The organism is Ancylomarina salipaludis, assembly GCF_004122035.1.
GTDB classification, from domain to species: domain Bacteria; phylum Bacteroidota; class Bacteroidia; order Bacteroidales; family Marinifilaceae; genus Ancylomarina; species Ancylomarina salipaludis.
In genome coordinates this window covers 1-57,671 of sequence record NZ_SAXA01000014.1, presented here as the reverse complement: position 1 = coordinate 57,671, position 57,671 = coordinate 1, and the positions used below count along the sequence as shown (strand labels likewise).

The window sequence follows — 57,671 nt, the reverse complement described above, 5'->3', positions numbered from 1 at the left end:
AAAACATTTTGATGAAGAAGTCCTCAAAAATAGCCTTTGCTCCAGAGAAACGCTACGAAAAATCAAAAAAATGCTTGAGGGTGTTGTATTAAGAGGGACAGCAACAAATCTGAGAAATTCAAGTTATAGCATTGCAGGCAAAACGGGAACGGCTCAAATTGCAGATAAGAATAAAGGCTACGGACATAAAGTCTATCAAGCTTCTTTTGCGGGTTATTTCCCTGCAGATAACCCCAAATATTCGTGCATAGTCGTCATCAATAGTCCTGACAAAAAGAAAGGGTTTTACGGGAATCAGGTTGCTGGCCCCGTTTTTAAAACTATTGCTGATAAGGTTTATGCCATGACCTATGCCATGCATCCACCCAAGCAAGATGAACAAGAGTACGAAGTAAAAGTACCAATTTCATTGAATGGAAATAAGGAAGATCTGGATAAAGTATTCAAAGAATTAGGCGTAACCGTTGATGAAAAAGATATCTATAGCGATTGGGTTTTAACTTCGCGCCAGGATTCCATTATCAAATACAAAAACAGATCAATAAACAATCACCTTGTCCCCAATGTAAAAGGAATGGGACTGCAAGATGCCTTGTATATTTTAGAAAATGCAGGCTTAAAAGTTAAGATAAATGGATTTGGATCCGTAACAAAGCAATCACTGCGACCAGGATCTAATTTTCAGAGCGGCGATCAAATTTACATTGAACTATCCTAAACATAGATAGAAATTGTAAAAAACAAGAAAATAAGGACCGATATCATAAATAAGAAATGATTAAGATGACTAAAAAAATAACAGATCTGTTAGGATCCATAAATATAGTTGAAAGTATCGGCGATCTGGAAAGAGAGATCAACGCCATACATTTCGATTCAAGAAAAGTGGAGACAGGAGATTTCTTCATTGCACAAGTCGGTACCCAATCCGATGGTCACGATTATATAACAAAGGCTATTGAACAGGGCGCAAAAGCTATTTTATGTGAGCGTTTACCAGAGCTTACTCATCCTGATGTAAGCTATTTTAGAGTTGAAAACACATCTAAAGCCCTTTCTGTATTAGCACATAATTATTACAATCGTCCATCAGATCACCTAAAACTTGTCGGTGTAACGGGAACAAATGGCAAAACAACCATTGCCAGTTTGCTTTATGAGCTATTCAGAAAATTAGGCTACAAAGTTGGTTTACTATCTACGGTCACCAATTATATCGACTCCAAAGTCGTAAAAGCAACGCATACAACACCTGATGCCATCCAAATTTCAGCACTTTTAAATGAAATGGTTGCTGCAGGCTGCGAATATTGCTTCATGGAAGTTAGTTCACATGCTGTGGATCAGCACAGAACTGCTGATTTAAATTTCAAAGGCGGAATTTTCACAAATCTGACTCACGATCATCTTGATTACCACAAGACTTTTGATTCGTATCTAAGAGCAAAAAAAGGCTTTTTCGATCAGTTGGGCAAAACGGCATTCGCCATTACCAATGCGGATGATAAGAACGGAAAAATCATGCTGCAAAATACCAAAGCGCACAAGTTCACCTACTCAACCCGTGCCTTTGCCGACTTTAGAGCTCAAATTCTTGAAAAGCATTTCAATGGCATGCTATTGGAAATGGACGGGATTGAATTATGGACCAATTTTATTGGTGATTTTAATGCACACAACCTTTTAGCAGTTTACAGCGCGGCCCGACTTCTCGATCAATCAAAAGAAGAAGTTTTGATGAAAATGAGCGAACTCAAATCAGTAGCGGGACGTTTTGAGAGTCTGGTTTCACCCAATGGTGTGATGGCAATCGTTGACTATGCCCACACCCCCGATGCGCTGAAAAATGTTTTACAAACAATCGACCAACTCAGAACCAAAAACGAAACAGTTATTACTGTTGTTGGCGCCGGTGGCGACAGGGATAAAACCAAGCGCCCTTTGATGGGGAATGTTGCCGCCGAATATAGCGATAAGGTTATTTTGACTTCAGACAATCCACGATCAGAAGATCCTGATACAATTATTTCAGAAATGAAAGAAGGTGTTTCTGCAGACAAGCTCAGAAAAGTATTAGCCATTTCAGACAGAAAAGAGGCAATTCGCACAGCAATAATGTTAGCGCAAAAAGATGACATTATTCTTGTAGCAGGTAAAGGCCACGAAGATTATCAAGAAATTAAAGGCGTCAAATACCACTTTGACGACAAAGAAATTATAAACGAAATATTTAACCAATAAGCATGTTATACTATCTTTTCAAATACCTAAACGAACTCGATTTCCCAGGAGCAGGAATGTTTGATTATATTTCATTCCGTGCCGCATTAAGTATCATGACGTCACTATTTATTGCAACTGTTTTTGGTAAAAAAATCATTTATTACCTGCAAAAACAACAAATTGGTGAAATTGTAAGAGATCTGGGTTTAGCTGGCCAAATTGAGAAAAAAGGCACGCCTACCATGGGGGGACTTATTATATTGATCTCAATTTTAGTGCCCGTTTTGTTATTCGCTAAACTTGAAAACATTTATATCATCTTAATGATTATCACAACCGTTTGGTTGGGGCTAATTGGTTTTATAGACGACTACATTAAAGTTTTTAAGAAAGACAAGGAGGGCTTAAAAGGGCGATTTAAAATTGCAGGCCAAATTGGTTTGGGTTTAATCGTTGGCTTAACCTTATACATCAACGATGATGTTGTGATTCGTGAAAGAGCTAGTATTTATGATATTGGCACAAAAACCGAAGTCGTTGACGAAGGTTTCACCAACGATCATACCAATGCAACAGCTATGACCAAGGATATCAAGTCGACTAAAACGACCATTCCCTTCTTTAAAAACAATGAATTTGATTACGAAAGCCTTGTCCGTTTTACGGGAGAATATTCATCACTTTTTGCATGGATTCTTTTCATAATTGTTACCATTTTTATTGTAACGGCTGTATCCAATGGTGCGAATATGACTGATGGATTAGATGGCCTGGCAACCGGAACCTCAGCAATTGTTGGGGCAACGCTTGGTATTTTAGCATACGTATCCGGTCACTTGGTATATGCCAGCTACCTCAACATTATGTACATTCCTCTTTCAGGAGAACTTGTAGTTTATATTTCAGCCTTTATTGGAGCAACCATTGGTTTCCTTTGGTACAACTCTTATCCTGCTCAGGTATTTATGGGCGATACCGGAAGTTTATCATTGGGAGGTATTATTGCAGTTTTGGCAATCATTATTCACAAAGAGCTCCTTATTCCAATTCTATGCGGGATTTTTCTGGTGGAAAATGTTTCTGTTATGATGCAAGTTTCGTGGTTTAAATACACCAAAAAGAAATTCGGTGAAGGGCGACGCATTTTCAGAATGGCTCCTCTGCACCACCATTATCAGTTAAAGGGATATCCTGAAGCTAAAATTGTAACACGTTTTTGGATCATTGGTATTTTCCTTGCAGTTATCACTATTGTGACCCTTAAAATCAGATAAATGGATAGTCAGAAAAACATCGTTGTTTTAGGCGCCGGAGAAAGTGGTGTTGGAGCTGCAATTCTAGCTCAAAGCAAGGGATTCCCCGTTTTTGTTTCGGACAAAGGGCAAATTACATCAAACTATTGCAAAATCCTTAAGGAATACAATATTCCTTTCGAAGAAGGAAAACATAGTGAAGAGCTTATTTTAAATGCGAGTGAAGTCATTAAAAGTCCGGGGATTCCTGACACCGCTCCACTAATTAAAAAACTGAATGACTTGAATATTCCTGTCATTTCAGAAATTGAATTTGCAGGACGCTATTCTAATGCAAAAATGATTTGCATAACAGGTAGTAACGGTAAAACGACAACAACACTACTTCTCTATCACATGCTGAAAAAAGCAGGAATTCATGTTGGTTTAGCAGGTAATGTTGGCCACAGCCTGGCTCGTCAGGTTGCAGAAAACGATTTTAGTCACTTTGTTGTTGAATTGAGCAGTTTCCAACTGGATGGTATGAAACAGTTCAAAGCTGATATTGCTATTTTGATGAATATTACACCAGACCATTTGGATCGTTACGATTATAAAATGAAAAATTATATCGATTCAAAATTCCGAATTATTCAAAATCAAACAGAAAATGACGCCTTCATTTTCTGTCAGGATGACGAAATCATCACCAAAGAATTGGAACAAATTTCAGTTCAGGTACAAAAACATCCGTTTAGTATTTATGAATGTTTACCAAAGGGGGCTAGCCTCAAGAACGATGAATTAATTATTAAGAATGAAAACATCAATCTTAATATGAAACAAAATGAACTTTCTCTAAAAGGGAAACACAATACTTACAACTCGATGGCTGCAGGAATAGCAGGCAGCATACTGGGCATTCGCAACGAGGTGATCAGAGAAAGCTTAAGTGATTTTAAAGGCGTGGAACACCGCCTCGAAAAGCTTTCAAATGTTAATGGGGTCGATTTTATAAACGATTCAAAAGCGACCAACATCAATTCAACCTGGTATGCCCTTGAAAGTATGGATGACGAAACCGTTTGGATTGTTGGAGGGGTTGATAAAGGCAACGACTATAACGAGCTAATGGATTTAGTGAAAGAAAAGGTTAAGGCAATCGTGTGTTTAGGAATCGATAATTCCAAGATTCACCAGGCCTTTGATGGCGTTATCGAAACAATTGTAGATACAAATTCGATGCAGGATGCTGTTAAAACAGCCTTTGAAATAGCGAATGGCGAAGCAACCGTTTTATTATCGCCAGCCTGTGCCAGCTTCGATCTGTTTAAGAGTTACGAAGACAGGGGCCAACAATTTAAGGAAGAAGTGCTAAAATTATAGTTTTAAATTAGATGGGACGATTTATCAACAATTTTAAATTACAAGGCGATAAGGTCATATGGATCATCATATTTCTCCTTTCGATCATCTCGCTTTTAGTAGTCTACAGTTCAACCGGTACCCTGGCGTATAAGGTTAAAGGGGGAAATACGTCCTATTTTTTCATCAAACAATTGGTTTTACTGCTTGGGTGTTACTTTATTATTTGGGTCACCCACAAAATTCCTTATAAACATTATTCCAGCTGGGCCAATATGGGCTTGGTGGTGGCTGTAGGCATGTTATTACTGGCAAAAATAGTGGGGGTAAACTTAAATCAGGCTTCAAGATGGATTACCATCCCGGTTATTGGTTTTAACTTTCAACCTTCAGAACTCGCCAAGCTTGCCTTAATTCTATTTGTTTCAAGAATACTCTCTAAGTTTCAAACAGATAAAGAGTGTCAAAAAGAAGCCTTTTGGAAAATTATTGCTTCTATTGGTGTAGTCTGTGGCATTATCTTTCTCGATGACTTTTCCACCTCGGCCCTTTTAGGCGGCATTTGTTTGATGCTCATGTTTATCGGACGAATTTCAGCCAAATACCTGCTTGGCACTATGGGAGTGGGCTTGGGTCTAATCATTGTATTACTAATTATTGCCCCATTCCTACCCGATAGCTTTGGACGTATTCATACCGTCAGAAACAGGATTCTCAATTTTGCCAGTCCTGGTGAACAAAAAGAGGATAATGGACAAAACTATCAGGTCGATCAAGCAAAAATAGCGATTGTATCCGGTGGTATATTGGGGAAAGGACCCGGTAATAGTGATCAGCGAAACTTCTTACCTCACCCTTATTCCGATTTTATCTACGCCATCATTCTTGAAGAATGGGGCTGGGTTGGTGGCTTTGGGATTCTGGCCTTATACCTGTTTCTAATATATCGGGCAGGCTCCATAGTTCGGAAATGCGACCGGACTTTTCCGGCCTTTCTCGTCATTGGTCTCAGTTTAAGCATTGTAGCGCAAGCATTAACCAATATGGCCGTTTCGATAAATTTAATACCCGTAACAGGGCAACCCCTGCCACTGGTTAGTATGGGGGGAACCTCACTAATATTTACAAGTGCTGCCCTGGGGATGATTTTAAGTGTTAGCCGATCAGTTAAAGAACAAGACGTATTAAAGCATGCAGAAAATTAAAATAATAGTTAGCGGAGGAGGAACAGGAGGACATATCTATCCTGCAATTTCTATTGCCAATGCCTTAAAAGCTAAACAAGACGATATCGAGATTCTTTTCGTAGGTGCCGAAGGTAAAATGGAAATGGAAAAAGTTCCGGCAGCTGGTTATAAAATTGTCGGTCTTCCCATTAGAGGTTTACAACGAAATTTCAACAAAGAGAACCTGAAATTTTTCTCACGGTTATTCAAAAGTCTTCGCAAGGCAAAAAAAATTATAAAAGAGTTTAAGCCGAATGCAGTTGTTGGCGTGGGTGGCTATGCCAGTGGACCACTATTGCATGCTGCAAACAAAATGGGTATCCCGTCATTGATACAGGAACAAAATTCATATGCAGGCATCACAAATAAATTGCTCGCTAAAAAAGCCAATAAAATATGTGTGGCCTATAGCGGCATGGAGCGCTTTTTCCCTGCCGATAAGATATTGTTCACAGGAAATCCGGTGAGAAAAGACCTTGCTAAACTAGACAATTTAAAATCGGAAGCTCAGCAATTTTTCAATCTCGATCCAAACAAAAAAACACTTCTGGTTATTGGAGGCAGCTTAGGAGCAAGAACCATTAATCACAGTATTATCGAAAATATTGAGGCTTTCAGAAATGAGCCTGTTCAAGTCATTTGGCAATGTGGTAAATTCTATCATCAGGAGATGAAAGAAAAACTTGCAAAAGCTAATGTGGACAACATTCAGATTTTTGATTTTGTATCCCGAATGGATTTAGCTTATGCCTGTGCCGACCTTGTTATCTCAAGAGCGGGTGCGGGAACAATTTCAGAACTTTGTTTGGTTAAAAAGGCATGTATTCTGGTGCCATCGCCGAATGTTTCGGAAGATCATCAAACAAAAAATGCCATGGCTCTGGTTGATCAGGATGCAGCCCTAATGATTCCGGATATTGAATCAAAAAAACGATTGGTAGACGAATCCTTATTGCTATTACACGATGAATCGAAACTAGTAAAGCTTCGCGAGAATATTGCTTTGCTCGCAAAACCAAATGCCGCAGACGAAATAGCAGAAGAGATTTTAAAAATGATTAAGCAATAACTTTAGGTTTAAAAAGTTAATTTAATTCACATACAGGTAGTAATAATGAATATAGAGAATTATAAAAACATCTATTTTGTTGGGATTGGAGGCATTGGTATGAGTGCTATTGCGCGCTATTTCAAAGCTATTGGGAAAAATGTATACGGTTATGACAAAACCCAAACCTTACTTACTGGTGAATTAGAGAAAGAAGGCATCGGTATTGTTTTTAGCGATGGCATTCAACACATTCCTGAAATATATCTCAACAAAAAAGAGACACTGGTTGTCTACACACCTGCTATTCCGTCCAATCACGAACAGTTAACTTTTTTCAAAAATGAGAATTTTCTTCTGATGAAAAGAGCTCAGGTGCTGGGTTTTTTGTCTGATCCTTTAAATGGAGTTGGTATTGCCGGAACGCATGGCAAAACGACTGTATCAACTTTAACAGCTCACATATTTAAAAGTTCGGCTCTGGATTGTAACGCCTTTTTAGGTGGCATCTCAAGAAACTACAACACCAATCTGCTTCTGTCAAAAACAAGTCAGTGGGTGGTTTTAGAAGCCGATGAATTCGACCGATCTTTTCTTCAACTTCATCCTCAGATAGCCGTTGTCACATCAATGGATGCTGACCATTTGGATATCTATGGCAAGAAAGAGGAATTGGAAAAAACATTTCACGATTATGCCAGACAAATAAAAAAAGGAGGTCATTTGGTATACAAAAAAGGCCTGCCTCTAAATCCGCCTGATATCAATCTTTACTCATATTCTCTGACGGAAGAAGCCGATTTTTACGCCAAAAATCTGAAGCTGGTTCAGGGTTTATATCAATTCGATCTGGTACACCCAAAGGGTTGTATCGAAGGATTAAAACTTGCATATCCTGGTCGGATAAATGTTGAAAATGCCGTTGCCGCAAGTGCCGTTGCCCTAATATGCGGAGTCAGTCAGGATGAACTCCGACTAGCTCTGAATAATTTTAAGGGTGTTCGTCGAAGATTCGACTACCGAATTAAAACTGAGGATTTAATCTTTATTGATGACTATGCACATCATCCCAAAGAACTTTGGGAAAGTATTTCATCGGTAAAAGCCATTTATCCTGATAAAAAAATTACAGGCATATTTCAGCCTCATCTGTATACCCGAACGCGTGATTTTGCCGATGGGTTTGCAGAAAGTTTAGATCTGCTGGATGAAATTATTTTGTTGGATATTTACCCTGCAAGAGAATTACCAATTGAAGGTGTCGACTCAAATCTAATTTTAGATAAGATGACTAAGAAGGGCAGAATCTGCTCGAAAGAAGAATTAATTGAACAAATTAAACTAAGCAAAATAGAAGTATTATTAACTTTGGGAGCAGGCGATATTGACAAGCTTATTGAACCACTGGAACATGCTATGATTCAAAAAATAAAATGATAAAAAAAATCAAACCCATATTAATCACTTTGGCATTATTAGCCTATATCATTTTTACGTTTGCCTTTGTGAACAAAAAAAATGATGCTATGCTGATTACAGGTATTGATATCAATATTATTGATAGTTTAAACACTCATTTTATTTCCGATTCTGAAATCAAAAACCTTATTCTTAAAAATCATCCCAATATCATTGGCAAAAGCGCAGCAAGCATCAATAAGGAGAAATTAGAAACATTGATCAATAAAATCCCTTCGGTTAAGAATACTGAAGTTTTTAACTCTCTTTCGGGTTGCTTGCATCTTGAAATAGAACAGCGCAAGCCAATTGTACGTTTGTTAAAAGGAAAAGGCTTTTATATCGACGAAGAAGGTAAAAGAATGCCACTGTCTTCAAACTATACATCAAGGGTTTTGGTCGTCTCAGGACACATCAAAGATAAAATGATTGAGGCCGAATTAATGCCACTCGTCAATTTTATCACAAAAGATGAATTTTGGTCTTCACAAATTAACCAAATCTATGTAGATTCGAATGATGAATACATTTTAATTCCAAGAGTTGGTGGTCAAAAAATTGAACTCGGTAAGATCGACAATTTTGAAAGAAAATTTTCAAAACTTTTGGCATTATACAAAGAAGGGTTTTCAACCGTAGGTTGGAACAAATACAAAAAGATAAATTTGAAATACGAGAATCAAGTCGTATGTACAAAAAGGCAATAGGATGATCAATACAAATGAAATTATAGCGGCCATAGATATTGGAACAACCAAAATTGTTGCCATTGCGGGGAAGGTTACATCCAACGGAGAACTTCAAATACTGGGATTAGAAAAAACCAAATCAACAGGAGTTGTTAAAGGAGTAATCCAAAATATTAATCTGACCATTGAAGCAATTCGCGAAGTGGTTGAAAAATTACAAAAGAACACCAATCTTAAAATTGATAAGGCATACGTTGGTATCGCCGGGCAACATATCAGAAGTTTAAAAAACCGACAATTTAAATACATACAAAACGGATCTGAGATTATTACTCAGGAAGATATTGATACCATTCTGAAAGAAAACTTCAGAATCCCAATTCAGGTTGGCGAACAAATTCTTCATGTCATTCCACAAGATTATGTGGTTGACAAGGATAAAGGCATTACCAATCCTTTGGGAATGGCAGGGCGCAGACTTGATGGGAATTTTAATATCATTATCGGAAGAACGGCTTCAGCACGAAATATAGAGAACTGTGTAAAAGCAGTTGATGTTGAAATTGAAGAACTTGTACTGGAACCTCTGGCATCATCCCTAGCTGTATTAACACAGGAAGAAAAGGAAGCCGGAGTTGTTTTGGTTGATATAGGTGGCGGAACGACAGATATTACACTCTATTTCGATGGCGTTCTGCGTCACACGGCTGTCATTCCATTTGGTGGCGATGTGGTAACTAAGGATATTAAAGAAGGTTGCCATCTGTTACTAAAACAGGCAGAAGCCCTAAAGGTTCAATTTGGTGAAGCTGTTGAACAATTAGCTGATAGCGACAAAGTGGTCAATATTCCACAAACAGGTGGTTGGGATCCTAAGGAAATTGCATTTAAAACTGTCGCACAAATTATTCAATGCCGTATGGAAGAAATTCTGGATCGTGTGAAATACCAGATTGACATGACGCCTTATGGCGATAAGCTCGGTGCAGGAATCGTCCTTACCGGCGGAGGTGCAATGCTTAAAAATCTGGATATATTAACAAAAGAAACCCTGGGGCTGGATGTTAGAATTGGTTATCCCAATGCATCATCTATGATTAAGGTTGACGAAGCAATAAACCTTCCAATGTACGCAACCAGTATTGGTTTGCTATTGAATGGTTTAAATAAAATTCAACATAAACCCAGCGATGGTGTTGCAACCCAAACAAATACTAAAACAAGAAAAAGGGGCTTAAAGCAATTCTTTGAAACCCTTTTCGACAATTAATATGAGAATCTGAAAAAACAAATTAGTGTGGATTATGAATTCCCCTGGATATCACTATCAAATTCTAATTTCATTCATTTGTATTTATTAAAAAACACAATAAACCCTAAGTTATGATTGACGATTTACTACCTGTTGATTTCGAAGAAAAAGAAGAATCAATGATCAAAGTTATTGGTGTAGGAGGCGGTGGAAGTAACGCTGTCAATCACATGTATAAGGAAGGCATTAAAGATGTTGGTTTTGTTATCTGCAATACCGATTCACAGGCTTTAGCTGACAGTCCTATCCCTTTTAAAATACAATTGGGGAAAAGTTTGACCGAAGGTAGAGGAGCAGGCAATAAACCGGAAAAGGGCCGGCAATCAGCTATAGAAAGCATTGAAGAGGTTAATAAAATATTGGGTGAAAAAACCAAAATGGTTTTCATCACGGCTGGTATGGGAGGTGGTACCGGAACAGGCGCCGCGCCTGTTATTGCAGAACTGGCTAAAGAAAAAGATATCCTTACTGTAGGTATTGTAACGATACCTTTCTTATTTGAAGGGAAACGCCGGGTTCAACAAGCACTTGAAGGAATCGAAAATTTAGAAAAACATGTCGATGCCTTATTGATTATCAACAATGAGAAGCTCAGAAGCATGTTTGGAGACTTAAAACTCTCCGAAGCTTTTGCTCAGGCCGATAGTGTTTTGTCTATAGCTGCCAAATCGATTGCTGAAATTATCACGGTACATGGCTATGTTAATGTCGATTTTGCCGATGTTGAAACAGTGATGCGAAACTCTGGAGTTGCCATTATGGGATCTGCCAGTATAGCAGGTGAAGACAGAGCGATTAAAGCAATTAAACAAGCGCTAAATTCACCATTATTAAACAGCAACAATATTTACGGTGCCCGCAATATTCTGCTTAATATCATTTCGGGAAAAGAAGAAGCAACCATGATGGAAGTAACTGAAATCACCGAATATGTACAAGCGGTTGTTGGTAATGATGTGAATATTATATGGGGAAATGGTTATAGCGAATCCTGTCAGGATGAATTAAGCGTAACCATCATAGCTACAGGATTCTCGGATAATCCGATTCCTGAACTAAATATTCAGCCTCGACAGCATGAGCAAAATAAGGCTCCTCAACTCGAATTGATTATTGAAAACCCAGAAATGCTTGAAGCAGAAGCCAACAACTCAAAAAGAAGAACTGTAAGCCCTAAAATGAAAAGCGCAAATCAGACTGAAGTAATTGAGGATGAAGAAATCGTTGACGATTTTAAAGACAAAAAGACATTTAAGAAATCAAATGATTCCTTTGTTTCACCTGCAGCTGAGAAAGAAAAGAAAGATAAAAAATCAGGGTGGTTTAAAGATACCCTGGGCTCTCTATTCGATACAGAAGATACTTCAATGTAACTCACATATAACTAATCATTAGCTCGAATATTAAGTTAAATTTTATCTGGAAAATCAGAATAAAAAACAAGGTCGTAACTAATTAAGCGTTAAATTTGCGGCGCAAAAACGCAAAATACAATATTTTACAATCCATATCCAACAGAGGATAAATACAATAGAATTAATGAGCGAAGAATTAATGGACTTTGGCTTGGTAGAAAACGAATCTTCAATTATTAAAGTAATTGGAGTTGGTGGAGGCGGAGGCAATGCTGTTAACTACATGTTTCAGCAAGGCATCAAAGATGTTGATTTTGTCATCTGTAATACCGATGCACAAGCATTAGCAAAGAGTAATGTACCAAAAAAAATACAACTTGGCGAGTCGTTAACTGAAGGACGAGGAGCTGGTAACAAGCCTGAAAAAGGAGAACAATCAGCAATCGAGAACTTAGATGATGTAACCGATGTACTGGCTGATAATACCAAAATGGTATTTATTACAGCTGGTATGGGCGGAGGTACTGGTACAGGTGCTGCTCCCATCATTGCCAAGGCCGCAAAAGATATGAAAATCCTTACTGTTGGTATCGTAACCATTCCTTTCCGTTTTGAAGGAAGACAACGTATCAATCAGGCTATCGAAGGAATTAGAAAACTGAAAGAAAGTGTCGATTCACTTTTAGTAATTGATAACGCCAAACTTTCTGAAATATATGGCGATCTTAAATTATCTACTGCATTTTCAAAAGCTGATGATGTTTTGGCAACAGCAGCAAAAGGAATTGCTGAGATTATCACCCTACACGGTTATATCAATGTTGACTTCGAAGATGTTAAGACGGTGATGACCGATAGTGGTGTGGCTGTTATGGGATCGGCAAGTGCTGAAGGTGAAGGCCGTGCGGTAAAAGCTATTCGTGAAGCACTAACCTCTCCTCTGCTGGATAACAACGATGTGCGTGGAGCAAAATCAATTCTGCTAAATATCACATCAGGCACCGAAGAAGTAACCATGGACGAAGTCGGTGAAATTACGGATTACGTTTATGAAGCGGTAGGTGACAGTGGCAACATTATCTGGGGAACCGGCCAGGATGAAAGTTTAGGCAACAAAGTTTCTGTAACCATTATTGCGACAGGATTTGATCATGAAGAATCTGATAATCACCAATCTAAACCTCAAACTATAACAGCAACTAAACCGAATGCCTTCAAAGGAGGAAAAGGCCCGGCGAAAGTCACTGAGACACAAAAATTACAATTGGAACTGGATCCGGAAACTGAACCGGAAACCCGACTTAACGAAAAACTGGATGCCAGCAATATGAATGAAGCTGAAATTCAGGAAAATGAAGATATTCCTGCATATAAGCGTAAACAAATCAACTTGCATCGAACAGAACCGCCAAGAACTGCTAATGTGGTTCATTTCGACTTAGATGATTTCGATAATTAATCACAAATCCGTATAAAACTGGTTTTATCAGACTCGGTTTTTATACAATAAACTGATATATCATGACATTATTAGAACAAGTAAACAGCGATATAAAGGCTGCAATGAAAGCCAAAGATAAAGAAAGACTTCAGGCTTTAAGAGCTGTTAAAACAGCTTTTACACTCGAGATGACTAAGACCGGCAGCACTGAAATAGCAGATGCTGATGCTTTGAAAATCGTACAAAAACTTGCGAAACAAAGAAAGGACTCCGCAGACACCTATTCTGAAGGTGGACGTCAGGAACTCGCTGATATCGAATTAAAAGAAATGGCTTTTATCGAAGCATATCTTCCTGCACAAATCAGTGATGAAGAACTAACTGAGATTATCAAAGGATTAATTGAAAAAACGGGTGCAAGCTCAATCAAAGATATGGGTAAGGTTGTAGGAATGGCATCGAAAGAATTAGCCGGACGTGCTGATGGAAAAACCATTGCTGATAAAGTCAAATCATTGCTTGCTTAAGTAAATACGACTCTATATAAAAGAGGCTGTCAGTTCAAATTGACAGCCTCTTTTGTATATATGTGTATCGGAACGACCTACTCAACAATCTCGCCAATTAGGGTAGCAGAATTGCAACTAACTGCTTTAACTTTTACAAAATCACCAACTTTAAAATTTTTCTTTGGTAAAACAAAAGCTTTATTCTGAGAACTACGTCCGTATAATTCCTGATCTGATTTTTTTGAAACCCCCTCAATTAAAATCTCAAAGGTTTTGCCCAAATCACGCTGATTACTTTCCAATGACAACTGTCTTTGTAGCGCAATCATCTCGTCCAATCGCTTCGACTTAACATCCTCTGGGATATTATCCTTCAAGTTTTTATAAGCATATGTACCCGGGCGCTCAGAGTACTTAAACATATAAGCATAATCGTACTTAGCCCACTGCATCAAGTCTAATGTTTCCTGAAATTCTTCTTCTGTTTCGTTATGGAAGCCTACAAAAATATCAGATGTTAAACCACAATCCGGTAAATATTTACGAATGGCTTCAACACGATCCATATACCACTCGCGAGTATATTTACGACGCATATTCTTAAGCACTTCGTTACTTCCTGACTGAACAGGTAAGTGAATGCATTTACAAATATTTGAATGAGCAGCCATCACTTTCAAGGTATCATCACTCATATCTTTAGGATGCGAGGTTGCAAAACGAATACGCATATTTGGCTCAGCCTTAGCAACCATTTCCAAAAGTTCCGGAAAAGTAATCTCTGACACGGAATTCTTAAAATGATAAGAATTGACATTCTGTCCCAAAAGAGTTACTTCTTTATAGCCTTTAGATGCTAAATCATGAACCTCTTTCAGAATACTCTCAAAATTACGGCTTCTCTCCCTTCCTCTGGTATAAGGAACAATGCAATAGGTACAGAAATTGTTGCATCCACGCATAATCGAAACAAAACCTGAAATAGCAGTCTCATCAATACGGGAAGGACAAATATCTTTATAGGTCTCAGTCAACGACAAATCAATATTAATAGCCTTTTCGCCTTGTTCAGCTTTCTTTACCAATAAAGGCAGGTCCATATAAGCATCCGGACCAACAACTATATTCACGTTCTTCTCCTGCTCAAAAAGTTTCTCACCCAAACGCTCAGCCATACAACCAATAACGCCTACCAAGAGTTTTGGATTTTTCTTTTTCAACTCACTAAAACCTTGAACCCTACCCCGAACTCTTTGTTCAGCGTTTTCACGCACCGAACATGTATTTACCAAAATCACATCTGCCTCAGTTCTATCTTCGGTTCTCTCAAAACCATCGTGTTCCATAATAGCAGCCACGACTTCACTATCGGCAACATTCATTTGACAACCATAGGTTTCCATGAATAATTTCTTATTGCTTTTGCTCATTGTCTTTTCCAATTATCCTTAAATCCCTCAATATGACCGAAGGAATGTTATTGTTTTTTTATAACGTGCAAAGATAGATCTTATTAGCTGAATGACAATTGGAGAAGTCTAAAATATCCTGATATAGACTCAGTAAACACAAGCATTCAAGCAAAAAAATAAACACTTCGTGTACTTTTATACGGATTGGCTCTTTGTTTCTTAAAGAAGTCAATATAAAATTCCGATATTTAGGCCGTAATTGACTTTATTGAGTTCAAATCAGCTTTTTATTGATCACAATAAATCACAACTAAGCTATATTTTTAGAATTATACCAAAATGCAAGACCAATCAAAATCTCAGGATTTTCAAAAGATAGATCTCAAACAAGTATTTGCCAGTAAAAGCGAGAAAGTTGCCCGACTAATTCCTGGTTTCATCATATCTTATTTAAAACGCATTATCCACCAGGATGAACTGAATGATTTTCTTTCCAGAAACCATCAGAAACAAGGTATTGACTTCTCTCAAGCGGTTTTAGATGAATTATCAATTACCTACGAAATTAATGGACTCGAAAAACTTGACAAGAACAAACGTTACCTTTTGGTCGCCAATCACCCGCTTGGAGGGCCTGATGGACTAATCCTTATCAGCATTTTTGGAAAACATTTCAAAACCATTCGCTTTTTAGTAAACGATATTCTGATGAATATTAAAAACATGGGCAATGTTTTTGTTCCTATCAATAAGCATGGTGGTCAGGCAAAGGAAGCTGCTACAATTATTGAATCGGCTTACGAATCTGATTCTACCATCTTAACCTTTCCGGCTGGCTTAGTCTCCAGAAAACAAAAAGGGACAATTAAAGATCTGGAATGGAAAAAGAGCTTTATTGTAAAAGCAAAAAAACATCAGCGCGATATTGTTCCAATTCATATCAGTGGTCGAAACTCAAATTTCTTTTACAATCTAGCCAATCTCAGAAAGTTTATGGGGCTTAAAGCCAATATTGAAATGCTCTATCTTGTGAATGAATTATTCAAACAAAGAGGAAAACAATTTAAAATTACAATTGGTGAGCCTATTCCATATACAAATATTGATAGTAGCTTAACCCCAAACCAGTGGGCTGAAGCAATAAAGAAACAATGTTACGATCTTGCCGATTAATTATTTTTAATCACAAATCCACAAGATGCATTATATTTGTCCGAATTTAAGTCTATTCTCATAGTCAATCAATAAAAATAACTATGGTGATTTCCTTATTTTCACTTATATTGCTTTAAATACACCACAAACGAATTTCTTTATTCTTAGTTTAAGAATTGAAACATCGTCACCAAATTAAAAGAAAACAGATGAAAGAGATTATCCCTCCAGTAGATAGAGAGCTTCTTGAAAAAGAACTCACCGAGGATAGATTTGTAAGAAAAACCAATAAGGGATCGAACGAAATTTATTGCTTTACACATCACGATTCGCCAAATTTAATGCGTGAAGTGGGACGTTTACGAGAAATTACATTTAGAAAAGCAGGTGGTGGAACAGGCAAAGAAACCGATATCGATCATTACGATCTGGACGAAAAACCTTATCATCAGCTTATTGTTTGGGATCCCAGTGCAAAAGAAATTTTAGGAGGTTATCGCTATATTATTTGTAAAGACGCTCATAAAAATAAACAAGGTGATTATTTATTGGCAACTTCAAGACTTTTTGACTTCTCTGATGAATTCAAAACTGAGTATATCCCTAATATGATTGAATTGGGCCGTTCATTTGTTCAGCCAGAATACCAATCAATTCTAAAAGGCAGAAAGAGTCTTTATGCACTTGATAACTTATGGGATGGACTAGGAGCCCTAATTGTTGAGTATCCTGAGATCAAATATTTCTTCGGGAAAGTGACGATGTACCCTCATTTCAACACTGAGGCTCGTAATCATATTCTATATTTCATGAACCGCATGTTCAATGATCCAGATAATCTTGCCTGGCCATTAAATCCGCTAAAAACAAACACGGACACTGCTGCAATGGATGCCACCTACAATGGGGTTGATTTTAAAGAAAACTACAAGATATTATCCAGAATTGTTCGTGAAAACGGCGCCAACATTCCGCCTCTGATTAATGCCTATATGGGTTTATCTCCATCGATGAGAAGCTTTGGAACAGCGGTAAATACTCACTTTGGTGATGTTGAAGAAACAGGTATCATGATTACGATTGAGGATGTTTATGAAAATAAAGTTGAGCGCCATATCTCTTCTTATCTAAACTTCTTGAAAATTCGTTTACCAAGAACAAAGTTCCATTTGTTCAAGAAAAAACATTAAGCAATTCAGCTTGCTCAAAAAAAAAAGTCATCCTTGTGGATGACTTTTTTTTTTTGAAAATTGGTGACATCTTAAAAATCCACCAATCAACTTATAGCTTAATAGGCTCTTCTGGTATTTCCTTCCACATAGTTGATGAATGAGGTGTTCACCACCTTGTTTCCTCCAGGCGTTGGATAATCTCCGGTAAAATACCAATCTCCATTATTTTCAGGGCAAGCGGCGTGTAAATTATCAACCGATTGGAAAACAATTTTCACCTCAGCGTGCATATCATCCGGAGTTAACTGTTCCGATATTTTATCTGAAATTTCTTCCGGTGTAAATGGTTTGTAAATTTCAGTCACGTAATTCATAACCTCTTCCTTAGGCAAGTTCTCCTGAGCCTTACATTTCTGATAAACCTCATCGATAATATGCGCCATATTTCGCTCTTTAAGCAAAGCAATTGCCGCATTAAAAGCACAGAAATCGCCCATTCGGGTCATATCGATACCATAACAGTCCGGATAACGAATCTGCGGTGCCGATGATACAACCACAATTTTCTTTGGATGTAATCGATCTAAGATTCTTAAGATACTTTTCTTAAGAGTTGTACCGCGAACAATTGAATCGTCAATAATAACCAAGTTATCAACATCGTTACGAACAATACCATAAGTCACATCATAAACATGGCCAACCAAGTCATCACGACCTTCATCGCCTGAAATAAACGTTCGAAGCTTCACATCTTTTACGGCAATTTTCTCAACGCGAGGCTCTACAGAAATAATCTCTTGTAGCTTTTCTTCAGTCCACTCCCCATTTAGGTCATGAATCTTTCGCATTTTATCTTCCTGCAAGTGATTACGAACGCCTTCCATCATCCCGTAGAAAGCTGTTTCAGCTGTATTAGGAATAAATGAAAAAACCGAATTTGCAATATCATGATCGATACTATCAAGGATAGCTGGCGTTAATAATTGACCGAGTTTTTTTCTCTCTAAATATATATCCTTATCCGATCCTCTTGAGAAATAAATTCGTTCAAATGAACAAGATCTTCTTTTCTGTGGAACACGAACAGGAACTTCTGACACATCACCATTTTTACGAATGATAACACCATTTCCCGGTTCAATTTCCTTAATATCTTTAGCTCTGACATTTAAAGCAGTTTGAATCACCGGACGTTCCGAAGCAACCACCACAATCTCATCATCCTGATAATAGTAAGCTGGACGAATACCCCATGGATCACGCATTACAAAGGAATCTCCATGACCGAACATACCTGCAATAGCATAACCACCATCCCAGTCACGCGACGCACTCGCCAGTACCTTTTGTACATCAAGATTCTCTTCGATAAGAGGAGAAATAGCTTGAGAGCTGTAACCTTCGTTTTTATATTGTCTGAATTTAAGTTGATTTTCTTCATCAAGATAATGACCAACTTTCTCAAGAATTGTAACGGTATCTGTATAATCGCTTGGGCTTTGACCTAATGATACCAATAAATTAAACAACTCATCTACATTAGTCAGATTGAAATTACCTGCCAATACCAAGTTACGAGAACGCCAGTTATTTTCACGCTTAACCGGATGAACGAAATCGATACTATTACGACCAAAAGTTCCGTAACGAAGATGACCTAAATAAACCTCACCAGCAAAAGGAACGTTTTCTTTTGCCCATTTCGCATCTTCAAATTTTTCAGGATTAGTTGCTCGTACAGTTGCTAAATCGCCGTATATACTATCGAATACATCTTTGATAGGCTGATTCCCATTTGAACGATGGCGATGAATATATTTTGTACCTGGCTGTTGATCGATTTTTATACTTGCGGCCCCTGCTCCTTCTTGTCCTCTGTTATGCTGCTTCTCCATCAAAAGACAAAGCTTTTGAATTCCGTATTGCCAAGTCCCATACTTTTCCTGATAATACTCAAGTGGTTTGCGCAAACGGACCAAAGCTATTCCGCACTCGTGTTTAAGTTGATCACTCATTTCGATTTATTATAATGGTTATTTAGTACTTTCTTTTTACTCTTGTAAAAGGCAAAATTACAATTTATTAATAAAAAAAACCGCTTAGAATTACCCAAGCAGTTTAATATTATTCTATTTCGTCAATCACATTTTTTTGTTCCAACTCAAGATCAACTAAATTTATTTGATCCTTCACTAGATAACAATAAGGATATAATTTCACACACTGTTTATACAAATACATCGCTTCGAATTTATTCCTAAAGTTGCCAATACGCACTCTGAAATCCGGAGCTTGATATTTTACATACACCTTTTCTTCAGGAAATCGTTCTTCTAAATCCTGACGAATGGAAAAAGCCTTTTCACGATCACGTCCTCCACCTGAGAAAACCTGAATTCGATATCCCTGAAATCCGGGCAACTCTGAATTCTCTGCCCGATCGATTTTAAGCAGATCATCTATACGATAATCCTCAACAATTCTTACTTTACCCTGTCCCTCATTATCCAATCTCAATCTCTCAATAAATTCTACATTCCCTTTATAGAATTGTATCTTTTTCACATGCATAGTATCCTGAACTTGCTGATCAAGAGAATCGAGGCTCTGAGTTGTTTCATATGTTTGTGCATTCAGAGATGACAGACAAAAAACAAATACTAAGCTAAGTAAATAAAAAGGATACTTCATTTGATATGTATTTTTCCAAAACTAATTCCTATCCTATTCATTCAATCCAACAGATATATCATACAAATACAACTGATTATCAAGACCTTTTAGATTTCCAGAATAGATTCCAAAAATAATCAAAAATATCTAGCTTCAAATATAATTTAACGATTGATAAGATTTCTCTTTTACATCGTTAAAAAACACAAAAACAAAGCACCCTTAGAACACAACATATCAAGCAAATACAAACGAAACACTAATAGGAATTAACCTGATACTGAAAGAAAAAAAATACATGAACCAAGTTATTACTTAATATCTGAGAAAAGCTAATCAGCATAACTCTGGGCAGGACACAGAAAAAGAAAAAGGATGGTAACCACAACCATCCTTTCTTCTAACTATTAACCAAAATTTGAAGATGAATACCAAGAATTCAGTCTTCGGGAGCAAAAATAAGATCTTGAAATTAAATTCAACATTATAATTGTGAAAAATAAGCTAAAATGTCCTATAACATATTATCAATCAAGACAGGCTACTGGAACGCAAATATCTATTTATAATAATACACCTCATGAATAAATAAATATTGACTCGTAAATATTGATAGGTTAATAACAACACGTGGTCATTTATTAATCTTAGAAACAAAGCCTTTCACACAAAAACTATAAAAATTTCATTAATCATATATACTTTAAGGCTTTCTTGCTCCGTTAAAGATTGTTAAGCATGAATTAGCTCATTAGTATTTTTCTATATTTGTATCAATGAGAACGGATTTTTATTTGAATATCAATAAGAAATTCATTTTTAGTTTCCACTAAATCCCAGTCTATAAGAGGGACAGAAAGTCAGAATTACATTTATGAGCAAAAAATACATATGGTTAGTAACAATCGTTTTAGCGATATCATTATGCGGTCTAATCTTTATTCAGATCAAGTACTACCAGTCTACAGCAAAAATTAAAGAAGACCAGTTTATACTTACAGTAAGTAAAGCGCTCGACCAGGTTGTTGATGAATTGGAATCTGATGACGAAGCTCAAAGTATTCTCGAAGGCAGTAGCAGCAATCAACCGACAAATGGTGTCAACAGAAAGAAAAAAATTAATGGTTACGGTTACAAAATCGATTTCCCACTGAACCCTGGTCAACACCCAACTGCTGAAGTCAGTTACTATCAGGAGAACAAAATCCTTTACAAAAAAGAAACCGAACTGAATGCCAAAAGCTTCAGTGAACTGATGAAGAAAGTTCAGGACCCACAATCCCTGTTCTCGGTTATGGGAAATCAATTTCAAACATCCCGAATGGCCACTCATATGGCTCGTTCAAACATGCCACTGAAAGAACGAATTGACCTGAATTCAATCCAGAAACTGATTAAAGAAAAGTTAAAAAATAATGGAATTAAATTAGATTTTGAATTTGCAGTAAAATCAGATAATAACCTATTTGTAAAGAAATCAAAAGACTATTTTAACTATAACCATCTTGAGAAATATTCCAAGCAATTATTTCCAAACGATTTATTTAAAAACTCACATTATTTATACATCTTTTTCCCAGGATTACATAAATACATTCTAAGGTCGTACACCATGCTATTTCCTTCATTGATTTTATCAATGATTTTGATTTTATGCTGTGCCTTTACGATCTTCATCATATTCAGACAGAAGCGTTTATCTAAAATAAAGAATGACTTCATCAACAATATGACGCATGAGTTTAAAACGCCTATTTCAACCATTTCGTTAGCCTCTCAGATGCTTAGAGATAGCTCGGTAACTACAACAGCCGAAAGCATCAATCATATGGCTAAAATCATCAACGATGAAAGCAGAAGATTAAGTTATCAGGTTGAAAAAGTCTTACAAATGGCTATCTTTAACGAAGGACGTTTGAAACTAAAATTAAAAGCAGTTAATGTTCATAAGATAATTGAAAATCTTATGCCTAACTTCACGATTAGAGTTGAAGATCGAAAAGGAAACACTTACCAGCATCTTGATGCCAGAGAGGATCTTGTAATGCTGGATGAGGTTCATATAGGTAATCTTCTTTCAAATTTACTTGACAATGCCATAAAATATAGTAAAGATGCTCCGGAAATAAGCATCAGTACAAGGAACAAAGACAAAGGAATTGTGATATCTGTTACCGATAATGGTATTGGCATATCAAAAGAAGATCAAAAAATGGTTTTCGAACGTTTTTATAGAGTACACACAGGAAATGTTCACGATGTAAAAGGCTTTGGACTAGGCTTATCCTATGTGAAACGAATTGCTGATGCACACGGTGGATACGCCAGTGTAGAAAGTAGCCTTGGAAAGGGCACAAAATTTGAAGTATACCTGCCATTTAAAAAATAGACATTATGGAAAAAGAAATAAAAGTCTTATTGGCTGAAGATGATACAAATCTCGGCCTTCTTCTTAAAGAATATTTAGTAGCTAAGGGCTACAACACGACCTTATGCGAAGATGGAGATAAGGCATACGATGCATTTTTAAAAAACCCTTTTGATATTGGTATCTTCGATGTGATGATGCCACATCGTGATGGCTTCACTCTGGCTAAAGATATTCGATTAATCAACTCTGAAATTCCGATTATCTTTCTTACTGCAAAATCAATGAAAGATGATGTATTGGAAGGGTTCAAATTGGGTGCTGACGATTATATGACCAAACCATTTAGTATGGAAGAACTTTTGGTTCGGATTGAGGCTGTCCTTAGAAGAGCTGGTGGCATACATGAGAACAAACAGGAAGAATTCAAATTAGGTCGGTTCCTTTTCGATTCGAAGAAGCAATTGTTGCACGATGGCGAAAAAGCAATCAAGTTAACAACTAAAGAATCAGAACTCCTTAAACTCCTTTGCAATAATGCCAATGAAGTATTGGAGCGTAATTTTGCCCTTAAAACTATCTGGCTCGACGACAATTATTTTAACGCTCGAAGCATGGATGTTTACATTACAAAACTCCGCAAACATCTTAAGCCGGAAACAGATATCGAAATTATTAACGTACATGGTAAAGGATATAAGCTGATCATGTAAGGTTCAAAATATAATTCCACTAAAAATCCTCTCTGCTAATGCTGTGAGGATTTTTTTTCGACCATGCTACTATAAAAATAGTAATACCGTTTGTTACTTAATCTTTTTCTACTATATTTGTAGTAGATTCAAAATCTATAATTGCAATTAAAAATAAGAGTACAGCTATGAAACAAATGACGAAAGCAGAAGAACAAGTGATGCAGATATTGTGGGATCTGAAAGAAAGCAATGTGAGAAGTATTGTGGATAGATTTGATACCCCAAAACCTGCTTACACAACTGTGGCAACAGTCTTAAAAGTTCTGGAGAAGAAAGGTTTCGTAACTAAGATCCCACAAGGGAAAACTCACTTATTCCTCCCTCAAATAACAAAAGAAGAATATTCCGGACATCAAATGGGGAGCTTATTAAAAGACTATTTTAATGGGTCATTTTCAAAAATGGCTTCCTTTTTTGCAAAAGAAAACAACTTAAGTATTTCTGATTTGGAGGAGATGATTGAAATAACAAAGAAGGAAATCAATAAAGATAAATAACATGAACGACCTATATATTTATCTGCTTAAATCATCAGCTGCTTTAGCTTTATTTTATGGGGTTTATCATTTCTTTTTACAAGATGAAAAATTCTATAAAGGGATCCGTTTTTATCTGGCCTCTTCTTTGCTAATGGCATTTATATTACCCTTGGTTAAGATGGATTTTGCAATTGCCAATTCTGCAGGTAATTCAAATATTGTTTTACTGCTAAACGCAATCAATTTAAGCAGTAAAACAAGTGAATCAACAGGTTTATTAGAGAACTTCTCTTCATCACAATTATTCACAGGGCTTTACGTTTTAATTTGTTTCATCTTAATTCTAAGATCTGTTATCAGAATTTGCAAAACCCAGAGGGTTATAAAAAACAATCCCAAAGATGAATTTGAAGGACAAGAATTAATAAAAGTTGATGAGGATACACCAAATTTCTCATTCCTTGGGAAAATTGTAATAAACAATAAAAACCTAAATACTGAATCATTTAGAAATATTATAGCACACGAAAAAGTACATGTGGAACAAAAGCATTGGATCGATCTGCTTTTGGTGGAATTAACAACAATCGTATTGTGGTTTAATCCCTTTGTCTGGCTCTTTGAGCGCGCTATAAAACAAACGCATGAATTATTAGCTGATGAAGGGGTTATTGCGCAAGGCTGCAACATCGGACAATATCAGGCGAGTATTTTAAACCAAATAATGGGGGTTGAAGTGATGGGCCTGGCCAATAACTTCAATTGCTCTATTACTAAAAAACGAATGATAATGATGACGAAAACCAATACATCAAAAAACAGGATGTTAAGACTCCTGTTTATAATACCGGCAATTGCGATTGCATTAACACTAAATTTAAAGTGTACATCAGAAAATGAAAAGCCAGTTGAAGAAGAACTTATCACAATTTCAAAAGGGGATCAGACCACAATTAAATCAGATATTGTAAATGGTGAACAAATTTTTGCAGTATGCGAAGAAATGCCCCAATTCCCGGGAGGAGAAAAAGCACTACAAACTTGGATCTCACAAAATGTGAAATACCCTGCTGAAGCACAAAAAAACAGTATTGAAGGTCGTGTTTTCATCAGCTTTGTAGTTAATAAAGATGGTGCTGTTAAAGATGTAAAAATAGCAAGAGGAGCATCACCATCATTAGATGCAGAAGGTCTTCGTGTTGTAAGTGCTATGCCTAAATGGACACCAGGCAAACAAAGAGGTGAAGCAGTCAGCGTACAATACACAGTACCTATCAACTTTGCTTTAAAATAAAAAGGATTTATACCTTTTAAGTATGTAAAAAAAGCTCTCAGGTTGTTGTCCTGAGAGCTTTTTGTTTATTTATTATTTCTAGCTTTTTCCATTATGACGTCCTGCACAGGGCGTTTCTCAATTTTAGAATCCAACCACGAGATCAGATCGAGATATAGAAAGGCTCTCTTTTCGAATGGATCGTCTACCCATTTCATTAAATCCCGCCTCGATTTTATAAATTCTTCTTTCAACTGATCAGGACTGATACCACTTAAGCGTCGGATAAAGCGAAGAATGTATTTTTGTACCTCTTGCAAGTCTTCCATCTTCGCCAAAAATCGATACGTCGATCTGATTTGGTAATCCAGATGATCGGTATGCTCCAATTCATAATGGCTGATCAGGTTCAAAATACGGGCAAAACAATGAATATCAGACCTCAGAGAGGTATCTTTTTCCTCAATAATTCGATTCAGGTATTTAATCGCCTCACGGTATTCGCCACAACCAAAATAAAGACAAGCTATTTTATAATAGAAAACCAAATTTCGATGTTTATCCAAACTGTATTTATTGGCTTCGATAAAGCTCTCAATTTTGGGAACAATTGCGATCCCGGTCTTGAACTGCCCCTCCATAAAATACTGATTAATTTGGTGCATAAAGAAAAACTGTTCCTGCAAAATACAAAGATTGGAGTTAGCCTTCACCTGTTCGACATCTTCAAGATTCTTAAGAATTTTTAAGTTCTTCTTAAACTTACTTAAATGATTGGTGTAGAATAAAGCGACCAAAACATTATTCAGAGCTTTCAGATACAAATCACACTGGCTGGTGATCATATCGGGATTCATCTGAAATAAATCGACCCATTTTTGTGCGTACTTATAACACATCAAAAAATCCTGAATGATCAGATAGTACCAAACATAGGACTGATAGAGATACAGCTTTTCGTAGAAACTCAATTTCGTCAGATCCACCGATCGAATATTGGCATTAAAAAACTCACTCACCATCAGAAGATCCTTATCGTTTCGAGCATAGCCAACCTTAAGGTATAAAGCATACAAACGAATAGACATATTAGAAAAATATATGATCCCTCCCATCTCCTGGTTAAGCCCTTTCGACTCAGAGGTGATCTCATCTGCTCTGGTCTCCATACTTTTAGTAATATATTGAGATTCAATCAATTTTTCGAATTCAACAATCTCCAGATGCAGCAATTTTCGCTCATATTTCTCAGCCAGAGTCTTACTTTTTTCCAACATTCGCAAGCTTTGTTGATACAAACCTTTATTGTATAAAACCTTAGCATGATCAATCTGCTCACGAATACTAATCGAAATATCATGATTCACTTGCGTGAGTCGCAAACTCGTTAACAATTGCTTGTAAAGATGCGCTTTCAGGTTGGGAAGTTGCGACAACTTTATATCCTTTGCCCGTTTAGTAATGAGTTCCTCCTTATACGTCTCCATCTTATCGATAGAGTCGAAAACTTGTATGAATTTACTCTCTTTTCCGCTCCCTATCCGATTGGCATAAAGTTTAAAATTCCTCTTTTCCGACTTAGTCATCGATTTTATAAGCTGAAACAAGGGTTCAATTTGATGCTTAGACATAGTAGTTTTTTTTCTGTATCTAACTAATAAACAAGTGATTTATCGCACAAACGAACTTTGAACTTCGGAAATAATCAATAAAAGTGATTTTCCAGAGCCTAAGCTATGTGCTACATTCATGTCGATTTTCAAATTAACACAGTCAGCAACATAGGATATGCGTTCAAATGTAATAAAATTCGGCAAACCTGTTTTAACGAATGAGATTGAATCTAATTCAATCAATACGAGTCAAAAACAATCTCTTCATAAAATGATCTTAGACAAACTATCCGGCATCCTAAATCAGGATATCGATAAAGGACTAAGATTGATTGAACAATTGATTAGTAAAGAAGAAATGGATGTTTTCAGATCAGAATTGGAATTAAAATTCTCATCAAAACAGACAACTGAATATCAAACTGTCAACTACAACAGACGTCTCAAAACTCTAAGATCTTGTTTCGAGGGGCTTTCTGCAGACAGTATCTTATAACTTATTTAAAATATCAATAAATCGACTTTTCCAATTTATATCTTGATGAAATAATAGCTAAAAGTCAATCAAATACTGTGTATCAGAAATTGAAAAAACGATTTAATGATGCAATCAACCGAAACAGTTTTCCCTCTGTTTTTGTTGTTTAACTAGTAACCAAATCTGAAGAAAACTAAGTCGTGAGGAAAGTGAACAAATCGCTTCGTAGGGTCATGTTAGATACGATTGTGAACCATCCCTTTGTTAGAATTAGTAGTTTATTTCTGAAGCAGAAAACACTTCTCCGATCACTTAGCTTCTTCAAGATTTAATAATATCAGAATCCCAATCGTAAGAATAGACGCACCGAAAAAGGTGTGGTTTTTTCGTTTATACTCAAAATCGTTTCCTGGCCTATTTTAACCTGCTCTGAGTCGAAATAATTAAGATTTTCTCTATCGAACACATTTAGAAACATCACCCCAAACTCAGTTTTAAATTTCTTAGGCTTCATTTTATAGATGATAGAAGCATCCAGTCGACTATAATCCTGTTCTGACACAATCGTGTTTTGCAAGTCATCATAGGATGGGAAACCTGAACCCCATATATAATTCACAGAACAATAAAACCGCCCAATATTAACCAAACCTGCAAACTTCAGTTCATGAGTTTGATCGTGAAGAGCCCTTTGGAACGTTTGGACTTTCCCATACTCAAACTTCTCTTCGGTTCTCCCAAGCGTATAAGCCAACCAAAATGCATGTTTATTTATCGTCTTCTTTAAATACAAATCGAGCCCATAGGTCTGACTTTTACCTATTGTAATTCCCTCAACGCTTCTATTTCTAAAATAACGCGTGTGTCCTTTTGTGTATTTCTGATAAGCTTCCAAACTTATAGTAAAATCATCCTTGTGATAGGACGTCCCCAAAACCAGATGCTGAGAATTTAAAACAGGAATGATTTCATTATCTGCTCCAACCCAAAATTCGCGGCGATTTCCTTCATCATCCAAAATAATACTGCGACTCATAAATTGCCTGTAAATGCCCCAGGCTGAATTTACCGAAACAGTCTCAGAAAACTTGTAACTCAACGATAGCCGAGGATCAACATACAATTGATTGATTAAAGTTGGATAGCTTAAGTTTACCCCAATTTGAGCCGTTAAATCTTTATTCAAAGAAATCTTATTCTGCAAAAATCCACTGAGTCTCCCAAAATCCGAATCATAGTTCATGGTACTCACATCAAGAGAATCTTCAGAATACTCAATTTTATTATACAAATAGGTCATTCCTGTCTGAACAAGAATCTTTTTCGTGAGATTAAAATCGTGTCTTAATCCGGCTTTGTATTCCACAATATTTGTATTCCGATCATCCTTACGACGGATTTCAGTCAACTGATTTCTTAATCTGGAAACTTCAACTAAATTATTGTACGAAGATGTTAATCCTGAACTCGTAAGAAACAGTTCACTTCGTCCTCCCTTATTCCATTGCATATTGTACGAAACTGAAGCCCCAAACTGCTCTGAATCTTCATTTTTACTTTTTTTAATTTGATCATTTCGGCCATCATTAAAATGATAATCATATTCATTCGTTCCACGAAGCAAACTCACTTGAAAACTATTCCCATTATCCCCTGAATAAGAATATTTTAAATTCACATCCCTGAATTGATATTCCGGAACCAAACTAAGATTGGTCGCTCCCCGTGAATTATTTTGAGAATTAAGCCCCAGGGGTTCCACCGACTCATTTTCATACAAATTGTAATAAGTCTGTCGATATGCTGCAATTAATGACGATTTTTTACTCAAAGGGTATTCAAATGAAGCGTTAGCAGTCACATTACTCAAAATCAAATTAAAAACGGGTTTAATTTTACTCCCATTCTTACCTGTGATATTCACAAAACCTCCAACTCGCCCATCATAACGTGCATCGTAGCCTCCCTTTTCAACATCGATATACTTAGCCATAAGCGGATTGATATCCCCAATATCCTGATAAGAATTTTTCAGCCCCCAAAGCGTTATTTTATCAAAGAGAACCTGAGTTTCACCGTTATAGGATCCCCAAATAATCACACGATCAGATTGTTCATTTGAGGCTGCAATGCCGGGTTGCATTCGCAAAAGCTCAAACACGGAATTATCACCATTACCCGGCAAAAAATTTACAATCTTATGATTCAGACTGATATTACCCGCTTCATTTCCAATCTTTATAAAATTCTGAACCATCCTATCTGACACCAGTATCTCAGGTAAATCAGTCTGTGCAGGTTGAAGATAAAGCTTATGACTCTGCTTCGTATTTAAAACAGTATCCAAAATAAAATAGCCAAGATGCGAAGCCTGCAAATGTAAATTTTTATCTTCATCTGAAGTGAAAGAAAAACCACCACTCATATCGCTCACCTGGGGGATCTCATTTATAGACAAATGTGAATAAGGCAAGCTTTCATTGGTCTCAATATCGTAGAGATAACCTTTAAGATTATATTTCTTTTTTCTCTTATCTGCATAAATAAGAAAAATCCCATCCGTGTACTGATAGGCAAGTGAAGTATTTTTTAATAAGAATTTTATCGCTTCTTCAAGTTTGGGGAAAGTTCTCGATGCCGTAATTATAAATTCAGAGAGTAGCTCATCATCAAAAGAAAATTGCACATCATACCTCTCTCTTAAATCAATTAAAACTTGATTCAAAGTTTGTTGTTTCGCCTGAACCCTTATTTCTTGTGAATATGACCTTAGACTGATAGCGAAAACAAAACAGAGTAGAATGATGATTTTTAATCTCACTGGGTTTGTTTTGGACGAACAATAAATTTCTTTGATGAAACTTTCGAATATTCTAATCCTAAAGGTAAACAAACCCAATTCAATATTTCATCAACTGAATCGCCTTTTTTGAAGTTACCAGTGTAGGATATTTTCGATAAATCTTTTCTTACAATTCGAATATCATATTGCAATTCTATCTCCTCAAAAACTTGCTGAATAGGCGTACCTGTAAAGAAAAAGATATGATCTCGCCACATGGTTTTTTCTTTGATATTTATGCCTTTTTCCAATTCAATTTGACCATTTCTATTGATTGAGGCATAATCTTTAGGGTACAAAACCACTTCATCCTGAGTGAAATTTGAGAGGACCTTAACTTTCCCGGTAAAACAGGTTACTTTATAAGTATTCTTACGGGTGTAGATATTAAAACTCGTCCCTAGGATCTGAGTGGAGCCATACCGCGATATGATATCAAAACGATTCCCTTTACTAATATTAAAAAATGCCTCTCCTTCGAATTTCACTTCCCGTGAAAATTGCCACCAATAGGGATGATAAGTTAAACTTGAGTTGGCATTAAGCTCTACACGGCTTTCATCAGGCAGTAAAACAGACAAATGCTCACCCTTGGGACAATATTGGGTTTCGGTATAAAAACGCATAAAAGCAGCACTAGCTATTACAAGCATCAGACTTGCAGCAATCGAATACATCACCCACAAAGACCTGGTTTTCTTCACAGAAGTCTGAGTCTTCTCTATCTCAGAAATCATCTCAGCCCAAACCTCATCTTTCGATTTTGAATAAGGCAATTCAATCTCTGGTAATGAGTTTAATAACTCCTCATCAGAATAGTTGTCCATATTTTTAAAATCAAAACTCATGAATCTGTTTATCGGTGATTAAATAGTTACTCATAAATGCTTTCATTTTTCAATGCTTCTTTCAAAAACTGCAAGGCATGTTTCATTCTTTTTTCAACCGCTTTTACTGAAAGATTTAATCTTTCTGCGATTTCAAAATATTTAAAGCCTTCAGTCCGACTCATTAAAAAAACAATTCTTTGTTTTTCAGACAGCTGGCTTAAGGCCAGCTCATATTTATTCCTCAACTCTTTATACTGCAAAATTTCTTCCGGTGATTCCATTTTATCATTTCGCTTCGCATTTGCAACATAATTTTGAGCCACAACATCCTTTCTATATCGACTGATAAAAAAATCGTTTGCTATTTTATATAACAAGGCTTTAGTTGGAGGCTCTTTAAAACTTTTACGCTTTTCCCACACCCGCATAAAACACTCTTGTGCAATATCAGTTGCCAAGTCTGAATCACCCGATCGGAAATACAAATAGTTTCGTATCGCATCGAAATAGGTATCGAAAAGATATTTAAAATGGTCTTGATTCAAAACAGCGTAGAAATGGTTCCCTTAAAAATAGCTTATTTTTTACAATAAGCTTTAATCAATTTATTTTCTTAAAGTTGGAATAGCAATTAGCCAACTGGCCAACTACTATTCCAATGATCACCCCAAATTATTATTTTCTACCATGTCGATGATTTCCCAACGTAATTTCCTGTTCCCCGTCAGCTGTCGTTTTCACCGCAATATTATCACATGTTCCATCCCCAAAATCAACGCGGGCAAACTCATCTCCATTCTGAGAATAAACCACAATACCACTTACGATATATTTACATGTTCCCAATCGAAGAAGGTAATCGTCAATTTCCTTTTTAAACTCATTATTCTCGGTATCCACATAAACATCTTGTCCTGAGATATGAATTTTATCATCAGCTCTATCGTAGCTGGTATCAAAGCCTTCAACCCATTCCTTGGTTTTATTACCAACACATGACACTTCTGTATTATCTGCAAAAGTAAAATTCAGATCATAAGTATGTTCAAATTTTACTAACACACCTGTTTCACCTGTGAATACAACCTTTTTATACCCCTCAATTCCAATTGAATCAACCATGAAATTTTGATAAGTCATTTCACGCATAGCACCATCGGTTCCCTGAGGTGCCGAAATTATAATGGTAATAATCCCACTAATAAGCCGACCGTTTCTAAGTTCAATTCCATCACCATAGTCAATCGTAATTGTCTTGGGAAAACCATTATTTTCACCTTCAACAACCGTTACCTCAGGCCCTTCATCATTATTGTAACAACGCCACCTGTAATAAAGCTCAGTATAGTTTCTTTGGCAATATTCATTACCACCATCTTTTGTCGAGCTCTCAACAAAAGAGAACATATCACTTTCGTAATCAGCTTCCGTCATCACATTTGCAATTGCAACTTCAGTATCAACAACTGCTGCCACATCGGTAATACTTATTTCATCTTCTCCAATAAGTTTCACATTGTCATCCGCTTTATCGCATGATGTAAACGCAAAAGCTATTCCTAATAAAAAAACAAATAATAACTTTTTCATGATTATAGATTTTTATGGGTTTAACTCATTTTATTAACCTTAGAATGTTTCGTCATTCAAGCTTTTGTATATGTACCGTATCAATCTGGTTTTACCCTACCTTTTTATCCCAAAAAAAAATCATTTTTTAAGAAAACTTAGAGATGTAATACGCCTATCTGTAGAAATTCTCAAACAGCCATCAGGCTTTTTAAGACCTTCATCAACAGCATTTGTACGTTAAAGGAAATCAACATTTTTTTGGGTTACTTTTCCTCTTTATAGAGAATTAATAGGATGACAGGAATTATATCATGTTGATTAAAAAAGAAAGATAAGTGAAGGAAAGGAAGTTAAAAAAAGCCCAAATTTATTCCGTTTGGGGCTTCAGCATTATTGCTGCAGGAGGAATAGTACAATTTTTTTCAGAGAACAATGGCTATGCATTGTTAATATTAGGATCAAGTATATGCTTAATTGCATTAATAAAAGCCATCAGGAATTTTTAAGTAGAAACTCACAATTTCTTGCCAATAATGAAGATATTACCCCTATTCAGTATTGGCAAGAACAAACTAAGATTTAATTTTTCAGAGGGAACAACGTTCTTATCACAAACATTTCATTATCCATTCTCAAAAAAAACAAAAAGATAAATCTCCATCATTAAGAATACCCTTCAAATAGAAAATAAACCTCTAAGTTATCTGATATAAGTTTAATTACTAAACCCTTACCTATCTTGTCTAATCCAAGGAATTGAATATCTTTGTAGATTGATTAAGAAGCTCCGTATAGTAGTTGAATCTGTCATAAAACGATAGGAGTCTCAAGCATTATTTAATTGATTTTTGAAGATGAAAAACATACGTAATTTTTGCATAATAGCCCATATCGACCACGGGAAAAGCACACTTGCCGACCGCTTGTTACAAGTAACTGAAACTGTTAGCGAACGCCAGCAGCAAGCGCAAGTTCTTGACGATATGGATTTGGAACGTGAACGTGGCATCACCATTAAAAGTCACGCCATTCAGATGGATTATAACACGAATGGTGAAGATTATGTATTAAACCTAATTGACACCCCAGGTCACGTCGATTTCTCTTATGAAGTTTCCAGATCGATTGCTGCCTGTGAAGGTGCCTTATTAATTGTTGATTCTACTCAAGGGATACAGGCACAAACCATCTCAAATCTCTATTTAGCAATTGAGCAGGATTTGGAAATTATCCCTGTCCTGAATAAAATTGATTTGCCAAATGCCAATCCTGAAGATGTAAAAGATCAGATTGTTGACCTTCTGGGTTGCGACAGAGACGAGATTTTATCCGCGAGTGGAAAAACTGGAGAGGGTGTTCCTGAAATCTTAGAAGCTATTGTTGACAGAGTTCCTGCACCAAGTGGCGATAAAAAAGCACCTTTGCAAGCCTTAATCTTCGATTCAACATACAATGCTTTTCGTGGCATCATCACTTATATTCGAATAATGAATGGTGAAATTCGAAAAGGTGATATGGTGAAATTCCTGAATACCGATAAAGAATATTACGCTGATGAAGTTGGAGTTTTACGCTTGGAACGAGAACCTCGCAAAATCTTGAGTACGGGAGATGTTGGTTATATTATTTTAGGTATCAAAACATCTACTGAAGTTAAAGTCGGTGAAACCATTACAAATAAAGAAAACCCTTGCGATAAAGCTATTGAAGGGTTCGAAGAGGTGAAACCTATGGTGTTTGCAGGTGTTTATCCTATTGATAGTGAGGATTATGAAGACTTACGTGCCTCAATGGAAAAATTAAAACTTAATGATGCTTCGCTGACATTTGAACCAGAATCATCATTGGCACTGGGTTTTGGTTTCCGTTGTGGTTTCCTTGGTCTGCTTCATATGGAAATTATTCAAGAACGTCTGGATCGTGAATTTGGAATGAATGTTATCACAACCGTACCTAACGTATCTTATATTGCTCATACTAAAAAAGGTGATGTTTTCGAAATGCATAACCCATCGGATATGCCGGATCCAAATTCTTTGGATTTTATCGAAGAGCCTTTTATTCGAGCCCAAATCATCACAAAATCTGAATTTGTTGGTTCATTGATGACCCTTTGTATGTCAAAGCGTGGGATGATGACCAATCAGCAATATCTAACGAGTGACCGTGTTGAATTGACTTACGAAATGCCTCTGGGCGAGATTGTATTCGATTTCTACGATAAACTTAAGAGTATTTCAAAAGGTTACGCATCGTTTGACTACTTCCAAATTGGTTTTAAAGCAGCCAAATTGGTGAAGTTAGACATCCTTTTAAATGGAGAAGGTGTTGATGCCTTATCAACTCTAATTCACTTTGACAATGCGCAATCTTTCGGACGAAGAATGTGTGAAAAGCTGAAAGAGCTCATTCCACGTCAGCAATTTGACATTGCTATTCAAGGGGCAATTGGTGCTAAAATTATCTCCAGAGAGACAGTTAAAGCCGTTCGTAAGGATGTAACCGCGAAATGTTATGGTGGTGATATCACACGTAAACGTAAGCTGCTTGAGAAACAAAAGAAAGGTAAGAAAAAGATGAAACAAGTAGGTAATGTGGAAGTCCCACAAAAAGCCTTCCTGGCAGTTTTAAAATTAGACTAAACCAGGCTATTCTTAGCAATATATTTAAACCCTTCGATTTTTCGAAGGGTTTTTTATTTGACATCGCTCTGGATAAATATTCCATCTAACCTTAAGTTTTCCTTAACTCTTTTTAGCCAAAACTTAACGCCTTTTAAATATGACGACCTTTAATTTTGGAAGTAGATATTTAATCAAAACTCAATTTTAATCATTATGAAACGATTAGCACTCTTACTTTTAATAATGGGATTCATTTTATTCAGTTCACAGAACACCAATGCACAAGAAAATAAAACGAAAAAGGAAGCCAAAGTTAAAGTTCATATTAATAAAGATGGGAAATCTGTAAAATTCGACACCATCATTCATGATTTCAAAGACCAAAAAGAAATCATGAAGATTATCAAATCAAGAAACATTCCCGACTCATTGCTTAAGAATTTCGAAGGTGAAGACCTAATATGGGTATCGGATGACAAAGATTCACACGACAAACACAAAGTCATCATCAAAGAATTTTTAGATTGTGACTCAATGGAGCATTCAAAAATGAAACGCAGCATCTGCAAACATGTAAAAGTAATTTTTGAAGATGATGATATCGATATAGACAAGGATATGAAAATAATTCACATCAATTCAAAATCAAACAATAAAGTCACCTATGATGGCAAAGAAGAAGTCGAGATTGAAATCAATGATACCAACAGGGATGTGAAAAAAACGATCAAGAAAAAAAGGTTCAGAAAAAAGAAAAGTAATTGATTAAAACCCTAAAACACAAAAGAGGATGATAGCTAACTATCATCCTCTTTTGCTCTGCGAGCAGAATAAAATTTAACTACAAACTATGCTGTAGCTACCAAAGGTTCCTCAAGGCGCAATAAAGCTTCTTTTGCTGCCATTTGCTGAGCCTCCTTCTTAGAAGCACCAATTCCTTTCCCCATCATGTTTTTTTCAACCTCAACCTCTGAAATAAATACAGGCAATTTCATCTCCTGATCTAATCCATCTTCTCGAGTATCAAAAACAACATCTTTCTTATTTTTTTGAGCCCACTCAATTAGCTTACTCTTAAAATTTGTTTCCACAGTAACAACTTCTTCGATGTTAATGAAGTTACGAAAGATTTTATCTTCAATAAAAGTTTTAGTCACAATATAGCCTTGATCAAGATAAATAGCTCCAACCAAAGCTTCGAATGCATCACCATAAATATGTTTGTTATTATTTAGATTTACATTCGACATAACCTGTTTATTCAACCCTATCTTAAGCGCTAATCTGTTTAAAGATTCACGACTTACAATCTTAGATCGAATTTGAGTAAGAAACCCCTCACTCTTATTGGGAAAGTATTTGTACAAGATATCAGCTGTAACAGATCCCAGTATGGCATCACCTAAGAATTCAAGACGTTCATTATTCATAGGAGCTCCATCCTTAGTTGGAATAGATGCTGATTTATGCACCAACGCAAGTTCGTACAATTCAAGTTTATTGGGAACAAATCCCAAAAGATCAAAAGACAATCCATAAAACTCCCTCTTTGGCAAGAATCGAAGTTTTATGGATTGAATAATAGACTTAATCACAAATTATTCAGTAAATGATTTAAGAATTACTGAAGCATTGTGTCCACCGAAACCAAACGTGTTGCTTAAAGCGGCTCTGATTTCGCGCTTCTGAGCTGTGTGTAGAGTTAAGTTTAGTTTTTCGTCAATTTCAGGATCTTGTTCTCTGTGATTGATCGTTGGCGGTACAGTAGAGTTTGTGATTGCCAAAATACTGGCAATAGCTTCAACTGAACCGGCAGCCCCCAAGAGGTGACCTGTCATTGATTTTGTGGAACTAATGTTCATTTTATAAGCATGCTCCCCAAAAACGGATTGTACTGCTCTCAATTCTGGAATATCCCCTACCGGAGTTGATGTTCCATGAACATTGATATAATCCAAATCTTCTGGTTTCATGTTTGCGTCGTTCAATGCCATTTTCATCGCATTGATGGCACCACGTCCTTCAGGATGTGTTGCAGTCAAGTGATAAGCATCACCAGACATGCCTCCACCAACAACTTCAGCATAAATCTTTGCTCCACGCTTTTTAGCGTGTTCATATTCTTCTAGAATAAGAGCTCCTGCACCTTCTCCCATTACAAAACCATCACGGGTTTTACAGAATGGACGAGATGCTTCTTTATACTCATCGTTGTTCGTTGATAAGGCCTGCATTGAGTTGAATCCACCCACTCCTGCTTCATTAATTGAAGCTTCTGAACCACCTGAAATAAAGATATCAGCTTTACCCATACGGATATAGTTCATTGCATCAATCATAGCGTGAGTGGAAGAAGCACATGCAGAAACTGTACCGTAGTTCGGTCCCTGGAAACCATATTTCATAGAAATATGACCTGCAGCAATATCAGAGATCATCTTAGGAATAAAAAAAGGAGAGAAACGAGGAGTTCCGTCCCCGTTTGCATATCCTGTAACTTCATCTAAGAAAGTCTTAATACCGCCAATTCCAGAACCCCAAATAACTCCGGCTCTTGTTAAATCTTCCGCCTCCAAATCGAAACCCGCATCCTCAATGGCTTCTTTAACAGCTACTAAAGCAAACTGTGTATAGACATCAAGTTTACGAACTTCTTTGCGATCGAAATGCGCCATCGGATCGAAATTTTTAACTTCGCAAGCAAACTGAGTCTTGAATTTTGAAGCATCAAAATGAGTGATTTTATCTGAACCACTCACTCCATTCTTCAAATTCTCCCAATATTCGGCAATGTTATTACCAATTGGGTTAATGGTTCCAAGACCAGTTACTACTACTCTTCTAAGTTCCATAAAAAAGGTTCTGGGTTAATTAATTACTTAGCGTTTTCTTCGATATAAGAAATAGCGGCACCTACAGTCCCGATGTTCTCAGCTTGATCATCTGGAATAGCGATGTTAAATTCTTTTTCGAATTCCATGATTAACTCAACAGTATCCAATGAATCAGCTCCTAGGTCGTTAGTGAAGCTAGCTTCAACAGCAACTTCTGTTTCATCAACACCTAATTTGTCAACAATGATTGCTTTTACTCTAGATGCAATATCAGACATAACTTTAAAATTTTAGATTAATATTTAAAAAACTAATTAATTTCTAACTCTGCAAAGAAATAAATATAGATTATAAAATCAAACTTATTTCCACATAGTTGGTCGCAAAGATAATCCTTTTTCTCTCTCATGTGAAAGGTTTTTCCATTAAATTCACACTCTCAAAATGTTAATCACTGATAATCAAACAAATACACTCTCTGTAAATTACTCCAACAAAAGACATTAAGCCCATAATTATTAAGGGAATAAGCATAAACTCCTGAATAATAAGTAAAACAAGTCCAAACTTTCAAAATATAGCATTGTATTAAAATTGATGATAATCAACAGAGTATAAATTTATTTATTCATTAACTTTGCGGGCATAAATACCAAACAACTAGCATGAAAAGAATTGCCATTTTTGCTTCCGGCTCAGGAAGTAACGCTGAAAATATCGCTCATTATTTCGAATCAAATCCTGAAGTTGAAATATCAATTATTCTAAGCAACAAGACAGATGCCTTTGTTCTGGAAAGAGCAAAAAAACTCAATATCCCGAGTCAAACCTTCACCCGAAATGACTTTTATGAGACAGACTCCATTGTTAATTTATTGAAAGAAAAACAAATTGATCTGATTGTATTAGCAGGTTTTTTATGGCTTGTACCTGATTCACTTATAAAGGCATATTCTGATGCTATTATTAATATTCACCCGGCTCTTCTTCCCAATTATGGTGGGAAAGGTATGTATGGCATGAATGTTCACAAGGCCATTATTGCTAACAAAGAAAAAGAAAGCGGTATAACTATTCATGTGGTCAATGAAAAATACGATGATGGGGAAACAATTCTTCAGGCAAAATGCCAAATCGAAGAAAATGACACCGCAGAAGATCTTGCCAACAAAATTCATGAATTGGAATATGAATACTTCCCTCGTGCCGTTGAAGAATATCTGGACAAGATTAAAAAATAGTTTTAATTCCATATATCAAAAATGGGAGATTGTTTTAAGTCAAACAATCTCCCATTTATATTTTGCCTCTTTATCTATTAATTCATTATCTGCATACTAGAGTCAGAAATAACCTCTTCTTTGGCCAATCTTACTTGATAACCCAATTCCACTAGCAGCTGATTTTTGATTTTATTATAAGCCTCAATATTTTGTTCTGAAACCGGAGCCACAGGAGGCGATTGCATTTTTAATGGATTAATAGCCATACCATTTTTATGCACTCTGAAATCCAAATGAGGGCCAGTGGCTAAACCACTTGCTCCAACATATCCAATTATCTGTCCCTGTTTCACATGTGAACCAACACCAACATTCTTCCCAAAGCGTGAAAAATGCATATATGTGGTAGAATAAACGGAATTGTGCTTTATTTTAAGGTAGCGACCGCCTCCATTTTTTTGATTCCCTTTTTTAACCACAATCCCATCGCCAATAGACATTACAGGTGTTCCTGTTGGAGCTGCATAATCGACACCATGATGCGGGCGAAAACGCTTAAGAACAGGATGATATCGATTATTCGAAAAAGCGGAACTGATTCTTGAATAATGCAGAGGTGCTTTCAAGAAAGCTTTCTGTAAGCTTCTGCCTTCTTCATCAAAATAACCAACTTTCTCTCCATCCTTAAAAGCAATTGCATAGTTATCCGAGTTGTGATGAACGAAATTTGCAGCAATAACATCGATCTGATGTATCGACTCTCCATCTATCATTTCTTCATCGTAAATAACATGAAATTCATCACCCTTACCTATCCCGAAGAAATCAATTGTCCAGGCATATATATCTGACAATTTCATTGAGAGCAAAGGATCGGCATTGGCATCAACCATTGCATTCCACAACGAAGACTCAATCTTACCCTTTACCTGTTTACGAACTTTCGTAATTTCCTTCTGTCCCTTATAAACCTGAACCGTATCTCTTAAGTCAAAAACAATATACTCTTTAGATGTATTCTCATAAATAAAATATTCAGCAGTCTTTAAACTATCTTTTGTAAAAAGCATAGCATATTTTCGACCTGCCTTTATCTTACGAACATTAAAAACCTTTTTGGCCTTTTCTTGAATTTCATAAATACGTTTGGACGAAACCTTATATTGATCTAAAATTACCGAAAGTGTCTGATTGCGCTTCACCTTATAATCTTCAAGAAGAAAATCATCAATAGGGAAACCATATTTGTAATTGATTTCCTGATTCTGAACAGAATCAATTAAAACAGGAGTGGCCTTGTCAGCAGGAGTTAATTCAATCTCAGTTCTGTTCTTCAAAAAAAACAAGCCTGCAAGAATCAAAACCGGGATAATTAGGTATTGCACCTTTAGGAAACGCTTCATAAAATACTTAAATCTTCAAAATGGAACTTTGGTCGGATTTCTTCTTCATATCGGCTAATCATCCTCACAATTCTAATCTATTTGCCGACATCGTCGCCGAAGTTAAGATTTATTACATGCTGATACAAATTGCCGGGTAGTAGATTCGTCTACTACCCGGCAATTTTAACATTATTAAACCTATCTGCCACTGCTTTTTAAAGAAGCTGCATTATTTTATTTTATCAAACCCCTGGCCATAGACTCCCATTACTGATCCCATAGAAATAAATGCATCAGGGTCAACAATTTTAACCATTTTCAAAATTGCTTGTGAATCTTTTTTCTTAGCCAAAAGCATCAGAACTTTAACTTCTTCCTGAGAGTAGCCCCCTTTAGCTTGAAGCTCTGTCAGGCCTAAATCAAGTTTAAAAACAACTTCATTTCTAATCTCATCGTATTTCTTCGTGAAGATAAAAATCTGAACAGATTGCTTACTCCCCTCGATCACCATATCAACACAATAAGCGCTCACGCCCATAGCAACAAAACCATAAACAACTTGCTCAATCGAATTTGACAGAAAATAAGATGATGAAATAATAATTAAATCCAATGTCAGAAGAAGCTGTCCCGGACTGTAATTTCGATATTTATTTATCATCATGGCAATAATATCGGTTCCCCCGGTACTACCACCCTGTGACAAAATAATACCAGCACTTGCTCCGGCCAAAATACCTCCAATTATTGCACACATGAAACGATCACTAACCAAGGGTTCTGTAATAATTGATTGCAAAAGCCACAAAAAGAATGATAGTACAAAAGTTGCAAAAATGGTTTTTATACCAAAACCAAAGCCCAAAACCCTCATAGCCATAACAAGTAGTAAGCCATTGATAATAAAAACAGAATATCCTACTTTGAAACCTGTCGCAAAATAGATAATGGTTGCAATACCACTCACCCCTCCCCCAACAATTTCAGATGGTATTAAAAAACCTGTCCAGCCAATAGATCCAATAAAAAGTCCTATTGCGATAATAAAATACGACTTAAACTGCTTGGTAAAATCTAGAATCTTTGTCATGATATAATTTTAGAATCATTTTCCCTATTGGGATTTTTTTTCGGGCACAAAGCTAGTAAGAATTTACTTATGCACGAATTTCTTCGAAGCCAGAACCATAAACTCCCATAACCGATGCCATTGATATAAATGCATCCGGATCAAAATGTTTAACCAACTTAAAGACTTGAGGCGTTTCGTGTTTACGTACAACCACCATTAGTATTTTTCTATTTTCTTTTGAATACCAACCAACGCTATCAATTACAGAAATCCCGCGATTAAGACTCGCTGCAATTTCATTGGCAATTTTCTCATGCTCGTTAGTAATGATAAACATCTGTGCGGACTGCTTGGCTCCACTGATCACCATATCAATAGCATAAGATGCAATTCCCATTGAAACATAGCCATAAACAATAGTAGGAACATCTCCAAAAACCAGATAAGAAGACGCTATAATAAATACATCGAAATACAAAATAATACGTCCCGGACTTATGTTTTTATACTTATTTATAATCATGGCGATGATGTCGGTTCCCCCGCTACTACCGCCTTGAGAAATCGTAATTCCGACTCCGGCACCTCCAAGTATTCCACCAATAATAGCAGCCATAAATTTATCATCGACTAAAGGTACCGTAAATATTTTTTGTTGAAAACTAAGAAAAACCGAGCCCAACAAGATGGCATAAATAGTTTTCGCACCAAATTTAGGTCCCAAAATCTTTAAGGCAATTATTATGAGAAAACAATTGATGATAAAATACGACACCCCTACAGGTATCGTTTTTCCTGAACCGTAAAAGATTAAAGTCCCAATACCACTCACGCCACCACCAATAATCTCTGAAGGGATTAAAAATGCTGTCCAACCAAAACTATAAATTGCCAATCCTAATGCAATGATAAAATAGGATTTCAATTCCGAGGTGTTCAATTTCATTTTCTTAATTATTACTTTTAAAAGCTTGTGTTTCTAATTGATAGATAAATAAAAAAGCTTTAGTTTCATTGAGTAGTCAATGTAACTAAAGCTTTTCTTAATATAAGTTATTAGCTTCCTGTCTAGACTACTATGTTTATAATTTTTTTAGGAACGATAATCACCTTTTTAGGCGTTTTACCATCGATCCACTTTTGGGCCTGTTCACAAGTCATTACTGCCTGCTCAATTTCATCTTTACTCAGACTCAACGAAAGTTCCAGCTTAAATCTCATTTTACCATTAAATGAAACCGGATATGAATGTACATCTTCTTCCAAATACGATTCATTTAATACTGGGAAAGTTGCATCTGTAATGCTATTTTCATTTCCACACAGTGCCCATAATTCCTCTGTTATATGTGGTGCAAAAGGCGCTAAAAGAGCAAGTAACTCTTCCAAAATATCTTTCTTATTACACTTAATACTACTCAGTTCGTTCACACAAATCATAAAGGCTGATACCGATGTATTGAATGAGAATCGTTCAATATCATCCTGAATTTTCTTTATTGACTTATGCAGAATTTTATACTCAGCTTTAGTTGGTGCATCAGTAGAAATACAGAATTCGTTCTGGTCATTATGGAACAAGCGCCACAACTTCTTCAAAAATTTATGAACACCATCTATTCCATTCGTATCCCACGGTTTTGAAGCTTCCAAGGGGCCCAAGAACATCTCATACAAACGAAGTGTATCCGCACCATATTCTTCAACAATCACATCAGGATTAACCACATTAAACATCGACTTCGACATTTTCTCTACAGCCCATCCACAAATGTATTTACCATCTTCCAAAACAAATTCAGCATCAGCATACTCCGGCATCCAATTTTTGAAAGCTTCAATATCTAAAACATCATTTTTCACAATGTTTACATCAACATGAATTTGGGTTGTGTCATAATCTTTTCTAAGACCATAAGACACATACTTATTGGTATTCTTAATACGATATACAAAGTTTGAACGACCTTGAATCATACCTTGATTGATTAATTTTCTGAAAGGCTCATCCTTACAAACCTTACCGATATCGAAAAGGAATTTATTCCAGAAACGAGAATAAATCAAATGACCTGTTGCATGTTCGGTACCCCCAATATACAAATCAACATCTTGCCAATATTCATTTACTTCCTCAGAAACCAAGGCTTCCTGATTTCGAGGATCCATATAACGCAAATAATATGCAGATGAACCTGCAAAACCAGGCATAGTATTCAACTCAATTGGGTAGCCATCTTCTGTTGTCCAGTTTTCCGCACGTCCCAATGGAGGTTCACCTGTTTCTGTTGGTAAATACTTATCAACTTCCGGTAACTCAAGAGGCAACTTATCAAGGTCCATCATTTGTGGCATACCATCCTTAAAATATACAGGGAATGGTTCACCCCAATAACGCTGGCGTGAAAAAATCGCATCACGCAAACGGAAATTAACTTTACACTTACCTAAACCTCTTTCTTCAATTTCGTTGTTCACTTTTACAATGGCGTCTTTAACATCCAATCCATTCATAAAATCAGAATTGATCATTTCGCCAGACTTCGCATCATAAGAACCATCGCTTAAATCGCCACCTGAAACCACAGGCACAATCGGTAAATCGAAATGCTTGGCAAAAGCATAATCACGACTATCGTGAGCAGGAACGGCCATAATAGCACCCGTTCCATATCCAGCCAATACGTAATCACTTACCCAAACAGGAATTGCCTCACCTGTAAATGGATGTATCGCATATGAGCCTGTAAATTCACCACTAACTGTCTTAACATCGGCCATACGTTCTCTTTCGGTACGCTTTTTAGTGGCTGCAATATAGGCTGCAATCTTTTCTTTATATTCAGGTGTGGTTAGTTGATCAACTAGTTCGCTTTCCGGAGCCAAAACCATGAAACTCACACCAAAAATTGTGTCGGGACGAGTTGTGAAAATTGTCATCACAACTTCAGAATCCTTCACCTGAAAATCCATCTCAGCACCTTCGGAACGACCGATCCAGTTACGCTGGATTTCTTTCAATGAATCCGTCCACTCCAACTTCTCCATATCTTCAAGCAAACGCTTGGCATAAGCAGATACTCTTAAAGACCATTGACGCATTTTTTTCTGCTCAACAGGATGCCCTCCTCTAACAGACAGACCTTCTTTAATTTCATCGTTGGCAAGTACAGTACCCAATTTAGGACACCAGTTAACCATTGTGTCAGCCAAATAAGCCAAACGGTAATTTAACAGAATACCATCTTGCTCCTTTTCTGACAAAGAATTCCACTCATCAGCAGTAAAGATATCTTCCTGAGATGTCGCGGCATCAACATTGGCATTCCCATTTATCTTAAACTCTTCAACCAAATCAGAAATCGCCTCAGCTTTTTGCGTTTTATTATTGAAATAGTGCTTGAACATTTCGACAAACGCCCATTGTGTCCACTTGTAATATTCAGGATCACAAGTACGCACCTCTCTATCCCAATCATAAGAGAAACCAATCTTATCTAATTGCTCACGGTATCTTTTAATATTTACTTCAGTAGTAATAGCAGGATGCTGACCCGTTTGAATGGCATATTGCTCAGCTGGTAAACCATAAGCATCGTATCCCATTGGGTGCAACACATTAAATCCTTTTAAACGCTTATAGCGAGAATAAATATCAGAAGCAATATAGCCAAGTGGGTGACCAACATGCAAACCCGCTCCGGATGGGTAGGGAAACATATCGAGCACATAAAATTTTGGTCTACTTGTATCAACATCAACTTTATAAGTCTTGTTATCTACCCAAAACTTCTGCCACTTCTTTTCTATTTCTTTAAAATTGTATTCCATGTTCAATAGCTAAATAGATATGAATCCCGAATTTAATCGGGTTTAGGCCGCACTAAAAATCTAGACAACCCCTCTCTTTCAATCTGATTGATAAATAAATAATATGAATTTCAAAGATTCCAGCAATTAAAATACATCACCAATACCCAAGAAAATCCAACTCTTCATTAAGGCGCAAAATTAGTAAAAGTTTGAAATAAATGAGGACTTTATTTTAGGAAAGAGAAATTATTAAAAATTGTCTATTAGAGCTTTAGCATATCTTCACAATATTTTAAAAATTTACAACTGAAGCAAGAGCACTTTTTAAACAAATAATTAGATTTATTTTCTAAATTTGTGTTCGAATTGGCTCCATAGTTCAGCTGAATAGAACGTCAGATTCCGGTTCTGAAGGTCATGGGTTTGAATCCCATTGGAGTCACAAATAAAGCCCGAAGCAGATACTTCGGGCTTTTTCTTTTTCCACTGTTTGCAAAAGAAAGCAAAAAAAAAAGGAGTCCGACATGGACTCCTTTTAATTATATATAGAATAATAAATTATTCTGCAGTTTGTCTGGTTGAATAATTCAACTTAAGTGAACTTGCTTTTCTAAGCTCCTGCTTAATATCAGTTACAATACCCATTTTAGTGTATTGATCAACTTTCAATGAAGTAGTCAACTTATTACGCAATTCTTCTTTTCTTGATTCACGTTCTGAAGCAATAAAAGCTTGAATATCTTCAACTGTTGCAAATTGGTCGTTCAACTGAATACGAGGCTCAGTTCCGAAAGTTTTCTGAAACTTTCTCATAGGTACACCCACATAGATGTTACTTACAAGATCCTTTTTCTCCAATTTTGTTACCTCTTTCGCTTCAGGAACCATAATATCTACATTCAAGTCAACTTCTCGCATGGTTGTTGCAACCATAAAGAAGAATAACAACATAAATACGATATCAGGAAGAGAAGCTGTTGATATGGCCGGTAAGTCTTTTTTACCGTCTTTTCTAAACTTTGACATTATTTACCTCCTGTATTTCTTGGTTCTGCTTCAGAAATCTGTACAGGGATATATTTTCTAACTGCATCTTGCTGATCTTCAGTAAGCTCGTCATATTTTTTACCCCATTTCTGCATTGCCTTCTCATCTTTCAACTCACGAGAAGCCGCTGCAAGTTCATCCTGAACGCGAATATAAGTTGCGTATTGTGTTCCACGGTCGTTCTGTAACGAAATCAACCCTTTTGAAACCATCACGTCCCCAAAGTAGGGTACAGTTTTAAGGCTTTTTTCAGGAAGATTTTCTTTGTTTGCAGGATTCAGAAAGAATTCTTTAGTCTTATCACGCAATTGTGAAATACTTAGAACTTCTCCGTTTACCAACAACTCATTGTTACGGTTCACCAAAATGGACAAAACATTACGTTTCTTGACCTTAACATCTGGCTCTTGAGTCTCATTCTCTGGAATCGGTGGCAACTTTTTGTAGATACCAGTATCCACATCCATTGTAGTTGTCACCAAGAAGAAAATAAGCAACAAGAAAGCGATATCGGCCATCGAACTCGAATTTATCTCTGGTGTTTTTCTTGCCATAATATTATTTCTTAAGGTTTACGATTCGAATTAAATCGAATCATTGTCTTAGCGTAATTTTCTTAATGCCTCAGTCACGACGATTGAAACGATAGCACCTACACCTAAAATATACATGGTATAAAGAACTGTATCTGCAAATTTCAACGAACCTTCATTATTATCTCCTCCTGTGTAACCAGGTAAGTTCAATAAAGTTCCATCAGATAAAGAATATGCTATCAAGATAATTACTCCAAGACCTGCAAGTCCAATCAAACCCTTAATTGCTCCCTTAGGATCAGATATAATCTGTAAAACAGGGAATAGAATTGACAAGCCAACAGTGATATAGAATAATGCCTTAGCCCAATAAATCAACGAATCAGTATAAACCGGAGTTGGATATGCTGCATTTGGCACCTCTCCACCAAAGTAAAACATGGCTACAAAAACAACTGTAAGACCAAGCATTACATAGGTAAGAATATTTAAATATTTACTCAATGTATTTGACATAGTCGGAAATTATTTTTTCAAGTTGTATTTTACTAAGATATCAAGAAGAGAAATAGATGCATCTTCCATGTTGTTTACAATACTATCAATTTTAGCAGTACAGTAGTTATAGAATACCTGAAGAATCATCGCTACGATCAAACCAGATACAGTTGTAATCAAAGCAACTTTAATACCACCAGCTACAGCAGCAGGAGAGATAGTACCCATAGACTGAATTGAGTCAAACGCACCAATCATACCGATTACTGTACCCATGAAACCCAACATAGGAGCAAGACCGATCATCAATGAAATCCAAGAAAGACCTTTCTCTAAAAGACCCATTTGAACAGAACCGTAAGCAATTACTGATTTCTCAACAACCTCTACACCTTCATCAATACGATCAAGACCTTGATAGAAGATACTAGCGATAGGTCCGCGAGTTTCTCTACAAACTTCCTTAGCAGCTTCAACACCACCATTATTCAAAGCTTCTTCTAAATTAGTAAGTAACTTCTTAGTATTTGTAGTTGACATATTCAAGTAAATGATTCTCTCAATTGAAAGAGCCAAACCTAAAATAAGAGTCAACAATACAAAACTCATAAACATCGCACCACCCTGGATGAATTGTCTCTTTACTTCAGCGTGAAATGAAGTACTCTCTACTTCTTCATCAGCAACTGGAGCTACTTCTTCTACAGCTGTTTCCTGTGCTGCAACTTCCTCAGTATTTTGATCCTGAGTATCTACGGTAGCTTCGGTAGTTTGAGCTGTCTCATCTTGAGCAACTACATTAAATGATGCTCCAAAATTCAGCATCCCGATAACTGCTATAAATGCAAATAACTTTTTCATAGTCTGTTTTTCAAATTTTAATTAACGAAATTATTTTTTACAAAATTAAACGGTTACTTTTCTAAAATTGATTAACAATAATCAACTGTTTTTTCTTTTTAAAGAACATGCCAAAACCTCTTATATTATCTATATCTCACTCCTATTCTTATGTAATCTAAGCTGATTTTAACAGTGCACCAAATTACAAAAAAAAAGTGAAAAACAAATTTTCTATTGGCATAATTCACCTTTGATGGACTTATTTAAAAAGAATTTTATCTTATCTGAATCAAGCTGCTGTCCAAGTAAAAACATCAGCTTGGTAATAGCGGCTTCTGTAGTGATATCATAACCACTCACGACCCCAATTTTTAATAATTCAACACTTGTCTCATACAAGCCCATATCTACACTTCCCGATGGACATTGAGTCACATTATATACAATAATACCATTATCGATGGCCTGCTTAATTGAATTCACAAACCAAGCATCAGTGGGTGCATTCCCTGCTCCGTAGGTTTCAATAACAACAGCTTTTAATCCTTCAATATTCAGAATCGCATCAACCGTTCTCTTATTTATTCCAGGAAATATTTTAAGAATGGCGATATTGGTATCCAAATCGGTATTTATGACAAAGGGTTTTCCTGTGGCTTTTTGAATTGACGATTCATTGTAATGAATATGAATACCAACCTTTGCTAAATTTGGGTAGTTGTATGAATGAAAAGCATTGAAATATTCAGCATTGTGCTTGGTTGTTCGATTTCCTCTGAACAATTGGTTTTCGAAAAGGACACAAACTTCCGGAACAATTGCTTTACCATCCTTATAGTCGGCTGCAACTTCAATAGCCGTTATTAAATTTTCTTTACCATCGGTACGAATCATCCCAATTGGCAACTGAGATCCTGTCAACACAACTGGTTTGTCAAGATTATCAAGCATGAAACTTAACGCTGATGCCGTATATGACATCGTGTCGGTTCCATGAAGCACAACAAAACCGGCATATTTCTCATAGTTTTCCTTAATGATATTCGCAATCTTAATCCAAACATCCGGATTTAAATTCGATGAATCAATCAATGGATCAAAAGCTATAGAAAACAATTCAAAACCGAATTTTTTAAGCTCGGGCACCTGTTTTAAAATATGATCAAAATCGAAGGGTTTTAAAGAACCATTTACCGGATCTTTCACCATCCCAATGGTTCCCCCGGTATAAATTATCAAGATTGAAGTCTTCATATTTTTTAAAATTTCATATTTTCGATATCCCGATCATTATCGGAGAATTATTAATACTAACACTAACCGGATGAAAAATCATTTTTCATCAGAATTAACTCAACACCTAATTAGAAAATATCGGCAATCAAAACCAGCCTTGTTATATTCTAAATAGTTTTTTGGCATTGCGGCTTGTTGCTTCTGCCACCTCATCCAAACTTAAATTATGAATCTCAGCCAATTTTTCAGCTACATAAGCAACATAAGCTGATTCATTTCGTTTTCCTCGCTTTGGAATTGGTGCCAAATATGGCGAATCAGTTTCCAAAATCAAATGTTTCATCCCAATTTCCTTAACAACACGATCCAATCCAGAATTCTTAAAAGTAAGAATACCATTCAAGCCCAATAAAAATCCCATCTCAATTGCTTTATTGGCTTGCTCCAGATTTCCGGTAAAAGAATGAAACACCCCTTGAAGACTCTTCAACCTAAAAGATTCCAACACTTCGAATATTTCCGAAAAAGAATCCCGAGCATGAATCACAACGGGTAATTCTTTCTCGACAGCCCAATTTAATTGTTGTTCGAAAACAAATTGCTGCTCCTTCAAAAACGTTTTATCCCAATACAAATCAATTCCAATTTCACCAATTGCAATAAAACCTTCTTCGTTCAACCATTTTTCACAAATCAGTAACTCCTCTTGATAATTCTCTTTAACCGAGGTTGGATGCAATCCCATCATCGGCAAACAATAACCAGGATAGTCTCTAACCAAATTGAGCATGGGTTCAATTGATTCGGAATCAATATTAGGCAAAAGAATCTGCCCAACATTTGCATCTTTTGCACGCTGAATTGCTTCTGCAATATCCTCGTTAAAAGCTTCAGAATAAATATGAGAATGCGTATCGATTAATTTCATACTAAATTGTGTTGATTGTGACTACCCGAAAACCTGGGGTCTAATGAAAAAAAGCCGGCTAAGCCGGCTCTTTTAAATATTTAAAGCGTTAAAGAATTAAACGCATCCTTGAGCTAACATTGCTTCAGCAACTTTAACGAAACCACCGATGTTTGCACCGTTTACATAGTTGATTTTACCATCTTTAGTACCAAAACGTACACAAGTATCGTGAATATCTTTCATAATACGAGCTAATTTCTCATCAACTTCTTCAGCAGTCCAGTTAAAACGTAGTGAGTTTTGTGACATTTCAAGACCTGAAACAGCAACACCACCAGCATTAGCAGCTTTACCAGGAGCGAAAGCAATATGTGATGATAAATAAAGCATTGCTTCAGCAGTACAACCCATGTTTGAAGTCTCTACTACATATTTACATCCGTTTGCTACAAGAGTCTTAGCATCTTCTTCGTTCAACTCGTTCTGAATTGCACATGGGAAAGCCATATCAACTTTCACACCCCAAGGCTTCTGTCCTGGGAAGAATTCAGCACCAAATTTCTCAGCATAAGGAGCTACAACATCATTGTTAGAAGCACGAAGATCCAATAAATAATCAATCTTCTCAGCATCTAAACCTTCTTTATCGTATACGTATCCATCAGGACCTGATACAGTAACAACTTTAGCACCTAGCTCAACTAATTTAAGAGCAGCACCCCAAGTTACATTACCAAAACCAGAAAGAGCTACAGTTTTTCCTTCTAATGTTTCATTGTTTTCAGCAACCATATGCTGAGCGAAATAAACAGAACCAAAACCAGTCGCTTCAGGACGGATTAAAGAACCACCAAACTCAAGTGGCTTACCAGTTAACACACCAGTAAATTCGTTACGAATTCTCTTGTATTGTCCGAAAAGGTATCCGATCTCACGACCACCTACTCCGATATCACCTGCAGGAACGTCAGTGTTAGGACCAATATGTTTACACAACTCAGTCATGAAACTTTGGCAAAAACGCATGATTTCATTATCTGATCTTCCTTTTGGATTGAAGTCAGAACCACCTTTACCACCACCCATAGGTAGAGTAGTCAAAGAGTTCTTGAAAGTTTGTTCAAAACCTAAGAATTTAAGAGCACTTAAAGTTACTGAAGGGTGAAAACGTAAACCACCTTTATATGGTCCGATTGCGCTGTTAAACTCAACACGGTAACCACGGTTGATTTCTACTTCACCGTTATCATTGAACCAAGGCACGCGGAACATGATAGTACGTTCTGGCTCACACATTTTTTCAAGAAGTTTTGCATTCTTGTATTTAGGATTAGAATCATAAGTTTCCCATACAGATTCTATTACTTCTTGTGCAGCCTGGTGAAATTCTGCTTCACCTGGAGTTCTACCCTTAAGGGCTTCCATGAATTCATTAATCTTTGCTTCCATGTCCTAAGTATGTTATGAAATTAAAATAATGTTATTGTGATACAATTGTTAATATTTTGGTTCAAATGTATATAAATTTTAAGAACCTCAAATTTTTTTCTTAAAAAAATTCAAACGTTTTAAAAAATCACGACGCACTGATTACCAGTTAATTAAGCATCACAACATCCTGCTCTACAACATTAAGCAAAAAAAAAGAGATTTTTTAAGAAGTCAAAGCGTAAATTTTGCCAGGCAAAGCTCTCACAAGACCTTCAAATTCCATTTTTAATAGCAAACTTGAAACCCGACTCATGGGTAAATTCGATTTTACAGAAAGGATATCAATTCCTAATTTGCCTTCATCTCTCAATAAGCTCACAATAAAATCTTCTTCAGGTGAGAGTTCTACAAACATTTTAGACTGAACCGCATCCTTCTGGCTCAAATCATTCTCCCAGCCTAGAATATATTCAAGATCTGCTACCGACTCAATCAAATGAGCCTGATTGGTTTTAATCAGGTGATTACAACCTTTTGAATAAACATCCCCCGGCCTGCCGGGAAATGCCAATACATCTCTATTATATGAATTTGCAATTTCAGCTGTTATTAAGGCACCTCCCTTTTTTGCAGATTCAACAATCAGGGTAGCATCAGCCATACCGGCAATAATTCTATTTCGACGGACAAAGTGTCTCGGATCGATAACACTTTGCGATGTAAACTCTGAAACCAGACCACCTTGATGAATAATCTCTTCGGCATATTTACGATGCTGTGCCGGATACATCATATGAAAACCATGACCTACAACGGCAACAGTTGGCAACTTATATTTCAATGCCGCCTTATGGGCACAAATATCAATCCCATAAGCCAAACCACTTACTATAATCGTCTTCTCGCTGTGCGAAGCAAGTGCTTTTATAATCTTGCGGCAATTTTCTTTACCATACTCCGTAGCATTACGGGTTCCCACCACACTTAAAATACGAGACGCATTAAAGTTAATCTCTCCTTTATAATATAGTGTCGTTGGTGAATCAGAACAATTCAATAAACGTTGAGGAAAATTTTCATCAAGATAGAAAGCGACTTTTATATCATTGTCATTAATAAACTTCAGTTCGGCTTCTGCCTCACGAAGAGCCGCATCCCGATCCAACTTTTGTATGATATGCTTCCCGATACCAGGAACCTTCAGCAATTCTTGCTTTTTCACTCTAAAAAATCCGTCAACACCCCCCGTATAAGCAATCACCTTTCTGGCATTAATACTGCCAAGACCATTCAAAAAGCTAAAGGCTACTTTATAAAGAGTTTCCATCGTTTGGATTTAGAACATCCAAATTAAAAAATTGTATCCGGAAATCAAAAAAAAGAAAGATGTTACAGATCAAATGCAAAACCGATAGTAACAAAACCGGCATTACCATATCCCAACTCTGAAAAAATGTCGATATTTTCACTGATATTGTATCGACCTCCAATTAGAAGTCCGAGATCGAACAACACATTATTTTCCTTGATATTAATCCCTTTTTCAGACTTTATATGCTCCAGAGAAAAACCCGTTTTCAATGATGCATACAATTCCACTCCAATTTCCGGAGATATATTTATCGCATCCAATAAATCATTCAAATCATATGAAACAACAGCTCCCAAACGATAATAGTTATGGGTAATTTCCGAGAAATCGTAGAAAAGAGATTCATTCCTCTGACCTGCAAATCCAACATAAGCTCCTAAACGAAAGCCGTCGCGCCAGGGCTTATCTGCCTGAATTAAAAATGTAGGGTACTGTGTTTCATCCCCATTTTGAAAATTATGATCAAACTTGCCATATTTTACAAAAGGTAAACCAACTTGAATTCTTAAGCCTTCTTCATTTTTTTGAGCGAATAAGGATAGTGATAGAAAAACAAGAATAATGGAGAAGAATTTTCTTTTCATATACTTCAGAATGACTATTTATAAAAACTAAACGATCTTACAACTTCTTCTTCGAATACTTCGAAAGAGAGTCCAATACCTCTGCTTTCTGTTTTTTTGACAATGCAGATAAACTTATTCCCGGATATTTGGCCAAACCTTTTGCACTCATCTGATAAAGAAATAAATCTTCGCGCAATCCCATACTGCGTTTCTTAAGCTCGAAATGAGAAAAGGTTTGCTTGCTTATTTCAATGGATTTAAACTTATCATGAAAAGGATGTAAAGGATAATATCGCATGATAATTTTATCATCGGTATCCTTATAAATAATAAAATTATATTCTCGAGTCAGATTAAGGCTAACTAAAATAACAAAAAAGGCAAACAACGAAGCCAATATAAGTATCATATAAGCAGGACTGAGATAAACAGTTAAAACAGTTAAACTCAAGTAAATAAATGTGATAATGTAATAAAAGAGCTTTATGTTTGCTGCCCTACTTTGATTGCTAAGTGTCATATGTGTATCAATATAAATTTAGAGTATAATATTACGGCTTATTTTAATAGAACAAGCCCGTATTTTTAAATTCGGCGAGTTTGACATCACTCGCTAAAATATTATATTTGACCAAAGTTAGAAACTATAAATAAGTTCGCAAATGAGTCCTCAATCTTACGATTTAATTTTTACTGAAAGCATAGAAAAAGAGCTTGGTAGAATTTTGGAAACTTATTCCAAAACAAAAATCTTTATCCTTATGGATTCAGGTGCACAAGAACACTGTTGGCATCTCTTATCAGGAAACGAAAAACTTCAGAATATCCCAAAACTAATAATTGAATCTGGTGAGCAAAACAAATCACTGGAGTCAGTAGCAAAGGCCTGGACATTCCTAAGTCAAAACGGTGCCAACCGTCACAGCTTAGTCATTAATATTGGTGGAGGTTTAATCTGTGATTTAGGTGGATTTGTTGCTTCAACATTCAAACGAGGCTGTCACTTTATTAATGTGCCAACCACTCTCCTTTCGCAAATTGATGCTTCGGTCGGTGGAAAAACAGGTTTCAATTTTAACGGTTTAAAAAACGAAATTGGAGTCATCAACCAACCCGACATCGTGATTTTATGCCCTGAATTCTTGAAAACCCTACCGATGAAAGAATTCAAATCGGGCTTTGCCGAAATGTTGAAACATGCCATGATCTATAGTCAAAATTATTTGGATGAACTTATTGCTTTTAACCTTAATGATATCAATTATTCCAAGCTACTGACACTGATTCGTAAATCAGTCGCTGTAAAACAAGAGTTTGTGATGAAAGATCCAATGGAAAGAGATATTCGAAAAGTTCTGAACTTTGGGCATACTATCGGTCATGCACTCGAAAGTTATGCACATCATCATAAACTTGAACTTTCACATGGTGAGGCGGTAGCACTCGGTATGATAGGCGAACTCTATCTTTCGGTAAAGAAAAATGCATTCCCGAAAGATAAATTTAAAGAGATAGTGAAATATATAACAGATATTTACTCAGACTTTTCTATTTTTGCGAAGGATTACCCCGAATTATATCAATTGATGTTACACGATAAGAAAAATAGTGACGAAGGAGTTAATTTTACACTTCTTCCGAATGTTGGTGCTTATACGATTAATAACATCTGCACGGAAGAGGAAGTATTTGAAGCTCTTAATCAGTATGGAAAAAGAAATTAAAATGGACGTAAAACTTCAAGAAGCAAAAAACTCAATTAGAGATATCGTTGATTTTCCTAAAGAAGGTATTGTATTTAAGGATATCACCACCATGTTGAAGGATGAAAAACATCTTAACACTTTGGTAGAATCTCTTTATGAACAATACAAAGACAAGGGGATTACTAAAATTGTAGGGCTTGAAAGTCGTGGATTTATTCTAGGTACAGTTTTGGCCTATAAATTAGGTGCAGGATTTGTTCCGGTTCGTAAACCAGGTAAATTACCAGCCCCTACTTATTCTGAAAAATATTCACTTGAGTATGGCGAAGATGAAATGTTCATTCACCAGGATGCTTTAAATTCTGATGATGTTATTTTATTGCACGACGATTTATTAGCAACTGGTGGAACAGCTAAAGCGTCTATCAATCTAATTAGCAAGTTCAATGTTAAGAATGTATTTGTCAACTTCCTTGTTGAACTTGACTTCTTAAACGGACGTGAGAAATTAGATACAAACTATCAAGTCGATTCTCTATTCCATTTCTAAACAATAGAAATTAAGGAATTACACCATACAGCCGTTGGGAAATTCAGTTTTTCTAACGGCTGATTTTTTGTACAATCTTTTTTAAGATCAATAGCATGCATTATACTATATCAAAGCCGGAAAAAAACATTGATGGAAAAATTACAATTCCCTCATCGAAAAGCATTTCGAATCGTGTGCAAATTATCAATGCTTTAAGTTATAGTTTTGAACCGATTAAGAATCTCTCTACTTGCGACGATTCTAAGGTTATGCAGGAGGTTTTATTTTCGAACACCAACGTTTTTGACGTGGGACATGCCGGCACCAGTATGCGATTTTTGACTGCTTATTTATCAAAAATACTAGGCGAATGGACACTTACCGGATCTGACCGAATGAAGGAACGCCCTATTTCGGTTTTGGTCGATGCTCTAAACTCGTTGGGTGCACAAATCTCATATCTTGAAAAAGAAGGCTATCCACCATTGAAGGTTTTAGGATCGAATATTACCGGAAAAGAAGTTGAACTAGCCGGAAATACCAGTTCACAATACATCTCTGCCCTATTGCTTATCGCTCCTACTCTTGAAAATGGGCTCCGTATTAAACTGCAAGGTAAAGTTGTATCCCGATCATACATCGACATGACTCTTAAAATCATGGAGGAGTTTGGCATACAATCAGAATTTAAAGGAAATGAAATTTACGTTGCTAAACAGCCTTATAAAGTGATGCCATATACGGTTGAAGCTGACTGGTCGGGTGCTTCGTATTGGTATGCCTTTATGGCCTTAGCTCCTAAGGGAAAGCTTTATTTGGATGGGCTAAGAAAAAACAGTTTTCAGGGTGATTCTGGTTTGGTTGAAGTCTTTGAAAAACTCGGTGTAAAGACCAATTTCTCGAAAAAAGGCATGTACATTGAACAAACGAATGAGGTTTGTAAAAAATTAGTTTTCGATTTTATTGACATGCCTGATTTGGCTCAGACCTTTGCTGTTGTCGCTGCATTAAAAAACATTCCTTTCCATTTTAAAGGGCTGGAAACCCTTAAAATTAAAGAAACCAATCGTATTGCTGCGCTTATTGACGAATTGGCGAAACTGGGCTATGTCCTTTACGAGCCTCAGGAAGGTGAGCTGGCTTGGGATGGCGAAAAGAAGGATGAAAGCGACGAGATTATCATCGAAACCTATCACGATCATCGAATGGCTATGGCTTTTGCGCCTATAGCAATGGTTCGTCCTGAAATCAAAATAGCCGACCCTATGGTTGTCAACAAATCTTACCCTAACTTTTGGAAACAATTACAAGAAGTAGGATTCCTGATTAATCAGGGGTAATGATATGATGATTTGATGATGTGCTTATTTGAAAAATAAAACTCGAATTCACGAATGGATTTTTAAAAAATATAATTCGTGAATTCGTGGCTATTTGTAATACCCTGAAATAGCTTGACACAAAAAGTCAAGGTAATGGAAAAAAGAAAAGAAGGGATGCTCACCAACGAAATGAGTGGATTTAAACGTGAAAGTATAAATTACAATAACTATGAAATAA

The 57,671-nt window shown here is 36.3% G+C and carries 50 protein-coding genes and 1 tRNA gene (1 of these 51 running past the window's edge); 26 read left to right on the top strand and 25 right to left on the bottom strand.

Features of this window, described 5'->3' with window-relative positions:
* From EO244_RS13820 to EO244_RS13765, 12 genes are all read left to right on the top strand, one after another.
* Positions 1-718 carry the final stretch of a penicillin-binding protein gene (locus tag EO244_RS13820; protein ID WP_129255279.1) on the top strand. 1,400 nt of this gene lie to the left of the window's left edge, so 718 of the gene's 2,118 nt are visible here — the last part of the coding sequence; the start codon falls outside the window, past its left edge; it ends in the stop codon at positions 716-718.
* A gap of 65 nt (positions 719-783) precedes the next feature.
* Positions 784-2,241: a UDP-N-acetylmuramoyl-L-alanyl-D-glutamate--2,6-diaminopimelate ligase gene (locus EO244_RS13815; RefSeq protein ID WP_129255278.1), complete on the top strand. Its 1,458-nt coding sequence runs from the start codon at positions 784-786 to the stop codon at positions 2,239-2,241.
* Between the two features lie 2 nt (positions 2,242-2,243).
* Complete coding sequence (gene mraY / locus EO244_RS13810; RefSeq protein ID WP_129255277.1) at positions 2,244-3,497, top strand: phospho-N-acetylmuramoyl-pentapeptide-transferase; 1,254 nt, start codon at positions 2,244-2,246, stop codon at positions 3,495-3,497.
* Positions 3,498-4,841, top strand: a complete 1,344-nt coding sequence (gene murD, locus EO244_RS13805; protein ID WP_129255276.1) for a UDP-N-acetylmuramoyl-L-alanine--D-glutamate ligase — start codon at positions 3,498-3,500, stop codon at positions 4,839-4,841.
* Between the two features lie 11 nt (positions 4,842-4,852).
* Positions 4,853-6,025: an FtsW/RodA/SpoVE family cell cycle protein gene (locus EO244_RS13800; RefSeq protein ID WP_129255275.1), complete on the top strand. Its 1,173-nt coding sequence runs from the start codon at positions 4,853-4,855 to the stop codon at positions 6,023-6,025.
* A complete protein-coding gene (gene murG, locus EO244_RS13795) occupies positions 6,012-7,115 on the top strand; it encodes an undecaprenyldiphospho-muramoylpentapeptide beta-N-acetylglucosaminyltransferase (RefSeq protein ID WP_129255274.1) in 1,104 nt (367 codons plus the stop codon). Before EO244_RS13800 ends, murG begins: the two co-directional genes overlap by 14 nt.
* A gap of 45 nt (positions 7,116-7,160) precedes the next feature.
* Positions 7,161-8,531, top strand: coding sequence for a UDP-N-acetylmuramate--L-alanine ligase (murC, locus tag EO244_RS13790; protein WP_129255273.1), 1,371 nt, complete (start codon positions 7,161-7,163; stop codon positions 8,529-8,531).
* On the top strand, positions 8,528-9,259 hold the full coding sequence (locus EO244_RS13785) for a cell division protein FtsQ/DivIB (RefSeq protein ID WP_129255272.1): 732 nt from the start codon (positions 8,528-8,530) through the stop codon (positions 9,257-9,259). The genes murC and EO244_RS13785 overlap by 4 nt, the downstream gene beginning before the upstream one ends.
* A 1-nt stretch (position 9,260) precedes the next feature.
* Positions 9,261-10,511: a cell division protein FtsA gene (ftsA, locus tag EO244_RS13780; protein ID WP_129255271.1), complete on the top strand. Its 1,251-nt coding sequence runs from the start codon at positions 9,261-9,263 to the stop codon at positions 10,509-10,511.
* Between the two features lie 113 nt (positions 10,512-10,624).
* Entirely contained in the window at positions 10,625-11,926 is a 1,302-nt protein-coding gene (gene ftsZ / locus EO244_RS13775; RefSeq protein WP_129255270.1) for a cell division protein FtsZ, read from the top strand.
* A gap of 166 nt (positions 11,927-12,092) precedes the next feature.
* Entirely contained in the window at positions 12,093-13,367 is a 1,275-nt protein-coding gene (gene ftsZ, locus EO244_RS13770; protein WP_129255269.1) for a cell division protein FtsZ, read from the top strand.
* A 62-nt stretch (positions 13,368-13,429) separates the two neighbouring features.
* Positions 13,430-13,876 carry a GatB/YqeY domain-containing protein gene (locus tag EO244_RS13765; protein ID WP_129255268.1) on the top strand — a complete coding sequence of 149 codons (447 nt, stop codon included), beginning with the start codon at positions 13,430-13,432 and terminating at the stop codon, positions 13,874-13,876.
* Between the two features lie 77 nt (positions 13,877-13,953).
* Here EO244_RS13765 and miaB read toward each other — a convergent pair whose 3' ends face one another.
* The gene (miaB, locus tag EO244_RS13760) at positions 13,954-15,288 is read right to left on the bottom strand and encodes a tRNA (N6-isopentenyl adenosine(37)-C2)-methylthiotransferase MiaB (RefSeq protein WP_129255267.1); all 1,335 of its coding nucleotides are present in this window, start codon (positions 15,286-15,288) and stop codon (positions 13,954-13,956) included.
* 321 nt (positions 15,289-15,609) lie between these two features.
* On the opposite strand from miaB, the gene EO244_RS13755 reads away from it, so the two are divergent.
* Together EO244_RS13755 and EO244_RS13750 are read left to right on the top strand one after the other, a co-directional pair.
* Positions 15,610-16,443 carry a 1-acyl-sn-glycerol-3-phosphate acyltransferase gene (locus EO244_RS13755; protein WP_129255266.1) on the top strand — a complete coding sequence of 278 codons (834 nt, stop codon included), beginning with the start codon at positions 15,610-15,612 and terminating at the stop codon, positions 16,441-16,443.
* A 191-nt stretch (positions 16,444-16,634) separates the two neighbouring features.
* Positions 16,635-17,615 (top strand): GNAT family N-acetyltransferase, encoded by a 981-nt coding sequence (locus EO244_RS13750; RefSeq protein WP_129255265.1) that lies wholly within the window; start codon positions 16,635-16,637, stop codon positions 17,613-17,615.
* Between the two features lie 98 nt (positions 17,616-17,713).
* Here EO244_RS13750 and EO244_RS13745 read toward each other — a convergent pair whose 3' ends face one another.
* Together EO244_RS13745 and EO244_RS13740 are read right to left on the bottom strand one after the other, a co-directional pair.
* Positions 17,714-19,615 carry an amidophosphoribosyltransferase gene (locus tag EO244_RS13745; protein ID WP_129255264.1) on the bottom strand — a complete coding sequence of 634 codons (1,902 nt, stop codon included), beginning with the start codon at positions 19,613-19,615 and terminating at the stop codon, positions 17,714-17,716.
* 109 nt (positions 19,616-19,724) lie between these two features.
* Positions 19,725-20,291, bottom strand: a complete 567-nt coding sequence (locus EO244_RS13740; RefSeq protein WP_129255263.1) for a hypothetical protein — start codon at positions 20,289-20,291, stop codon at positions 19,725-19,727.
* Positions 20,292-21,147: 856 nt separating this feature from the next.
* Between EO244_RS13740 and EO244_RS13735 the strand changes: the two genes are divergently transcribed.
* The 4 genes from EO244_RS13735 to EO244_RS17120 all read left to right on the top strand — a co-directional run bounded on the left by EO244_RS13735 (position 21,148) and on the right by EO244_RS17120 (position 25,169).
* On the top strand, positions 21,148-22,662 hold the full coding sequence (locus EO244_RS13735) for a sensor histidine kinase (protein WP_129255262.1): 1,515 nt from the start codon (positions 21,148-21,150) through the stop codon (positions 22,660-22,662).
* 5 nt (positions 22,663-22,667) lie between these two features.
* Positions 22,668-23,354, top strand: coding sequence for a response regulator transcription factor RprY (rprY, locus tag EO244_RS13730; protein ID WP_129255261.1), 687 nt, complete (start codon positions 22,668-22,670; stop codon positions 23,352-23,354).
* Positions 23,355-23,521: 167 nt separating this feature from the next.
* On the top strand, positions 23,522-23,893 hold the full coding sequence (locus tag EO244_RS13725) for a BlaI/MecI/CopY family transcriptional regulator (RefSeq protein WP_129255260.1): 372 nt from the start codon (positions 23,522-23,524) through the stop codon (positions 23,891-23,893).
* Between the two features lies 1 nt (position 23,894).
* Positions 23,895-25,169, top strand: coding sequence for a M56 family metallopeptidase (locus EO244_RS17120; protein ID WP_129255259.1), 1,275 nt, complete (start codon positions 23,895-23,897; stop codon positions 25,167-25,169).
* Between the two features lie 65 nt (positions 25,170-25,234).
* On the opposite strand, the gene EO244_RS13715 is transcribed toward EO244_RS17120, so the two are convergent.
* A complete protein-coding gene (locus EO244_RS13715; RefSeq protein WP_129255258.1) occupies positions 25,235-26,779 on the bottom strand; it encodes a hypothetical protein in 1,545 nt (514 codons plus the stop codon).
* Positions 26,780-26,936: 157 nt separating this feature from the next.
* Between EO244_RS13715 and EO244_RS13710 the strand changes: the two genes are divergently transcribed.
* Positions 26,937-27,257, top strand: a complete 321-nt coding sequence (locus EO244_RS13710; protein ID WP_129255257.1) for a hypothetical protein — start codon at positions 26,937-26,939, stop codon at positions 27,255-27,257.
* 319 nt (positions 27,258-27,576) lie between these two features.
* On the opposite strand, the gene EO244_RS13705 is transcribed toward EO244_RS13710, so the two are convergent.
* The 4 genes from EO244_RS13705 to EO244_RS13690 all read right to left on the bottom strand — a co-directional run bounded on the left by EO244_RS13705 (position 27,577) and on the right by EO244_RS13690 (position 32,501).
* Positions 27,577-29,964: a TonB-dependent receptor gene (locus EO244_RS13705; protein WP_129255256.1), complete on the bottom strand. Its 2,388-nt coding sequence runs from the start codon at positions 29,962-29,964 to the stop codon at positions 27,577-27,579.
* Positions 29,965-30,056: 92 nt separating this feature from the next.
* A complete protein-coding gene (locus EO244_RS13700; protein WP_129255255.1) occupies positions 30,057-30,929 on the bottom strand; it encodes a FecR family protein in 873 nt (290 codons plus the stop codon).
* Positions 30,930-30,955: 26 nt separating this feature from the next.
* The gene (locus EO244_RS13695) at positions 30,956-31,456 is read right to left on the bottom strand and encodes an RNA polymerase sigma factor (protein ID WP_129255254.1); all 501 of its coding nucleotides are present in this window, start codon (positions 31,454-31,456) and stop codon (positions 30,956-30,958) included.
* Positions 31,457-31,586: 130 nt separating this feature from the next.
* The gene (locus tag EO244_RS13690) at positions 31,587-32,501 is read right to left on the bottom strand and encodes a hypothetical protein (protein WP_129255253.1); all 915 of its coding nucleotides are present in this window, start codon (positions 32,499-32,501) and stop codon (positions 31,587-31,589) included.
* Positions 32,502-33,337: 836 nt separating this feature from the next.
* On the opposite strand from EO244_RS13690, the gene lepA reads away from it, so the two are divergent.
* Both lepA and EO244_RS13680 read left to right on the top strand, forming a co-directional pair.
* Positions 33,338-35,125: a translation elongation factor 4 gene (gene lepA / locus EO244_RS13685; RefSeq protein WP_129255252.1), complete on the top strand. Its 1,788-nt coding sequence runs from the start codon at positions 33,338-33,340 to the stop codon at positions 35,123-35,125.
* A gap of 195 nt (positions 35,126-35,320) precedes the next feature.
* Positions 35,321-35,872 carry a hypothetical protein gene (locus tag EO244_RS13680; protein WP_129255251.1) on the top strand — a complete coding sequence of 184 codons (552 nt, stop codon included), beginning with the start codon at positions 35,321-35,323 and terminating at the stop codon, positions 35,870-35,872.
* 83 nt (positions 35,873-35,955) lie between these two features.
* Here EO244_RS13680 and rnc read toward each other — a convergent pair whose 3' ends face one another.
* Genes rnc through EO244_RS13665 form a run of 3 tightly spaced genes read right to left on the bottom strand, consistent with a single transcriptional unit; the run spans position 35,956 to position 38,219 of the window.
* Positions 35,956-36,663 (bottom strand): ribonuclease III, encoded by a 708-nt coding sequence (gene rnc / locus EO244_RS13675; protein ID WP_206734572.1) that lies wholly within the window; start codon positions 36,661-36,663, stop codon positions 35,956-35,958.
* A gap of 42 nt (positions 36,664-36,705) precedes the next feature.
* Positions 36,706-37,959 (bottom strand): beta-ketoacyl-ACP synthase II, encoded by a 1,254-nt coding sequence (fabF, locus tag EO244_RS13670; protein ID WP_129255249.1) that lies wholly within the window; start codon positions 37,957-37,959, stop codon positions 36,706-36,708.
* Positions 37,960-37,982: 23 nt separating this feature from the next.
* Positions 37,983-38,219: an acyl carrier protein gene (locus EO244_RS13665; protein WP_129255248.1), complete on the bottom strand. Its 237-nt coding sequence runs from the start codon at positions 38,217-38,219 to the stop codon at positions 37,983-37,985.
* A 387-nt stretch (positions 38,220-38,606) separates the two neighbouring features.
* Here EO244_RS13665 and purN point away from each other — a divergent pair, with 387 nt between their 5' ends.
* Positions 38,607-39,182: a phosphoribosylglycinamide formyltransferase gene (gene purN / locus EO244_RS13660; RefSeq protein WP_129255247.1), complete on the top strand. Its 576-nt coding sequence runs from the start codon at positions 38,607-38,609 to the stop codon at positions 39,180-39,182.
* A 77-nt stretch (positions 39,183-39,259) separates the two neighbouring features.
* Here the strand turns inward: purN and EO244_RS13655 are convergent, their stop codons facing one another.
* From EO244_RS13655 to leuS, 4 genes are all read right to left on the bottom strand, one after another.
* Complete coding sequence (locus EO244_RS13655; protein ID WP_129255246.1) at positions 39,260-40,567, bottom strand: M23 family metallopeptidase; 1,308 nt, start codon at positions 40,565-40,567, stop codon at positions 39,260-39,262.
* Positions 40,568-40,778: 211 nt separating this feature from the next.
* The gene (locus EO244_RS13650) at positions 40,779-41,639 is read right to left on the bottom strand and encodes a YitT family protein (RefSeq protein WP_129255245.1); all 861 of its coding nucleotides are present in this window, start codon (positions 41,637-41,639) and stop codon (positions 40,779-40,781) included.
* 67 nt (positions 41,640-41,706) lie between these two features.
* Entirely contained in the window at positions 41,707-42,567 is an 861-nt protein-coding gene (locus tag EO244_RS13645) for a YitT family protein (RefSeq protein WP_129255244.1), read from the bottom strand.
* A 122-nt stretch (positions 42,568-42,689) separates the two neighbouring features.
* Complete coding sequence (gene leuS / locus EO244_RS13640; protein WP_129255243.1) at positions 42,690-45,452, bottom strand: leucine--tRNA ligase; 2,763 nt, start codon at positions 45,450-45,452, stop codon at positions 42,690-42,692.
* Between the two features lie 350 nt (positions 45,453-45,802).
* On the opposite strand from leuS, the gene EO244_RS13635 reads away from it, so the two are divergent.
* Positions 45,803-45,876: transfer RNA gene (locus tag EO244_RS13635), tRNA-Arg, on the top strand.
* A gap of 116 nt (positions 45,877-45,992) precedes the next feature.
* Here EO244_RS13635 and EO244_RS13630 read toward each other — a convergent pair.
* From EO244_RS13630 to EO244_RS13585, 10 genes are all read right to left on the bottom strand, one after another.
* Positions 45,993-46,460 carry an ExbD/TolR family protein gene (locus tag EO244_RS13630; RefSeq protein ID WP_129255242.1) on the bottom strand — a complete coding sequence of 156 codons (468 nt, stop codon included), beginning with the start codon at positions 46,458-46,460 and terminating at the stop codon, positions 45,993-45,995.
* The gene (locus EO244_RS13625; protein ID WP_129255241.1) at positions 46,460-47,035 is read right to left on the bottom strand and encodes an ExbD/TolR family protein; all 576 of its coding nucleotides are present in this window, start codon (positions 47,033-47,035) and stop codon (positions 46,460-46,462) included. Before EO244_RS13625 ends, EO244_RS13630 begins: the two co-directional genes overlap by 1 nt.
* A 48-nt stretch (positions 47,036-47,083) precedes the next feature.
* Positions 47,084-47,533 carry a hypothetical protein gene (locus tag EO244_RS13620; RefSeq protein WP_129255240.1) on the bottom strand — a complete coding sequence of 150 codons (450 nt, stop codon included), beginning with the start codon at positions 47,531-47,533 and terminating at the stop codon, positions 47,084-47,086.
* Between the two features lie 9 nt (positions 47,534-47,542).
* Entirely contained in the window at positions 47,543-48,376 is an 834-nt protein-coding gene (locus EO244_RS13615) for a MotA/TolQ/ExbB proton channel family protein (RefSeq protein WP_129255239.1), read from the bottom strand.
* Between the two features lie 213 nt (positions 48,377-48,589).
* Positions 48,590-49,612, bottom strand: coding sequence for an asparaginase (locus tag EO244_RS13610; RefSeq protein WP_129255238.1), 1,023 nt, complete (start codon positions 49,610-49,612; stop codon positions 48,590-48,592).
* Positions 49,613-49,754: 142 nt separating this feature from the next.
* On the bottom strand, positions 49,755-50,522 hold the full coding sequence (locus EO244_RS13605; protein WP_129255237.1) for a TatD family hydrolase: 768 nt from the start codon (positions 50,520-50,522) through the stop codon (positions 49,755-49,757).
* Between the two features lie 96 nt (positions 50,523-50,618).
* Entirely contained in the window at positions 50,619-51,953 is a 1,335-nt protein-coding gene (gene gdhA / locus EO244_RS13600) for an NADP-specific glutamate dehydrogenase (RefSeq protein WP_129255236.1), read from the bottom strand.
* Between the two features lie 205 nt (positions 51,954-52,158).
* Positions 52,159-53,262 carry a DNA-processing protein DprA gene (gene dprA, locus EO244_RS13595; RefSeq protein WP_129255235.1) on the bottom strand — a complete coding sequence of 368 codons (1,104 nt, stop codon included), beginning with the start codon at positions 53,260-53,262 and terminating at the stop codon, positions 52,159-52,161.
* Between the two features lie 62 nt (positions 53,263-53,324).
* Entirely contained in the window at positions 53,325-53,891 is a 567-nt protein-coding gene (locus tag EO244_RS13590; protein ID WP_129255234.1) for an outer membrane beta-barrel protein, read from the bottom strand.
* A 37-nt stretch (positions 53,892-53,928) separates the two neighbouring features.
* Complete coding sequence (locus tag EO244_RS13585) at positions 53,929-54,282, bottom strand: hypothetical protein (RefSeq protein WP_129255233.1); 354 nt, start codon at positions 54,280-54,282, stop codon at positions 53,929-53,931.
* A gap of 253 nt (positions 54,283-54,535) precedes the next feature.
* Here EO244_RS13585 and aroB point away from each other — a divergent pair, with 253 nt between their 5' ends.
* The 3 genes from aroB to aroA all read left to right on the top strand — a co-directional run bounded on the left by aroB (position 54,536) and on the right by aroA (position 57,451).
* Entirely contained in the window at positions 54,536-55,597 is a 1,062-nt protein-coding gene (aroB, locus tag EO244_RS13580; protein WP_129255232.1) for a 3-dehydroquinate synthase, read from the top strand.
* Positions 55,581-56,129: an adenine phosphoribosyltransferase gene (locus EO244_RS13575; protein ID WP_206734571.1), complete on the top strand. Its 549-nt coding sequence runs from the start codon at positions 55,581-55,583 to the stop codon at positions 56,127-56,129. Before aroB ends, EO244_RS13575 begins: the two co-directional genes overlap by 17 nt.
* A gap of 95 nt (positions 56,130-56,224) precedes the next feature.
* Entirely contained in the window at positions 56,225-57,451 is a 1,227-nt protein-coding gene (aroA, locus tag EO244_RS13570; protein ID WP_129255231.1) for a 3-phosphoshikimate 1-carboxyvinyltransferase, read from the top strand.
* Positions 57,452-57,671 lie beyond the last annotated feature (220 nt).

Excerpts from the sequence above, each read along its gene's own strand:
- EO244_RS13815 (WP_129255278.1), top strand. The coding sequence starts at position 784 with ATGACTAAAAAAATAACAGATCTGTTAGGATCCATAAATATAGTTGAA.
- mraY (WP_129255277.1), top strand. The coding sequence starts at position 2,244 with ATGTTATACTATCTTTTCAAATACCTAAACGAACTCGATTTCCCAGGA.
- murD (WP_129255276.1), top strand. The coding sequence starts at position 3,498 with ATGGATAGTCAGAAAAACATCGTTGTTTTAGGCGCCGGAGAAAGTGGT.
- EO244_RS13800 (WP_129255275.1), top strand. The coding sequence starts at position 4,853 with ATGGGACGATTTATCAACAATTTTAAATTACAAGGCGATAAGGTCATA.
- murG (WP_129255274.1), top strand. The coding sequence starts at position 6,012 with ATGCAGAAAATTAAAATAATAGTTAGCGGAGGAGGAACAGGAGGACAT.
- murC (WP_129255273.1), top strand. The coding sequence starts at position 7,161 with ATGAATATAGAGAATTATAAAAACATCTATTTTGTTGGGATTGGAGGC.
- EO244_RS13785 (WP_129255272.1), top strand. The coding sequence starts at position 8,528 with ATGATAAAAAAAATCAAACCCATATTAATCACTTTGGCATTATTAGCC.
- ftsA (WP_129255271.1), top strand. The coding sequence starts at position 9,261 with ATGATCAATACAAATGAAATTATAGCGGCCATAGATATTGGAACAACC.
- ftsZ (WP_129255270.1), top strand. The coding sequence starts at position 10,625 with ATGATTGACGATTTACTACCTGTTGATTTCGAAGAAAAAGAAGAATCA.
- ftsZ (WP_129255269.1), top strand. The coding sequence starts at position 12,093 with ATGAGCGAAGAATTAATGGACTTTGGCTTGGTAGAAAACGAATCTTCA.
- EO244_RS13765 (WP_129255268.1), top strand. The coding sequence starts at position 13,430 with ATGACATTATTAGAACAAGTAAACAGCGATATAAAGGCTGCAATGAAA.
- miaB (WP_129255267.1), bottom strand. The coding sequence starts at position 15,288 with ATGAGCAAAAGCAATAAGAAATTATTCATGGAAACCTATGGTTGTCAA.
- EO244_RS13755 (WP_129255266.1), top strand. The coding sequence starts at position 15,610 with ATGCAAGACCAATCAAAATCTCAGGATTTTCAAAAGATAGATCTCAAA.
- EO244_RS13750 (WP_129255265.1), top strand. The coding sequence starts at position 16,635 with ATGAAAGAGATTATCCCTCCAGTAGATAGAGAGCTTCTTGAAAAAGAA.
- EO244_RS13745 (WP_129255264.1), bottom strand. The coding sequence starts at position 19,615 with ATGAGTGATCAACTTAAACACGAGTGCGGAATAGCTTTGGTCCGTTTG.
- EO244_RS13740 (WP_129255263.1), bottom strand. The coding sequence starts at position 20,291 with ATGAAGTATCCTTTTTATTTACTTAGCTTAGTATTTGTTTTTTGTCTG.
- EO244_RS13735 (WP_129255262.1), top strand. The coding sequence starts at position 21,148 with ATGAGCAAAAAATACATATGGTTAGTAACAATCGTTTTAGCGATATCA.
- rprY (WP_129255261.1), top strand. The coding sequence starts at position 22,668 with ATGGAAAAAGAAATAAAAGTCTTATTGGCTGAAGATGATACAAATCTC.
- EO244_RS13725 (WP_129255260.1), top strand. The coding sequence starts at position 23,522 with ATGAAACAAATGACGAAAGCAGAAGAACAAGTGATGCAGATATTGTGG.
- EO244_RS17120 (WP_129255259.1), top strand. The coding sequence starts at position 23,895 with ATGAACGACCTATATATTTATCTGCTTAAATCATCAGCTGCTTTAGCT.
- EO244_RS13715 (WP_129255258.1), bottom strand. The coding sequence starts at position 26,779 with ATGTCTAAGCATCAAATTGAACCCTTGTTTCAGCTTATAAAATCGATG.
- EO244_RS13710 (WP_129255257.1), top strand. The coding sequence starts at position 26,937 with ATGCGTTCAAATGTAATAAAATTCGGCAAACCTGTTTTAACGAATGAG.
- EO244_RS13700 (WP_129255255.1), bottom strand. The coding sequence starts at position 30,929 with ATGAGTTTTGATTTTAAAAATATGGACAACTATTCTGATGAGGAGTTA.
- EO244_RS13690 (WP_129255253.1), bottom strand. The coding sequence starts at position 32,501 with ATGAAAAAGTTATTATTTGTTTTTTTATTAGGAATAGCTTTTGCGTTT.
- lepA (WP_129255252.1), top strand. The coding sequence starts at position 33,338 with ATGAAAAACATACGTAATTTTTGCATAATAGCCCATATCGACCACGGG.
- EO244_RS13680 (WP_129255251.1), top strand. The coding sequence starts at position 35,321 with ATGAAACGATTAGCACTCTTACTTTTAATAATGGGATTCATTTTATTC.
- fabF (WP_129255249.1), bottom strand. The coding sequence starts at position 37,959 with ATGGAACTTAGAAGAGTAGTAGTAACTGGTCTTGGAACCATTAACCCA.
- EO244_RS13665 (WP_129255248.1), bottom strand. The coding sequence starts at position 38,219 with ATGTCTGATATTGCATCTAGAGTAAAAGCAATCATTGTTGACAAATTA.
- purN (WP_129255247.1), top strand. The coding sequence starts at position 38,607 with ATGAAAAGAATTGCCATTTTTGCTTCCGGCTCAGGAAGTAACGCTGAA.
- EO244_RS13655 (WP_129255246.1), bottom strand. The coding sequence starts at position 40,567 with ATGAAGCGTTTCCTAAAGGTGCAATACCTAATTATCCCGGTTTTGATT.
- EO244_RS13650 (WP_129255245.1), bottom strand. The coding sequence starts at position 41,639 with ATGACAAAGATTCTAGATTTTACCAAGCAGTTTAAGTCGTATTTTATT.
- EO244_RS13645 (WP_129255244.1), bottom strand. The coding sequence starts at position 42,567 with ATGAAATTGAACACCTCGGAATTGAAATCCTATTTTATCATTGCATTA.
- leuS (WP_129255243.1), bottom strand. The coding sequence starts at position 45,452 with ATGGAATACAATTTTAAAGAAATAGAAAAGAAGTGGCAGAAGTTTTGG.
- EO244_RS13630 (WP_129255242.1), bottom strand. The coding sequence starts at position 46,460 with ATGTCAAAGTTTAGAAAAGACGGTAAAAAAGACTTACCGGCCATATCA.
- EO244_RS13625 (WP_129255241.1), bottom strand. The coding sequence starts at position 47,035 with ATGGCAAGAAAAACACCAGAGATAAATTCGAGTTCGATGGCCGATATC.
- EO244_RS13620 (WP_129255240.1), bottom strand. The coding sequence starts at position 47,533 with ATGTCAAATACATTGAGTAAATATTTAAATATTCTTACCTATGTAATG.
- EO244_RS13615 (WP_129255239.1), bottom strand. The coding sequence starts at position 48,376 with ATGAAAAAGTTATTTGCATTTATAGCAGTTATCGGGATGCTGAATTTT.
- EO244_RS13610 (WP_129255238.1), bottom strand. The coding sequence starts at position 49,612 with ATGAAGACTTCAATCTTGATAATTTATACCGGGGGAACCATTGGGATG.
- EO244_RS13605 (WP_129255237.1), bottom strand. The coding sequence starts at position 50,522 with ATGAAATTAATCGATACGCATTCTCATATTTATTCTGAAGCTTTTAAC.
- gdhA (WP_129255236.1), bottom strand. The coding sequence starts at position 51,953 with ATGGAAGCAAAGATTAATGAATTCATGGAAGCCCTTAAGGGTAGAACT.
- dprA (WP_129255235.1), bottom strand. The coding sequence starts at position 53,262 with ATGGAAACTCTTTATAAAGTAGCCTTTAGCTTTTTGAATGGTCTTGGC.
- EO244_RS13590 (WP_129255234.1), bottom strand. The coding sequence starts at position 53,891 with ATGAAAAGAAAATTCTTCTCCATTATTCTTGTTTTTCTATCACTATCC.
- EO244_RS13585 (WP_129255233.1), bottom strand. The coding sequence starts at position 54,282 with ATGATACTTATATTGGCTTCGTTGTTTGCCTTTTTTGTTATTTTAGTT.
- aroB (WP_129255232.1), top strand. The coding sequence starts at position 54,536 with ATGAGTCCTCAATCTTACGATTTAATTTTTACTGAAAGCATAGAAAAA.
- EO244_RS13575 (WP_206734571.1), top strand. The coding sequence starts at position 55,581 with ATGGAAAAAGAAATTAAAATGGACGTAAAACTTCAAGAAGCAAAAAAC.
- aroA (WP_129255231.1), top strand. The coding sequence starts at position 56,225 with ATGCATTATACTATATCAAAGCCGGAAAAAAACATTGATGGAAAAATT.